The sequence below is a fragment of the Pseudomonas sp. CP4 genome, from assembly GCF_047758505.1.
GTDB classification, from domain to species: Bacteria; Pseudomonadota; Gammaproteobacteria; order Pseudomonadales; family Pseudomonadaceae; genus Aquipseudomonas; species Aquipseudomonas fluorescens_AO.
Map to the genome: position 1 here is coordinate 5,840,790 of NZ_CP180489.1, position 56,519 is coordinate 5,897,308.

Annotated in this window: 52 protein-coding genes and 1 pseudogene (2 of these 53 cut by a window edge); 27 read left to right on the forward strand and 26 right to left on the reverse strand. The window is 59.0% G+C overall.

The genetic code is table 11. The features are described 5' to 3' along the window. The 4 genes in view from ACMYUN_RS26400 to ACMYUN_RS26415 are tightly spaced (at most 31 nt apart) and all read right to left on the reverse strand, a layout consistent with a single transcriptional unit that may run on beyond the window. Positions 1 to 104: the start of a flavin reductase family protein gene (locus tag ACMYUN_RS26400; protein WP_076562509.1), read on the reverse strand. 382 nt of this gene lie to the left of the window's left edge; the window shows 104 of its 486 coding nt (coding positions 1–104); its start codon is at positions 102 to 104; its stop codon lies beyond the left edge, outside the window. Positions 105 to 116: 12 nt separating this feature from the next. Further along, positions 117 to 1,598 carry an aldehyde dehydrogenase gene (locus ACMYUN_RS26405; protein ID WP_039763902.1) on the reverse strand — a complete coding sequence of 494 codons (1,482 nt, stop codon included), beginning with the start codon at positions 1,596 to 1,598 and terminating at the stop codon, positions 117 to 119. Beyond that, a complete protein-coding gene (locus tag ACMYUN_RS26410) occupies positions 1,595 to 2,428 on the reverse strand; it encodes an alpha/beta fold hydrolase (RefSeq protein ID WP_130927338.1) in 834 nt (277 codons plus the stop codon). The genes ACMYUN_RS26405 and ACMYUN_RS26410 overlap by 4 nt, the downstream gene beginning before the upstream one ends. Before the next feature lie 31 nt (positions 2,429 to 2,459). After that, entirely contained in the window at positions 2,460 to 3,050 is a 591-nt protein-coding gene (locus ACMYUN_RS26415; RefSeq protein WP_007968626.1) for an amino acid synthesis family protein, read from the reverse strand. A gap of 451 nt (positions 3,051 to 3,501) precedes the next feature. Between ACMYUN_RS26415 and ACMYUN_RS26420 the strand changes: the two genes are divergently transcribed. Then, a complete protein-coding gene (locus tag ACMYUN_RS26420) occupies positions 3,502 to 4,545 on the forward strand; it encodes a WD40/YVTN/BNR-like repeat-containing protein (protein ID WP_039763908.1) in 1,044 nt (347 codons plus the stop codon). Further along, positions 4,542 to 6,926, forward strand: coding sequence for an efflux RND transporter permease subunit (locus ACMYUN_RS26425; protein ID WP_024013186.1), 2,385 nt, complete (start codon positions 4,542 to 4,544; stop codon positions 6,924 to 6,926). The genes ACMYUN_RS26420 and ACMYUN_RS26425 overlap by 4 nt, the downstream gene beginning before the upstream one ends. A gap of 182 nt (positions 6,927 to 7,108) precedes the next feature. Here ACMYUN_RS26425 and ACMYUN_RS26430 read toward each other — a convergent pair whose 3' ends face one another. Next, complete coding sequence (locus ACMYUN_RS26430) at positions 7,109 to 7,828, reverse strand: FadR/GntR family transcriptional regulator (RefSeq protein ID WP_016775009.1); 720 nt, start codon at positions 7,826 to 7,828, stop codon at positions 7,109 to 7,111. A 197-nt stretch (positions 7,829 to 8,025) separates the two neighbouring features. Then, entirely contained in the window at positions 8,026 to 9,762 is a 1,737-nt protein-coding gene (locus tag ACMYUN_RS26435) for an IlvD/Edd family dehydratase (RefSeq protein WP_415762240.1), read from the reverse strand. A 192-nt stretch (positions 9,763 to 9,954) separates the two neighbouring features. On the opposite strand from ACMYUN_RS26435, the gene ACMYUN_RS26440 reads away from it, so the two are divergent. The 8 genes from ACMYUN_RS26440 to ACMYUN_RS26475 all read left to right on the forward strand — a co-directional run bounded on the left by ACMYUN_RS26440 (position 9,955) and on the right by ACMYUN_RS26475 (position 16,943). Beyond that, the gene (locus ACMYUN_RS26440) at positions 9,955 to 11,277 is read left to right on the forward strand and encodes an MFS transporter (RefSeq protein WP_024013183.1); all 1,323 of its coding nucleotides are present in this window, start codon (positions 9,955 to 9,957) and stop codon (positions 11,275 to 11,277) included. A gap of 156 nt (positions 11,278 to 11,433) precedes the next feature. After that, complete coding sequence (gene araD1, locus ACMYUN_RS26445) at positions 11,434 to 12,426, forward strand: AraD1 family protein (RefSeq protein WP_415762242.1); 993 nt, start codon at positions 11,434 to 11,436, stop codon at positions 12,424 to 12,426. Between the two features lie 9 nt (positions 12,427 to 12,435). Further along, complete coding sequence (locus ACMYUN_RS26450; protein ID WP_415762243.1) at positions 12,436 to 14,016, forward strand: aldehyde dehydrogenase (NADP(+)); 1,581 nt, start codon at positions 12,436 to 12,438, stop codon at positions 14,014 to 14,016. Between the two features lie 225 nt (positions 14,017 to 14,241). Next, positions 14,242 to 14,553 (forward strand): DUF5629 family protein, encoded by a 312-nt coding sequence (locus ACMYUN_RS26455; RefSeq protein ID WP_130911253.1) that lies wholly within the window; start codon positions 14,242 to 14,244, stop codon positions 14,551 to 14,553. After that, entirely contained in the window at positions 14,540 to 15,715 is a 1,176-nt protein-coding gene (locus ACMYUN_RS26460; protein ID WP_415762244.1) for a lactonase family protein, read from the forward strand. The genes ACMYUN_RS26455 and ACMYUN_RS26460 overlap by 14 nt, the downstream gene beginning before the upstream one ends. 156 nt (positions 15,716 to 15,871) lie before the next feature. Then, the gene (locus ACMYUN_RS26465; RefSeq protein WP_016775003.1) at positions 15,872 to 16,051 is read left to right on the forward strand and encodes a hypothetical protein; all 180 of its coding nucleotides are present in this window, start codon (positions 15,872 to 15,874) and stop codon (positions 16,049 to 16,051) included. Between the two features lie 425 nt (positions 16,052 to 16,476). After that, positions 16,477 to 16,689: a hypothetical protein gene (locus tag ACMYUN_RS26470; RefSeq protein ID WP_039763920.1), complete on the forward strand. Its 213-nt coding sequence runs from the start codon at positions 16,477 to 16,479 to the stop codon at positions 16,687 to 16,689. Next, on the forward strand, positions 16,686 to 16,943 hold the full coding sequence (locus tag ACMYUN_RS26475) for a hypothetical protein (RefSeq protein WP_039763921.1): 258 nt from the start codon (positions 16,686 to 16,688) through the stop codon (positions 16,941 to 16,943). Before ACMYUN_RS26470 ends, ACMYUN_RS26475 begins: the two co-directional genes overlap by 4 nt. A gap of 122 nt (positions 16,944 to 17,065) precedes the next feature. Here ACMYUN_RS26475 and ACMYUN_RS26480 read toward each other — a convergent pair whose 3' ends face one another. Genes ACMYUN_RS26480 through ACMYUN_RS26490 form a run of 3 tightly spaced genes read right to left on the reverse strand, consistent with a single transcriptional unit; the run spans position 17,066 to position 22,541 of the window. Further along, positions 17,066 to 17,662 (reverse strand): glutathione S-transferase, encoded by a 597-nt coding sequence (locus tag ACMYUN_RS26480; RefSeq protein ID WP_415762245.1) that lies wholly within the window; start codon positions 17,660 to 17,662, stop codon positions 17,066 to 17,068. After that, positions 17,659 to 21,300 (reverse strand): AAA family ATPase, encoded by a 3,642-nt coding sequence (locus tag ACMYUN_RS26485; protein WP_415762246.1) that lies wholly within the window; start codon positions 21,298 to 21,300, stop codon positions 17,659 to 17,661. Before ACMYUN_RS26485 ends, ACMYUN_RS26480 begins: the two co-directional genes overlap by 4 nt. Beyond that, positions 21,297 to 22,541 carry an exonuclease SbcCD subunit D C-terminal domain-containing protein gene (locus tag ACMYUN_RS26490; protein ID WP_415762247.1) on the reverse strand — a complete coding sequence of 415 codons (1,245 nt, stop codon included), beginning with the start codon at positions 22,539 to 22,541 and terminating at the stop codon, positions 21,297 to 21,299. Before ACMYUN_RS26490 ends, ACMYUN_RS26485 begins: the two co-directional genes overlap by 4 nt. Before the next feature lie 267 nt (positions 22,542 to 22,808). Here ACMYUN_RS26490 and ACMYUN_RS26495 point away from each other — a divergent pair, with 267 nt between their 5' ends. The 8 genes from ACMYUN_RS26495 to ACMYUN_RS26530 all read left to right on the forward strand — a co-directional run bounded on the left by ACMYUN_RS26495 (position 22,809) and on the right by ACMYUN_RS26530 (position 27,034). Then, on the forward strand, positions 22,809 to 23,285 hold the full coding sequence (locus ACMYUN_RS26495) for a hypothetical protein (protein WP_415762248.1): 477 nt from the start codon (positions 22,809 to 22,811) through the stop codon (positions 23,283 to 23,285). 375 nt (positions 23,286 to 23,660) lie between these two features. Further along, positions 23,661 to 24,158 (forward strand): hypothetical protein, encoded by a 498-nt coding sequence (locus ACMYUN_RS26500; protein WP_415762249.1) that lies wholly within the window; start codon positions 23,661 to 23,663, stop codon positions 24,156 to 24,158. Further along, the gene (locus ACMYUN_RS26505; protein WP_240783222.1) at positions 24,155 to 24,391 is read left to right on the forward strand and encodes a hypothetical protein; all 237 of its coding nucleotides are present in this window, start codon (positions 24,155 to 24,157) and stop codon (positions 24,389 to 24,391) included. The genes ACMYUN_RS26500 and ACMYUN_RS26505 overlap by 4 nt, the downstream gene beginning before the upstream one ends. A gap of 23 nt (positions 24,392 to 24,414) precedes the next feature. Beyond that, positions 24,415 to 24,777, forward strand: a complete 363-nt coding sequence (gene cdiI, locus ACMYUN_RS26510; RefSeq protein WP_129999495.1) for a ribonuclease toxin immunity protein CdiI — start codon at positions 24,415 to 24,417, stop codon at positions 24,775 to 24,777. Between the two features lie 64 nt (positions 24,778 to 24,841). After that, positions 24,842 to 25,183 carry a hypothetical protein gene (locus tag ACMYUN_RS26515; protein WP_039763943.1) on the forward strand — a complete coding sequence of 114 codons (342 nt, stop codon included), beginning with the start codon at positions 24,842 to 24,844 and terminating at the stop codon, positions 25,181 to 25,183. Between the two features lie 241 nt (positions 25,184 to 25,424). Then, complete coding sequence (locus ACMYUN_RS26520) at positions 25,425 to 25,733, forward strand: hypothetical protein (RefSeq protein ID WP_415762250.1); 309 nt, start codon at positions 25,425 to 25,427, stop codon at positions 25,731 to 25,733. Positions 25,734 to 26,037: 304 nt separating this feature from the next. Beyond that, positions 26,038 to 26,451, forward strand: a complete 414-nt coding sequence (locus ACMYUN_RS26525; protein WP_415762251.1) for a hypothetical protein — start codon at positions 26,038 to 26,040, stop codon at positions 26,449 to 26,451. Positions 26,452 to 26,557: 106 nt separating this feature from the next. Continuing rightward, positions 26,558 to 27,034: a hypothetical protein gene (locus ACMYUN_RS26530; protein WP_415762252.1), complete on the forward strand. Its 477-nt coding sequence runs from the start codon at positions 26,558 to 26,560 to the stop codon at positions 27,032 to 27,034. Here ACMYUN_RS26530 and ACMYUN_RS26535 read toward each other — a convergent pair. From ACMYUN_RS26535 to ACMYUN_RS26565, 7 genes are all read right to left on the reverse strand, one after another. Next, a complete protein-coding gene (locus ACMYUN_RS26535) occupies positions 26,964 to 28,595 on the reverse strand; it encodes a BatD family protein (RefSeq protein ID WP_415762253.1) in 1,632 nt (543 codons plus the stop codon). The two genes, ACMYUN_RS26530 and ACMYUN_RS26535, sit on opposite strands and share 71 nt — an antisense overlap. Next, positions 28,592 to 30,328, reverse strand: a complete 1,737-nt coding sequence (locus ACMYUN_RS26540; protein ID WP_415762254.1) for a tetratricopeptide repeat protein — start codon at positions 30,326 to 30,328, stop codon at positions 28,592 to 28,594. The genes ACMYUN_RS26535 and ACMYUN_RS26540 overlap by 4 nt, the downstream gene beginning before the upstream one ends. Further along, positions 30,325 to 31,404, reverse strand: coding sequence for a vWA domain-containing protein (locus ACMYUN_RS26545; protein WP_415762255.1), 1,080 nt, complete (start codon positions 31,402 to 31,404; stop codon positions 30,325 to 30,327). Before ACMYUN_RS26545 ends, ACMYUN_RS26540 begins: the two co-directional genes overlap by 4 nt. Further along, entirely contained in the window at positions 31,397 to 31,894 is a 498-nt protein-coding gene (locus ACMYUN_RS26550) for a DUF4381 domain-containing protein (protein ID WP_056789462.1), read from the reverse strand. Before ACMYUN_RS26550 ends, ACMYUN_RS26545 begins: the two co-directional genes overlap by 8 nt. Next, positions 31,891 to 32,835: a DUF58 domain-containing protein gene (locus ACMYUN_RS26555; RefSeq protein ID WP_016774988.1), complete on the reverse strand. Its 945-nt coding sequence runs from the start codon at positions 32,833 to 32,835 to the stop codon at positions 31,891 to 31,893. The genes ACMYUN_RS26550 and ACMYUN_RS26555 overlap by 4 nt, the downstream gene beginning before the upstream one ends. Positions 32,836 to 32,840: 5 nt before the next feature. Continuing rightward, the gene (locus ACMYUN_RS26560; protein WP_007913915.1) at positions 32,841 to 33,800 is read right to left on the reverse strand and encodes an AAA family ATPase; all 960 of its coding nucleotides are present in this window, start codon (positions 33,798 to 33,800) and stop codon (positions 32,841 to 32,843) included. A gap of 347 nt (positions 33,801 to 34,147) precedes the next feature. Next, the gene (locus ACMYUN_RS26565; protein WP_415762256.1) at positions 34,148 to 34,501 is read right to left on the reverse strand and encodes a hypothetical protein; all 354 of its coding nucleotides are present in this window, start codon (positions 34,499 to 34,501) and stop codon (positions 34,148 to 34,150) included. A 292-nt stretch (positions 34,502 to 34,793) separates the two neighbouring features. On the opposite strand from ACMYUN_RS26565, the gene ACMYUN_RS26570 reads away from it, so the two are divergent. Beyond that, the gene (locus ACMYUN_RS26570; protein ID WP_415762257.1) at positions 34,794 to 36,188 is read left to right on the forward strand and encodes a hypothetical protein; all 1,395 of its coding nucleotides are present in this window, start codon (positions 34,794 to 34,796) and stop codon (positions 36,186 to 36,188) included. A 479-nt stretch (positions 36,189 to 36,667) separates the two neighbouring features. After that, the gene (locus ACMYUN_RS26575; RefSeq protein WP_415762259.1) at positions 36,668 to 41,563 is read left to right on the forward strand and encodes an NAD-glutamate dehydrogenase; all 4,896 of its coding nucleotides are present in this window, start codon (positions 36,668 to 36,670) and stop codon (positions 41,561 to 41,563) included. 164 nt (positions 41,564 to 41,727) lie between these two features. Here the strand turns inward: ACMYUN_RS26575 and ACMYUN_RS26580 are convergent. From ACMYUN_RS26580 to ACMYUN_RS26595, 4 genes and pseudogenes are all read right to left on the reverse strand, one after another. Then, positions 41,728 to 42,440 (reverse strand): annotated as a pseudogene (locus ACMYUN_RS26580) (ATPase). Positions 42,441 to 42,656: 216 nt separating this feature from the next. Continuing rightward, positions 42,657 to 43,058: a cupin domain-containing protein gene (locus ACMYUN_RS26585; protein WP_415762260.1), complete on the reverse strand. Its 402-nt coding sequence runs from the start codon at positions 43,056 to 43,058 to the stop codon at positions 42,657 to 42,659. 228 nt (positions 43,059 to 43,286) lie between these two features. Beyond that, positions 43,287 to 43,580: a putative quinol monooxygenase gene (locus tag ACMYUN_RS26590; protein WP_039763960.1), complete on the reverse strand. Its 294-nt coding sequence runs from the start codon at positions 43,578 to 43,580 to the stop codon at positions 43,287 to 43,289. 123 nt (positions 43,581 to 43,703) lie between these two features. Further along, positions 43,704 to 45,137, reverse strand: coding sequence for a PLP-dependent aminotransferase family protein (locus ACMYUN_RS26595; RefSeq protein WP_129999485.1), 1,434 nt, complete (start codon positions 45,135 to 45,137; stop codon positions 43,704 to 43,706). A gap of 443 nt (positions 45,138 to 45,580) precedes the next feature. On the opposite strand from ACMYUN_RS26595, the gene ACMYUN_RS26600 reads away from it, so the two are divergent. Further along, on the forward strand, positions 45,581 to 46,021 hold the full coding sequence (locus ACMYUN_RS26600; RefSeq protein WP_415762262.1) for a carboxymuconolactone decarboxylase family protein: 441 nt from the start codon (positions 45,581 to 45,583) through the stop codon (positions 46,019 to 46,021). 181 nt (positions 46,022 to 46,202) lie between these two features. Here the strand turns inward: ACMYUN_RS26600 and ACMYUN_RS26605 are convergent, their stop codons facing one another. After that, entirely contained in the window at positions 46,203 to 46,505 is a 303-nt protein-coding gene (locus tag ACMYUN_RS26605; protein WP_041480100.1) for a hypothetical protein, read from the reverse strand. A gap of 149 nt (positions 46,506 to 46,654) precedes the next feature. Here ACMYUN_RS26605 and ACMYUN_RS26610 point away from each other — a divergent pair, with 149 nt between their 5' ends. The 3 genes from ACMYUN_RS26610 to ACMYUN_RS26620 are packed head-to-tail and all read left to right on the forward strand — an operon-like array spanning position 46,655 to position 48,896. Next, entirely contained in the window at positions 46,655 to 47,377 is a 723-nt protein-coding gene (locus ACMYUN_RS26610) for a secretin and TonB N-terminal domain-containing protein (RefSeq protein ID WP_323164840.1), read from the forward strand. Next, entirely contained in the window at positions 47,374 to 47,925 is a 552-nt protein-coding gene (locus ACMYUN_RS26615; protein ID WP_122698125.1) for an RNA polymerase sigma factor, read from the forward strand. Before ACMYUN_RS26610 ends, ACMYUN_RS26615 begins: the two co-directional genes overlap by 4 nt. A gap of 32 nt (positions 47,926 to 47,957) precedes the next feature. Beyond that, entirely contained in the window at positions 47,958 to 48,896 is a 939-nt protein-coding gene (locus ACMYUN_RS26620) for a FecR family protein (RefSeq protein WP_415762263.1), read from the forward strand. A 744-nt stretch (positions 48,897 to 49,640) separates the two neighbouring features. Here the strand turns inward: ACMYUN_RS26620 and ACMYUN_RS26625 are convergent. After that, entirely contained in the window at positions 49,641 to 50,249 is a 609-nt protein-coding gene (locus tag ACMYUN_RS26625) for a prepilin-type N-terminal cleavage/methylation domain-containing protein (protein WP_341637307.1), read from the reverse strand. After that, positions 50,246 to 50,692 (reverse strand): type II secretion system minor pseudopilin GspH, encoded by a 447-nt coding sequence (gspH, locus tag ACMYUN_RS26630; RefSeq protein ID WP_415762264.1) that lies wholly within the window; start codon positions 50,690 to 50,692, stop codon positions 50,246 to 50,248. Before gspH ends, ACMYUN_RS26625 begins: the two co-directional genes overlap by 4 nt. A gap of 120 nt (positions 50,693 to 50,812) precedes the next feature. Between gspH and ACMYUN_RS26635 the strand changes: the two genes are divergently transcribed. The 3 genes from ACMYUN_RS26635 to ACMYUN_RS26645 all read left to right on the forward strand — a co-directional run bounded on the left by ACMYUN_RS26635 (position 50,813) and on the right by ACMYUN_RS26645 (position 53,316). Continuing rightward, on the forward strand, positions 50,813 to 51,244 hold the full coding sequence (locus ACMYUN_RS26635) for a type II secretion system protein N (RefSeq protein WP_415762265.1): 432 nt from the start codon (positions 50,813 to 50,815) through the stop codon (positions 51,242 to 51,244). A gap of 244 nt (positions 51,245 to 51,488) precedes the next feature. Beyond that, a complete protein-coding gene (locus ACMYUN_RS26640; protein WP_415762266.1) occupies positions 51,489 to 52,769 on the forward strand; it encodes an ImmA/IrrE family metallo-endopeptidase in 1,281 nt (426 codons plus the stop codon). A 97-nt stretch (positions 52,770 to 52,866) separates the two neighbouring features. Beyond that, on the forward strand, positions 52,867 to 53,316 hold the full coding sequence (locus ACMYUN_RS26645; protein WP_415762267.1) for a hypothetical protein: 450 nt from the start codon (positions 52,867 to 52,869) through the stop codon (positions 53,314 to 53,316). A gap of 157 nt (positions 53,317 to 53,473) precedes the next feature. Here ACMYUN_RS26645 and ACMYUN_RS26650 read toward each other — a convergent pair whose 3' ends face one another. The 3 genes from ACMYUN_RS26650 to ACMYUN_RS26660 all read right to left on the reverse strand — a co-directional run. Beyond that, complete coding sequence (locus tag ACMYUN_RS26650; RefSeq protein WP_256808692.1) at positions 53,474 to 54,790, reverse strand: DUF6602 domain-containing protein; 1,317 nt, start codon at positions 54,788 to 54,790, stop codon at positions 53,474 to 53,476. Positions 54,791 to 55,118: 328 nt separating this feature from the next. Next, on the reverse strand, positions 55,119 to 56,021 hold the full coding sequence (locus ACMYUN_RS26655) for a hypothetical protein (protein WP_415762268.1): 903 nt from the start codon (positions 56,019 to 56,021) through the stop codon (positions 55,119 to 55,121). Next, positions 56,018 to 56,519, reverse strand: partial view of an AAA family ATPase gene (locus ACMYUN_RS26660; RefSeq protein ID WP_256808696.1) — the end only. 902 nt of this gene lie beyond the right edge of the window; the window shows 502 of its 1,404 coding nt (coding positions 903–1,404); its start codon lies beyond the right edge, outside the window — the gene reads right to left on this strand; its stop codon occupies positions 56,018 to 56,020. Before ACMYUN_RS26660 ends, ACMYUN_RS26655 begins: the two co-directional genes overlap by 4 nt.

Genomic DNA, 56,519 nt, shown 5'->3' on the forward strand with positions numbered 1-56,519 from the left:
GCGGTGATGCCGACGATGCCGCCGTCCGGGTCGAGGGTGGTGACCACCGTGACGCCGGACGGGAACGAGCTCATGACGTCTTTGTAAATGCCGGGTTCGATCATTTCGCAGGACTCCTAGCGCATCACAAACGGATCAGGCATTGGCGCCTGGGAGAGGTTGATCCACACCGTTTTCAGTTCGGTGTAGGCCAGCACCGAGTCGATGCCGCTTTCGCGTCCATAGCCACTGTTCTTGAAGCCGCCGATCGGCGCCATCGCCGACACCGCGCGGTAAGTGTTGACCCAGATAATCCCCGAGCGCACATCGCGCGCCAGACGATGGGCGCGACCGAGGTCGCGGGTCCAGATGCCGGCGGCGAGGCCGAACTGTGAGTCATTGGCGATCGCCAGCGCTTCGGCTTCGTCTTTGAAACGAATCACCGAAGCCACCGGGCCGAAGACTTCTTCCTGCATGATCTTCATCGAATTGCGGTCGCATTCGAACAGCGTCGGCTCGTAGAACCAGCCTTCGCCAACATCGCTCGGACGCTTGCCGCCGGTGCGCAAGCGCGCGCCTTCGGCGATCGCATCGGCGACCAGTCCTTCGACCACCGCCAGTTGCTGCGCAGTGGCCATCGGGCCCATTTCACTGTGGTCTTCCTGCGGGTTGCCGATGCGGATGCGCTGGGCGCGCTCGACCAGACGATTGACGAACTCGTCGTAGATTTCGTCCTGCACCAGCAAGCGCGAACCGGATACGCAGCTCTGCCCGGACGCCGCATAGATCCCCGCGATCGCGCCGTTGATCGCGCTGTCGAGATCGGCATCGGCGAAGATGATGTTCGGCGACTTGCCGCCCAGTTCCAGCGACAGCTTGGCGAAGTTCTCGGCGCTGCTGCGCACTACATGCCGCGCCGTGGCCGCGCCGCCGGTGAAGGCGATCTTGCGGATCAGCGGATGGCGGGTGAGGGCGGCGCCGGTGCTCGGGCCGTAACCGGTGACGACGTTGACCACACCCGGCGGAATTCCGGCTTCGAGGGCCAGGCGTGCCAGCTCGAGAATGGTCGCCGAGGCGTGCTCGGACGGCTTGATCACAATCGTGTTGCCGGCGGCGAGGGCCGGGGCCAGTTTGATCGCGGTCAGGTACAGCGGGCTGTTCCACGGAATGATCGCGGCGACCACACCCATGGCTTCGTGCACGGTGTAGGCAAACAGGTCAGGCTTGTCCAGCGGCAGGGTGCCGCCTTCAAGCTTGTCAGCGAGGCCAGCGGTGTAGTGGAAGAACTCCGGCAGATAGCTGACCTGGCCACGGGTCTCGCGGATCAGCTTGCCGTTGTCGCGGCTTTCCAGCTGCGCCAGGTGTTCCTTGTTTTCTGCGATCAGATCACCGAGACGGCGCAGCAGTTTACCGCGCGCGGTGGCGGTGAGGCCGCGCCACGCCGGGCTGTCGAAGGCCGTTTGCGCCGCTTGCACGGCGCGTTCGACGTCCGCTTCATCGGCGTCGGGCAGTTCCGCCCAGGCTTGCGCGGAGGCCGGGTTGAGGCTTTCGAAGGTCTTGCCGGAGAGGGCGTCGACCCAGTCTCCGCCGATGCACATCTGGAAGCGTGCGAGTGTCATGCAACGATCCCCTTTATATGGTTTTGTCGGGAGTGTGCGAATTGGAGAAATTCCAGCAGCATCTGGTTGACCAGACGCGGCGACTCTACCGGCATCATATGCCGTTGCTCGGGCAGCACGGCAACCTTCGCAGCGGGGATGCGTCGGGCCAGTTGCTCGGCCATTTCCGGGGTCGAGCCGGGGTCGAGTTCGCCGGTGGCGATCAGCGTCGGCGCCTGAATACTGCTCAGGTCGTCGGCGCGGTACATGTCCTGGGTGGCAAACAATTCGTAGGTGGTCAGGTAGCCCTGCGGATCGTTGTTGGCCAAGGTCTGGCGCAATGCAGCGATCTGCGCCGGGTTGGCCGCCTGATATTCACGGCTGAACCAGCGGGACAACGCCGCTTCGGCATTGGCGTCCGGGCCATGTTCGGCAGCCTGCGCGGTGCGAGCGATGACGCCGGCACGCTGTTCTTCGCTGCGGTTGAACACGCTGTTCAACACCACCAGGCTTTGCAGGCGCTCCGGGTAATGCAAGGCAAAGGCCCGCGCGACCAGGCCGCCCATGGAGAAACCGATCACCGCTGCCTGCGGCAGATTGAGGTGATCGAGCAGCTCGAGCAACTGATCGGCGTAACCGAGCAGGTCGGTGCCGCTGGCCGGGCGCGGGCTGGCGCCGTGGCCGAGCATGTCGTAGGCGATCACCTGGTACTGGCTGGCGAGGCCGACAATCTGCCCGCCCCACATTTCTTTATTCAGGCCCACGCCGTGGATCAAAACCACGGGCTGGCCTTGGCCGGTCGCCAGGTAACTGGTGCCAGCCGGGGTGAGTTCAGCGGTGAGCCGAATCATGGAGCGCTCCTGCAATGCCTTTTTATTGTGATTACTGGGCTTTTTCGGCAGCCAGTTCTTCCAGATCGATGTAGCGGTTACCGATGCGCGGGTGCAGGCGGCCACCGTCGGCGCAACCCAGCACGACGACGATTTCGTCGGCACGCGGCGCGTCTTCGATCTGCATTTCCAGAGTGATGTAGTGCGAACGCAGGCCTTCGTCGTCCTTGTGCATCATCGGGATCTGAATCGAAGTGCCCGGACCGCCGCGCTTGTTGGTGAAGCTCAGGTAGCTCTTGGCTTTCACCGCTTCGCGGTAGTGGTTGCCGAAGCGCAGGGTGTGGATCACCGCCGACGCGTGCTCGATCTCGCCATCAGCGCCGACTACCGCCGCTTTGCCGTAAGCCTCGATCTTCTCGGCACCGCCGATAATGCCGACCAGACGCTCGACCATCATTGCGCCGAGGTCGGAGCAATTGGCGCGGATCTGCGGCTTGAGGTCTTCGACAAAACCGTTGCCCACCCACGGGTTCTTCATCACCACGGCGAGGCCGACCATGGTCACCGGCTTGTCAGTAGCCTTGCCGCCTTCGATGAAGGTTTCTTCGACATAGCTGACGATCTTGCGAATTTCGAAACTCATGAGCTGCTCCGTTGGGGGATTGAGAGTGTCTGTGCGTCTGATGGTATACCATAATACCGATCCTGCAAGTCCCTCTGATGAGATTTGCCTCATCACCCCGGCGAATGGTCATGTATTCAAATCCCGCACTCACCACCAACCCCCTGTGGGAGCGAGCTTGCTCGCGAAGGCGGTGCGTCATTCAACTCAAATGTTGACTGATCCGGCGCTTTCGCGAGCAAGCTCGCTCCCACAGGGGAATTTCTTCGTTACAGAAGGCCGTTTTCGGTTAACAAAAGATAACGTGGCGCCGATTGTCAGACATTTGCAAAGCCCGATAGGATGAGCCAGCTTCCGAAGGGGCTCTGGATTGCGGGTTTCAGGACTATGCTTCCGAAACGCCACCAGCCGAGCACCCTTGCGGCGCCCTTGAAGGCCCGATGGCCCAACAATAATAAATAGGGGAAGGTCTATGAGTCGTTGCCGCCCGCCGGCGTTACGCAACACCGCGTTGCTGGCCACAGCACTCTCGCTGCTGGGCTTTGCCACGTTATCGGCACCTGTGATTGCCGCCGAGGCCCCGGCTGACGTGGTCTATGCCACCGAATCGGCCAAGGCCGCCAAAAGCCTCATTCTCGATGTCGTCCACGCTGGCGCGCGTCTGGTCGCGGTCGGCGATCGCGGGCACATCGTCTATTCCGATGACCAGGGCAAGACCTGGACCCAGGCCAAGGTGCCGACCCGGCAACTGCTCACCGCCGTGTATTTCGTCGACGACAAAAACGGTTGGGCCGTGGGCCACGACGCGCAGATTCTCGCCAGCGCAGACGGCGGTCTGACCTGGACCAAACAATTCGAAGACCTCGCACGCGAATCGCCGCTGCTCGACGTCTGGTTCAAGGACGCCAGCAGCGGCTTTGCCGTGGGCGCCTACGGCACGCTGCTGGAGACCACCGACGGCGGCAAGCACTGGGAAGACGTCAGTGATCGCCTCGACAACGAAGACCAGTTCCACCTCAACGCCATTGCCTCTGTGAAAGACGCCGGGCTGTTCATCGTCGGTGAGTCCGGCAGCATGTTCCGCTCCGCCGATGACGGCCAGACCTGGGAAAAACTCGAAGGCCCGTACGAAGGTTCACTGTTCGGCGTGATCGGCACGGCGCAAGCGCAGACCCTGCTGGCGTACGGCTTGCGCGGCAATCTTTATCGCTCCACCGATTTCGGCAGCAACTGGGAGCAGGTCGAACTCAAAGCCGCACGCGGAGCGCTGGAGTTCGGCCTGTCCGGCGGCACGCTTCTGGAAGACGGCTCGATCGTCATCGTCGGCAACGGCGGCTCGGTGATCAGCAGCAGCGACAACGGCGAAACCTTCAGCGTGTTCAACCGCCCGGATCGCATTTCGCTGTCGTCGGTCACCGCCGCCGGCAACGGCAACCTGATTCTGACCGGGCAGGGTGGTTTGCACATCACCCAGCCAAACGGTGCCGAGACCAATAACAAGAAGGCGGGGCTATGACTTCCTTGATCACTCCTCAGCAGGAAAAGGCGACGGTTCTCGAGCGCCTGATCTTCAACAACCGCCCGGCCGTGATCCTGATCTGCCTGGTGGTGAGCATTTTCCTGTTCTGGCAGGCCACGCTGATCCGGCCGTCGACCAGTTTTGAAAAAATGATCCCGCTGCAGCATCCCTTCATCGAAAAGATGATGGAACACCGCAACGATCTGGCGAACCTCGGCAACACCGTGCGTATTTCGGTGGAAGCCACCGACGGCGACATTTTCTCCAAGGAGTACATGGAGACCCTGCGCCAGATCAACGACGAAGTGTTCTACATTTCCGGCGTCGATCGTTCCGGCCTCAAATCGCTGTGGAGCCCGAGCGTACGCTGGACCGAAGTGACCGAAGAGGGTTTCGCCGGCGGTGAAGTGATTCCGCAGAGCTACAACGGCTCCCAGGACAGCCTCGATCTGCTGCGCAACAACGTGCTCAAGTCCGGCCAGGTCGGACGTCTGGTGGCCAACGACTTCAAGTCGAGCATCGTCGACATCCCGCTGCTCGAGGCCTATCCGGACCCGCAGGATCAGGGCAAGTTGCTGGCGCTGGACTATCGCCAGTTCTCCCATGAACTCGAAGACAAGATCCGCAACAAGTTCGAAGCGCAGAACCCCAACATCAAGATCCACATCGTCGGTTTCGCCAAGAAGGTCGGTGACCTGATCGACGGTCTGGTGATGGTGGTGCTGTTCTTCGGTGTCGCCTTCGTCATCACCCTGATTCTGCTGCTGTGGTTCACCAACTGCCTGCGCAGCACCATTGCGGTGTTGAGCACGACGCTGGTGGCGGTGGTCTGGCAGCTCGGCTTGATGCACTTCTTCGGCTTCGGGCTCGACCCGTATTCGATGCTGGTGCCGTTCCTGATTTTCGCCATCGGTATTTCCCACGGCGTGCAGAAGATCAACGGTATCGCCCTGCAATCCAGCGAGGCCGATAACGCCCTGACCGCTGCACGACGCACCTTCCGGCAGTTGTTCCTGCCGGGGATGATCGCGATTCTGGCCGATGCGGTGGGCTTCATCACCCTGCTGATCATCGACATCGGCGTGATCCGTGAACTGGCGATCGGCGCGTCCATCGGCGTTGCGGTGATCGTGTTCACCAACCTGATCCTGCTGCCGGTGGCGATTTCCTATGTCGGCATCAGCAAACGCGCGATTGCCAAGAGCAAGAAGGACGCCAACCGCGAGCACCCGTTCTGGCGCCTGCTGTCGAACTTCGCCAGCCCGAAAGTCGCACCGATTTCGGTAGCGCTGGCGCTGATCGCCTTCGGTGGCGGCCTCTGGTACAGCCAGAACCTGAAGATCGGCGACCTCGACCAGGGCGCGCCGGAACTGCGTCCGGACTCGCGCTACAACAAGGACAACAACTTCATCATCAGCAATTACTCGACCAGTTCCGACGTGCTGGTGGTGATGGTCAAGACCAAGGCCGAAGGCTGCTCGCGCTATGAAGCCATGGCGCCGATCGATCAGCTGATGTGGAAGATGCAGAACACCGAGGGCGTGCAGTCGGCGATCTCGCTGGTGACCGTGTCCAAGCAGATGATCAAGGGCATGAACGAGGGCAACCTGAAATGGGAAACCCTGTCGCGCAACCCGGACGTGCTGAACAACTCGATCGCCCGTGCCGATGGCCTGTACAACAACAGTTGCTCGCTGGCGCCGGTGCTGGTGTTCCTCAACGATCACAAGGCTGAGACCCTCGATCGTGCGGTGAACGCGGTGCAGGAATTCGCCAAGGAAAACAACAAGGACGGCCTGGAATTCATCCTCGCTGCTGGTAACGCCGGGATCGAAGCAGCGACCAACGAAGTCATCAAACAGGCTGAGTTGACCATCCTGATTCTGGTGTACATCTGCGTGGCGGTGATGTGCATGATCACCTTCCGCTCCTGGGCTGCAACCCTGTGCATCGTCCTGCCGCTGGTGCTGACCTCGGTACTCGGCAACGCGCTGATGGCGTTCATGGGCATCGGCGTGAAAGTCGCGACGCTGCCGGTGGTGGCGCTGGGCGTGGGGATTGGTGTGGACTACGGTATCTACATCTACAGCCGCCTGGAAAGTTTCCTGCGTGCCGGGCTGCCGTTGCAGGAAGCCTATTACCAGACGCTGAAGTCCACCGGTAAAGCGGTGCTGTTCACCGGCCTGTGCCTGGCGATCGGCGTGTGCACCTGGATCTTCTCGGCGATCAAGTTCCAGGCCGACATGGGCCTGATGCTGACCTTCATGCTGCTGTGGAACATGTTCGGCGCGCTGTGGCTGTTGCCAGCGCTGGCGAAGTTCCTGATCAAGCCGGAGAAACTGGCGGGGCAGAAGGGTAATTCGTTGTTTGCCCACTGATCTGAAGGCCTGAAACGACAAAGCCGCAACCTTGAGGGGTTGCGGCTTTGTTATTTTTGAACCAGGCGCCGATTCCCCTGTGGGAGCGAGCCTGCTCGCGAAGGCAGAGTGTCAGACAGCACAAATGTCACAGGCAGACCGCTTTCGCGAGCAGGCTCGCTCCCACAGGCCAATCTTCAGCTCTAAGTGAGCTCAGCACCCAGCACCACACTCAACGCACTGCGCGCATCATCCAGCTGCACCAGCGTCGCATGCCTGGCACCCAGCGCGTCGCGATTTTCAATTGCCGTCAGAATCGCCTTGTGCCTGGGCAACGCCAGTTCATGCAGATTCGGCCGTTGATTGGAATGCTTCAACGCCTCGGCGATCGCTACCGCCAACATGTTGCACAGGTTCGCCAGCAGGTCGTTGTGCGTGGCATCGGCAATGCGGCTGTGGAAGTCCAGGTCCGGCTGCAACAGCGCTTCCGGGGTCGGCGCGGCTTCCATGCGTTGGTAGGCTTCGTTGATCGCGGCGATGTCGGCATCCGTCGCATGCTGAGCGGCGAGGGCGGCGGCGGCCGGTTCGATGATGCTGCGCACACTGGTCAGCACGTTGAAGAATTCATTCTGCGGGCTGCTTTGCATCAGCCAGTGCAGCACGTCCGGGTCGAGCATGTGCCACTCGCGGCGCGCCTTGACGACCGTGCCCACGCGCGGTTTGGAATACACCAACCCCTTGGCCACCAGCACTCGAGTCGCTTCGCGCAACACCGGCCGACTGACCGCGTACTCCTCGCAGAGCAGGGCTTCGGCGGGCAGTTTGTCGTCGGGCAAAAAGCGTCCGGAGACGATCTGCATGCCCAGTTCCTGGACGATGCGCGAGTGCATGCTTTTACGGTCGGAAGGTTTGCGGTAATCCATGGGGAGTGGCGCGATCCTGAGCGATGGAGATGCCGCGCATCATAGCAGGCACGGCACAATCTTGAGGTAGACAATGATCGTTCCCACGCTCTGCGTGGGAATGCCTCAAGGGACGCTCCGCGTTCCAGCTCTGAAAGGGACGCGGAGCGTCCCGGGCTGCATTCCTACGCGGAGCGTGGGAACGATCAGTGGGGGGGTCAATGGGAGTGACGCGGAACCTCGGCACCACGGCAACCGACCAGGAAGTCAAAGTCGCAACCCTGATCTGCCTGCAGCACGTGGTCGATGTACAACTGACGATAACCGCCCACCAACAACTGCTGCGGCGCTTGCAGATCAGCCATGCGTGCGGCCAGTTCAGCATCCGGAATGTCCAGATGCAAACGGCCGCTGGCGCAATCGAGTTCGATCCAGTCGCCTTCCTGCACCGCCGCCAAAGGCCCGCCCGCTGCCGCTTCCGGCGCGACGTGCAGAACCACCGTGCCATACGCCGTGCCGCTCATCCGTGCGTCAGAAATGCGCACCATGTCGGTCACGCCTTCTGCCAGCAGCTTGGCCGGCAGGCCCATGTTGCCGACTTCGGCCATGCCCGGATAACCCTTCGGCCCGCAGTTCTTCATCACCAGAATCGAATCCTTATCGACGTCCAGCTCCGGATCGTTGATCCGCGCCTTGTACATGTCGAAGTTCTCGAACACCACCGCGCGCCCGCGATGTTGCATCAGTTCAGCAGTGGCGGCGGAGGGCTTGAGTACCGCACCCAGCGGCGCCAGATTGCCGCGCAACACGCAAATGCCGCCGTCGGCGCGAATCGGATTGTCGAGGGTGCGGATCACTTGGTCTTCACCGTAGATCGGCGCGTCCTTGGTGTTCTCGCCGATGGACTTGCCATTGACGGTCAGCGCGTTCGGGTTGGGGATCAGATTGGCTTCACCCAAGCGGCGCAGTACCGCTGGCAAGCCACCGGCGTAGTAGAACTCTTCCATCAGGAAACGCCCGGACGGTTGCAGGTCGACGATGGTCGGCATGCCGCGACCGATGCGCGTCCAGTCGTCCAGGTCCAGCTCGACGCCGATGCGCCCGGCGATGGCTTTCAAGTGGATCACGGCGTTGGTCGAACCGCCGATGGCAGCGTTGACGCGAATGGCGTTCTCGAAGGCTTCCTTGGTGAGGATCTTCGACAGTTTCAAATCTTCGCGAACCATTTCCACCGCACGCATGCCGGACATGTGCGCCAGCACATAACGGCGTGCATCCACAGCCGGAATCGCCGCGTTGTGCGGCAGCGAAGTGCCCAGCGCTTCAGCCATGCACGCCATGGTCGACGCGGTGCCCATGGTGTTGCAGGTGCCCGCCGAACGCGACATGCCGCCCTCGGCTGCGAGGAAGTCATCGATGGTGATGGTGCCGGCCTTGACCTGTTCGCTGAGCTGCCAGACCACGGTGCCGGAACCGATGTCCTTGCCTTTGTGCTTGCCGTTGAGCATCGGCCCGCCGGTGACGACGATGGCCGGCACGTCGCAACTGGCCGCGCCCATCAGCAGTGCTGGAGTGGTTTTGTCGCAACCGGTGAGCAGCACTACGCCATCGATCGGGTTGCCGCGAATCGCTTCTTCAACGTCCATGCTCGCCAGGTTGCGGGTGAGCATGGCCGTCGGGCGCAGGTTCGATTCGCCATTGGAGAACACCGGGAATTCCACCGGAAAACCCCCGGCCTCGATCACCCCGCGTTTGACGTGCTCCGCGATCTGGCGGAAGTGCGCGTTGCACGGAGTCAGTTCCGACCAGGTATTACAGATGCCGATGATCGGCTTGCCGTGGAACTGATGGTCGGCGATGCCCTGATTCTTCATCCAGCTGCGGTACATGAAGCCGTTCTTGTCGGCCGTGCCAAACCATTGGGCGGAGCGCAGGGTGGGTTTCTTATCAGACATGATCGATTCTCTTATTGTAAGACTATTGTTTGCGAGCTGACGCTTAATCTAAGCTCAAAATCCGCGCTTTGGAAGTGTTGTTGGGTAATTAGTATTACTATATAGTCGTTTTTGACGGAGGGATGGCCCTGGCTGTTTCGGCGAGAGGCGTCCCCCGAGGTTCTATAAAAACAACAATCGGAGACCGATCTCATGAGCCAGGAATTGCGGCTTGTCCGGCGCATCACACTGAAACTGATTCCCTTCCTGATCCTGCTGTACCTGATCGCCTATGTGGATCGCTCCGCCGTCGGCTTTGCCAAGCTGCACATGGGCGCCGACATTGGCATCGGCGACGCCGCCTATGGCCTCGGCGCCGGGCTGTTTTTCATCGGCTATTTTCTTCTCGAAATCCCCAGCAACCTGATGCTCGAACGCTTCGGCGCACGGCGCTGGTTCGCGCGGATCATGATCACCTGGGGCGCGATCACCATCGGCATGGCCTTCGTGCAAGGGCCGCACAGCTTCTATGTGATGCGCTTTCTGCTCGGCGCGGCGGAGGCGGGCTTCTTCCCTGGTGTGCTGTACTACATCACCCAGTGGTTCCCGGTGCGCCATCGCGGCAAGATCCTCGGCCTGTTCATCCTCTCGCAACCCATTGCGATGATGATCACCGGTCCCGTGTCCGGCGGTTTGCTGGGCATGGACGGCATCCTTGGTCTGCACGGCTGGCAGTGGCTGTTCATCGTCATCGGCACCCCGGCAATCCTGCTGACATGGCCGGTGCTGCGCTGGCTGCCGGACGGCCCGCAGCAAGTGAAGTGGATGGATCAGGCGGAAAAAGACTGGCTGACCGGCGAGCTGAAAAAGGATCTGCAGGAGTACGGCCAGACCCGCCACGGCAATCCATTGCATGCGCTGAAAGACAAACGCGTGTTGCTGCTGGCGCTGTTCTATCTGCCAGTGACCCTGAGCATTTATGGCCTCGGCCTGTGGCTGCCGACGCTGATCAAACAGTTCGGCGGCAGCGATCTGGTCACCGGTTTCGTTTCTTCCGTGCCGTACATTTTCGGGATCATCGGTCTGCTGATCATTCCGCGCAGCTCCGATCGTTTGAATGATCGCTACGGCCACTTGGCGGTGCTCTATGTGCTCGGTGCGCTGGGCCTGTTCCTCAGTGCCTGGCTGTCGCTGCCGGTGGCGCAACTGGCGGCGCTGTGTCTGGTGGCATTCGCGTTGTTCTCGTGCACAGCGGTGTTCTGGACCTTGCCCGGGCGTTTCTTTGCTGGCGCCAGTGCGGCGGCGGGGATTGCCTTGATCAACTCGGTGGGCAACCTCGGCGGCTACATCGGGCCGTTCGTGATCGGCGCGTTGAAGGAATACACCGGCAATCTGGCTTCGGGGCTGTATTTCCTCTCGGGCGTGATGGTGTTCGGACTGATTCTCACCGGCATCGTTTATCGCGTTCTGGAACGCAAGCATGTGCTGCCCGTCGACCAGTTCGCCGCCAGCGCCCGTGGCGCGACCCGAACCTGACACCTATGGATCAATTACCACCCCTGTGGGAGCTGGCTTGCCAGCGATGACGGCGGCACATCCAACATTGATGTGTCAGACAGGTTGCTATCGCTGGCAAGCCAGCTCCCACAGGGTTTTGCGGTGTTTCGGAATTTTGGATAAAGGAGAGGACATATGCATCTGGTTCAATTCGAATTACCCAACGGTGAGCGCCGTGTCGGCGTGGTCGGCAACGGTCAGGTCCGCGAAGTGCAGGACGCGCGGAGTGTGCGCGATCTGGCTCTGTCCGCGATCGAAGCCGGCAGCTCCCTTGAGCAGCAAGTGCAAAGCCTCGGCTTCGGCGCCAGCCACGACTACGCGCAGTTGCTCAAAGACCTGCGCATCCTGCCGCCACTCGATCACCCGGACCCGGCGCACATGCTGGTCAGCGGTACCGGCCTGACCCATTTGGGTAGTGCCTCGGCGCGGGACAAGATGCACCAGCAGGCCGGCGATGAATCGGCGATGACCGACACCATGCGCATTTTCAAATGGGGCGTAGAGGGTGGCAAACCGGCGGCGGGGCAGGCCGGCGTGCAACCAGAGTGGTTCTACAAGGGCGACGGCAGCATCGTCGTGCGTCCGGGGCAGCCGTTCCCGCTGCCGCCGTTCGCCGAAGATGCCGGCGAAGAGCCGGAGATGGCCGGCCTGTACATCATTGGCAACGACGGCAAGCCGTATCGCCTCGGTTTTGCGGTAGGCAACGAGTTCTCCGACCACGTCATGGAGCGCAAGAATTACCTGTACCTGGCGCACTCGAAATTGCGCAGTTGCAGTTATGGTCCGGAACTTCGCACCGGTGAATTGCCTCAACACCTTGCCGGCACCAGCCGAATCCTGCGTGACGGCGAAGTGCTCTGGCAGAACGAGTTCCTCAGCGGCGAGGCCAACATGTGCCACAGCCTGGCGAACCTCGAATACCACCACTTCAAATACAGTCAGTTCCTGCGTCCGGGCGACGTGCACATTCACTTCTTCGGCACTGCGACCCTGTCGTTTGCCGACGGCATCCGCACCCAGCCGGGCGACACGTTCGAAATCAGCCAGGGCGACTTCGGCGCTCCGCTGGTCAACGGTATCGCACCGGTCAAAGCGGCTTTTGAACCGGACAGCATCGGCACCCTTTAAGGAGATCCCATGACTCAGATTCTCGGTCACAACTACATCGGCGGTCAGCGCAGCGCCGCCGGCACCGTCAAACTGCACTCGGTCGACGCCAGCACTGGCGAGGCCCTGCCGCACGATTTCATTCAGGCAACGGCGGAAGAAGTCGACGCCGCCGCCAAGGCCGCCGCTGCGGCTTACCCAACGTATCGCAGCCTCAGCGCCGAACGTCGCGCGCAGTTCCTCGACGCGGTTGCCGATGAACTCGATGCGCTTGGCGACGATTTCGTCGCCGTGGTCTGCCGCGAAACCGCGCTGCCGGCCGCTCGCATTCAGGGCGAGCGCGGTCGCACCAGCGGGCAGATGCGTCTGTTCGCCAAAGTCCTGCGTCGCGGTGATTTCTATGGCGCACGCATCGATCTGGCCTTGCCGGACCGCCAACCGCTGCCACGTCCGGATCTGCGCCAATACCGCATCGGCCTCGGCCCGGTTGCGGTGTTTGGTGCGAGCAACTTCCCGCTGGCATTCTCCACTGCCGGTGGCGATACCGCAGCAGCACTGGCCGCCGGTTGCCCGGTGGTGTTCAAGGCGCACAGCGGCCACATGGCCACCGCTGAACTGGTCGCCGACGCGATCATTCGTGCAGCGGAAAAAACCGGCATGCCTGCCGGCGTGTTCAACATGATCTACGGTGGCGGCGTCGGCGAATGGCTGGTCAAGCATCCGGCGATTCAGGCCGTTGGTTTCACTGGCTCGCTGAAGGGCGGTCGCGCTTTGTGCGACATGGCCGCTGCACGTCCGCAACCGATCCCGGTGTTTGCCGAGATGTCGAGCATCAACCCGGTCATCGTCCTGCCCCAGGCACTGGCCACGCGCTCGGAAACCGTCGCGCGCGACCTTACCGCTTCGGTGGTGCAGGGTTGCGGTCAGTTCTGCACCAACCCGGGTCTGGTCATCGGTATTCGCTCGCCGCAGTTCAGCGCGTTTGTAGAGCAGGTCGCCGCTGCGATCGGTGATCAACCGGCGCAAACCATGCTCAACGCCGGCACCCTCGGCAGCTATGGCAAAGGCCTGGAAAAGCTTCTCGCGCACAGCGGCATCGAGCATCTGGCCGGTAATCCGCAGCAGGGCAACCAAGCGCAGCCGCAGCTGTTCAAGGCTGATGTCAGCCTGTTGATCAACGGTGACGAAGTGCTGCAGGAAGAAGTGTTCGGCCCGACCACGGTAATCGTCGAAGTGGCCGATCAGGCACAACTGACCGCAGCGCTGCACGGCCTGCACGGTCAATTGACCGCGACGATCATTGGTGAGCCGTCTGACTTCGAGCAATTCGCCGAACTGACGCCACTGCTGGAACAGAAGGTCGGGCGCATCCTGCTCAACGGTTATCCGACCGGTGTCGAAGTGTGCGATTCGATGGTGCATGGCGGGCCGTACCCGGCGACGTCCGATGCGCGCGGCACCTCGGTGGGCACGCTGGCGATCGATCGCTTCCTGCGTCCGGTGTGCTTCCAGAACTACCCGGACAGCTTGCTGCCCGAACCGCTGAAAAACGCCAACCCGCTGCGGATTCAGCGCCTGGTGGATGGCAAGCCATCGCGAGAGGCGATCTAGCCAGCACCGTAATTTCCTGTGTCTTGATCGTTCCCACGCTCTGCGTGGGAATGCAGCCCGGGACGCTCTGCGTCCCACTGGAACGCGGAGCGTCCCTTGAGGCATTCCCACGCGGAGCGTGGGAACGATCAGATCAAAAGATCGCAGCCTTCGGCAGCTCCTACACAAGGGGCAGGGCGCCATGGGCTATCATTGGCCCTTTCCCCCCTAGAAAGACTGTTTGCCATGACTGCCCAAACCCTTCTCAACGCCCTCGAACACTGCGGTATGGTCGAAATCGATGGCCTGCACGCCTTCGAATTCGCCCTCGACGAGGACGATAACCTGCACATCGAATGCATCGATGGCCGTGAAGCCAAGCACTGGGAATTCACCCCGGCGCAGGTCGCGGCGGCGACGTTCGATGAGACGCTGCAGAGCTGGCTGATCGTCGGTTACGCCAGCGACACCAAGACCACGGGCGAGCATCGTCTGGTGTGCCTCGGCGACGTAGTCAGCAGCAGCGACGATGAGGATGACAATAATGAAAATGCGTAACTTCTGGCCTTTGCTGATGGCCGGCAGCGTCGGCGCGATGGGGCTTTCCAGCGCCTCTGCCGACACCTTGCAGTTGCTGGTCGGCTCGTACACCGCCGGTTCCAGCCAAGGCATCTACCGCATGCAGTTCGACAGCGCCACCGGCCAGATCGACGCCAAGCCGCTGCAAGTGGTCAAGACCGAAAACCCTTCGTGGCTGACCCTCTCGAAAGACCAGAAGCGCTTGTTCGTGGTCAACGAAAACGGCCCGGGCCAGACTGACCCGGTCGGTCGTGTCAGCAGCTTCGCCATCGACCCGAAGACCCACGCGCTAAGCCTGATCAATCAGGTGCAGAGCCTGGGCAACGAGCCGACCCACTCCAGCCTCAGCGCTGACGCCAAACACCTGTTCGTCAGCAACTACTCGGTGATGGAAGATCCGGGCGGCACCCTGGCGGTATTGCCGGTCGATGCCGACGGCCAGCTGAAACCGGTGGTGCAGATGAGCGGGCACCCGGCGAGTCGGGTCAACCCTGAGCGCCAAGCCTCGAATCACGTGCACTCGACGGTGTCGTCACCGGACGGTCGTTACGTGTTCTCCAATGATTTGGGCGCGGACAAGGTGTTCATCTATCAATACGACCCGAAGGCCAACCCGCACTTGCCGCTAACCCCGGCGAAAACCGCCTCGGTAGCCTTGCCGGCCGGTAGTGGCCCGCGTCATCTGCTGTTCAGCGCTGACGGCAAGCACGCATGGCTGACCATGGAGATGAGCGCGCAGGTTGCGGTGTTTGACTACAACGACGGCGTACTGACCCAGACGCAACTGGTCGATCTGGCGGCGGGCCAGCCAACCTCGGACAAGGCCGGCGCGGCGCTGCATGCCTCGGCTGATGGGAAGTTTCTCTACGTGAGCAATCGCGGCACGGCCAATCAGCTCGTAGTGTTCGGCATTGATCCAGCGACCGGTCAGCTCAAAGAGCTGCAAAAGCGTTCGGTCGAGGGTGATCACCCGCGCGAGTTTGCTCTCGATCCGAGCGGTAAATTCGTCTTGATCGCCAACCAGAAGAGCAACCAGATTGTCGTCGTTGAGCGCGATGCCAAGACCGGTCTGCTCGGCAAAACCGTGCAAAAACTGCCGATCGACGCGCCAAGCGATCTGAAATTCCTGGTGCGACAATAAGCCACAGGCCCCGGTCTGCGGGGCCTGCATCGTTGTATTAATTGCACTGATATCGGCTAATGCTACAAAAGATTTCAAGCGAGTAACCCTCGAGCGTTACGTTTGTTTCACAGCCCGACCGGGCAAACCAAGCAAACGAACACGAGGGTTACCGCCATGAACTTCAATCTCTTCTCCGTCATCGCCGCTTCCGCCATTTCTGCCACCGTGGTATTGCCAGCCGGTGCCAACGTCGAAATCGCCAGCAAAAAATCCCACACCCAGAGCTACACCCAGAAATACCTGCAACAAAGCGCCAACTTCTACGCCGCGCTGGATCACAAAACCCAAGCCTGAAATTCCCGTCTCCTGAAAAGGGCTGTCGAAGGCTGCGATTTACGTCAAAGATCGCAGCCTTCGACGGCCCTTTTTTGCGCGCGCTCAACACCACCGATTGTTCCCACGCGCTAAGTTTTTGATCGTTCCCACGCTCTGCGTGGGAATGCCTCTAGGGACGCTCCGCGTTCCATGGGACGCGGAACGTCCCCGGCTGCATTCCCACGCAGAGCGTGGGAACGATCGTACGATCAGTAAGAGGCATTACTTTGCGCGTGGGAACGATCAGTGGTGCGCGGCATTCGGTCATAGGTTTCTTCAAGCGAGGGAATAGAGCGGCTAAATAATCAACGAAGCTGATGTTCACCATTGCAAACCCTGAGTGGTTACCCCGGCTTTTTTGATTGATTCTGTGGCCATCGAAACCTTTGCCCACGGAGAACACCATGGCCAGCGCAATCCTCACTTCCGCCAAACGCGGCGCCTACCTGGCCATCGGTCTGTACCTGGCCGTGGTGCTGTTCGTCAGCATCGGCGCACAGATGGAACACAGCTTCGACGCTCCGATCGACGTCGCCCACCCCGGCATCCAGTTCGAACTGCGCTCGCAAAGCGCAATGGTTGACCGGGCCGAACTCGCAGGAGTCGGCGGCGCATGAAAGGCTACAGACTCTGGGTCATCGCCAGCCTTGCGCTGATGACCAACGGCGCTTCACTGTTGGGATTTGGCCAGGGCTCGGTGGGCGGCTTGGCTCGGGCGATAGAGGCCAACCACAACATCGCGCACAACATTGAACGAGCCAACACGCTGGGGCTGATGGCCGGCAATCCGCCGGTCAAGGTGGCGGTCGATTTCCTCGGACCGTTCGAAGTGGATTGCATGGCACTGGGCATGTGTAACGCCCTGGCGTAGACAGTGATCGTTCCCACGCTCTGCGTGGGAATGCAGCCCCGGACGCTCTGCGTCCCTCCAAAGCCGAACGCGGAGCGTCCGTTGAGGCATTCCCACGCGGAGCGTGGGAACGATCAATCGGGTTACTTCTTCATGATTGAAGTGAACAGCTCGGATTCGAGCAAGCGCTGTAACCAGGCTTGTAAGCGCACATAAGGCGTCTGCGCGAACCACTCGCGATCAACATGAGCGAACTGGCGCACGAAGGGCAGCAGGGCGATGTCGGCGAGGCTCGGATGATCGGCCAACAAATAAGCGCGGCCTTCGAGTAGCTCATCCAGTTTCTGCAGAAACAACGCACCTTCAGCTCGATAAGCCTCCATCGGCTGCTCAGGGTAGCGCTCGGCGTACTTGTAGCGATTCAATGCCGATTTGAAAATCTGATCATTACCCTCTATCAGTTTTTCCATCCACAGCGCTGCGAACGAATCCCCGGCCAGCAACCAATCATCCGGATCATTCTTCGCCAACGCCCAGCGCATGATCTGCAGACTCTCATCAATCACCACGCCATCGGCATTCAGCACCGGCACCGTGCCTTTGGGCGAGAGCGCGAGCATTTCCGCCGGCTTGTTCTTGAGGCTGACCTCAACGATCTCCACCGGCACGCCCGCATAGCGCAGGGCCATTCGCGCACGCATCGCGTAAGGGCAGCGGCGGAAGGAATACAGCGTGTTCATTTCACCTCCAGCGTGCTCAAACCATTGCCCTGGCGCCGCACCTGAATCTGCACCGGGATGCGTTCGTGCATTTCCTGCACGTGGGAAATCACCGCCACCTTGCGCCCCTGCGCCTGCAAGCCATCGAGCGCGTCCATGGCCAGTTGCAGCGATTCCGGATCGAGGCTGCCAAAGCCTTCGTCGATAAACAGCGATTCGATTTTCAGCGTGCTCGACGCCATTGACGCCAGACCCAGCGCCAATGCCAGCGATACGAGGAACGTCTCGCCGCCGGAAAGCGAATGCACTGAGCGCAGTTCGTCGCCCATTTCCGTGTCCATCACCAACAGGCCGAGCATGCTGCCGCCGCGTTTGAGGCGATAGCGTTTGACCAGTTGGCGCAGCTGCGCGTTGGCGTGATGCACGAGCAAGTCGAGGTTGTAGGCCTGAGCGATCTTGCGGAAGGTGTCGCCGGTCGCCGAGCCGATCAAGGCACTGAGCCGCGCCCAGCGCTGGTACTCGGCGTAGGCCTCGGCGATCTGCTGGGCCAGCGCCTGATTGGCGTTCTGCCGGCGCTGGTCTTCAACCTGTTCGGCGCGCAATTCGGCGCAGTGCTGCTCGCTGACGGAGAACTCGTTTTGCAGCTCGGCGAGGGCGCTGTCGAGCTGTTCGGCGTCAAGAGTGCCGTCCTGCCGGGCCTGATGATCGAGCAGTCGCTGATCGCGCTCCTGCAACAAGACCTGGGCCTGTTCGATGGCTTTTTCGTTGTGCTGAAGGGTCTGGCGTAGCTCAGCGACTTGGGCGTCGTCAACGCTCAACAAGTCTTCCAGGCCGCCGTCATCCAGTTCCGGATGGCTGGCGCGCCACTCGGCGATCTTGTTGGCGAGCGCCTGGTCTTCAGCTTCCATCGCCTGCAAGCGTTCCTGCTGCGATTTGAGTTCTGCAGCGATTTGCACAAGCTGTGTGCGCACGCTTTGCAGCTCCTCAGCGGTGCTGGTTTCGGCACTGCGCGCCTGTTCCACCGTGTGTTCCAGTTGCTGCTGCCAATGCTCGGCGCTGCTGTGCTCGCCCAGTAACTGCGCGAGTTTTTCCTGACAGTTTTGCTGTTGCTCGGTCAACGCCGTGAATTGCTGCTCGGCGCTGTGCAGTTGCTGAGTGCGCAGCTGCTGGCGATCCTGCTCTTTCTCCAGCGTTTGTTGCCGTTGCTGCTGTTCGCTCAGTTCTTCCTTTTGCTGCTCGAGCTGGGCCAAACGCTCGGCGATCTGCCGGTCCAACTGCATGAACGTTGCCGCCGGCTCAAGGCGCAAGGCCTCGAGCGTGTCGGCGGGCAACAGCGGGTCGAACGCGGCGAGTTCTTCTTCAAGGCGCTGACGGTCGCTGTTGAGTTCATGCTGCTGATGGCTCAGCTGTTGCGTCGCTTGCTGATGCGCCACTTCGGCCTGACGCAATTGTTGCGACAGGCGCGCGGCGTCCTGTTGCAAGGTGAGCAGGGCGCTTTGCCGTTGTTCGTCCTGAGTGATGCTCTGGTTCAACTGCTCGGTCTGGCGGCTGAGCCAAGCGTCGCGTTTGTCGGCGTCCTGATTGAACAGTTGCGCGGCCAGCGGATGCGCGTCGAGGCTCGGCGCCAGGGCCTGTTGCTGCGCCGCCAGTTGTTCCTGTTGCTGGAGGAGCTCTTTCTGTTGTGCGATCACGCCACCGACTTCGCCGCGCAGTTCGATCAGTTTTTCCTTGAGCTGATCGACCACTTGCTGGGCGCTGGCCTGCTCGCTTTCATCGTGCCGGCCAAGGCTTTGCAGCAACGCTTCGGGCTGATGATAGGGATGCTCGTTGCTGCCGCAGACCGGGCACGGCTGATCGTCCTGCAACTGCGCGCGCAACTCTTCGACACTGGCACTGCGCGCCAGCCGCTGCCGTTCGAGCAGTTCGCGAGTGACGCTGAGGGTCTGCTCGGCGACGGTCAGTTCGGCCTTGGTTTTCACCCCGTCCTGGGTCAGGCGTTCGCGTTGCTGCTGCGCGTCGAGCTGGCGTTGTTGCAACTCGGCGCTGCGCTTGTCGAGATCCTGCTGAGACGCCCACAAGCGCGACAGGTCTTCGATTGCGCGCAGCTGTTTGCGGTTGTCCTGCAGCAAGGTGCCGAGCAGGCCGATCTGTTCGGCCACCGCATCGGGCTCGGCGCCGGCCTCTTTGAACAGCACTTCCAGCTGCTGTTTGTGCGAGGCCAGTTGCTCAGCACTGCGCGCGGCGTTCTGTTCGAGGGAGGCCAGTTCGCTCTGGCCCTTGTTCAAGCGGTTGCCGATCAGCATCAGCTGTTGCAGACGATCGCGATAGGCGCTCCAGGCATCGCTCAATGGCGCCAGATGCGCACTCTGCTCAAGCTCGCTGGCGATGCGTTGCAAACGCTCGGCGACCTCAGCCTGTTTTTCCTGCAAGGCCTGAATTGCGCTTTGGCCGTCCTTGAATGCTTGCTCGGCTGCTTGCCGGGCTTCGGCGCTGCTGGCGGTGTCCTTGATCAGGCGGGCGAGGGTGCTTTGCTCTTCGAATGCCTGACGCAGCAACGGCGCGTTTTCGCTCTGGCGATGTTGTGCTTCGCTCAGAGCGACTTTGGCTGCGTCGAGGTTCTGTTCCAGTTGCGTCTGGCGTTCACCCAGCGCCGCGTGTTGTTGGGTGTGTGCACCAATCTGCGCCGCCAGTGGCGTGAGCAGCGCATCGAGCTCGGCCTTGCGCGCGAACTGATGGCGTTGCGGGCCAAGCTGTTCCAGACGCGTCAGTTTCACTCGCTCGCCGGCCAGTGCCTGCCATTGCTGTTGCGCGTTTTGCAGTTGTTCGCTGGCGGCTTTTTGCGCGTCCTGCAACAGACGCAAATCCTTCAGCCAACTGTGTTGTTGCTCAAGCTGTTTGAGCTGCGCCTGTTGCGCCTTCATCTGTTGCTGCGCGGTGTTGAAGCGCTCGTCGAGTTCGGCGCGGGCTTCCGGTGCCAGCGGCGTCACGCCGGTGGCCTGATCCTGCAACAGTTTGTGCGCTTCGCGGGCCTCTTTGGTCTTGTCGAAGGCGCGGCGGCCGAGGCGGGTGTACAGCGCGGTGTCGGTGAGTTTTTCCAGCAGTTCACTGCGGTCGTTATCGTCAGCCTTGAGGAACGCGCTGAACTCACTCTGCGCCAGCAGCACAGCGCGAGTGAACTGTTCAAAGTTCAGGCCCAGCGCGGCTTCCAGCTGGGTTTTGTATTCGCCTTTCTGGCTGGCGAGCAGTTGATCCTGATCGATATCGCGCAGGCTCTGCCGACTGGCCTGGAGTTTGCCGCCAGCCTTCTCGCGAGCACGATTGGCTTCCCAGCGCGCGCGATAGCGGCGGCCATCGACGCCGACAAAATCCACTTCGGCATAGCCTTCACCGGTGCCGCGTCGCAGCAAGGTGCGCGGGTCGCCAGTGGCGATCTCTCCGTCAGCGTCGGGGACTTTGGCATCGCGACCGGTGTTGTTCAGGCGCGGCACGGCGCCGAACAGCGCCAGACACAAGGCATCGAGCAGGGTACTTTTGCCGGCGCCCGTCGGGCCGGTGATTGCGAACAGGCCGGCGCTGGCCAGCGGTTCAGCGGTGAAATCAATCTCAAACGGCCCGGCCAGCGAGGCCAGGTTCTTCAAACGAATGGCGAGAATCTTCATGGCTGCTCGCCCTCCAGTTGCACGTCCTGCAGCAGTTCGGCAAAGTCCTTGAGCGTCTGGTCGTCGACCTCGCTGCCGTAATTGTCGAGCCAGGCGCGGCTGAACAATTCCTGCGGGGTGAGCTGGTCGAGTTCGATCAACGTGCTGCCGTCATCGCTGCCATCGGCGCCACGATTGCCGGCGTATTCAGCGGCGATGCGCACCAGTCGCACGGCTTTGCCTTGCAGTGCGGTTTCCACTTGATGGCGCAGATCCGGTTGCGGCTCATCCAGGCGCACGCGCACTTCCAGCCATGGCTGGCGCTGGGTTTCGGCCAGCAGATCGATGCTCGGCAAGTCGGCCAGTTGCAGCAGGATCTCGGCCAGCGGCGCGGGGCCAATGCGTTGCAGATTGACCGAGCGCGGGATCAATTTCGGCTCGACGCTGACCAGAGTTTCACCGTCCAGGACCACATCGAGAATCTGATGCTGATAACCGATTTCGGAGAACGACAGCGGAATCGGCGAGCCGCTGTAGCGGATGCGCTCCTCGCCGTTGACCTTCTGCGGCTTGTGCAAATGGCCGAGGGCGACGTAACTGATGCTTTCGCCGAACAGGCTGGCGGGCAGCGCTTCGGCATTGCCGATGATCAGGCTGCGCTCGGAATCCTCCGACACCGAACCCCCGGCCATGTGCGCGTGGCTGATAGCGATCAACGCCTGACCGGGCTGGCGCTTGGCATTCGCCGCCGCGATCAGCCATTCATGCACCTGACCGATGCCGCGCAGATAGTTGTCACCCAGATGCGCGCCAGTGACTTCCGCCGGGCGCAAGAACGGCAGCGCCAGACACCACGCGGCGATTTCACCGGTTTTATCCGGCAACGGCAGCAACAGCCGTTCGGCGTCCAGTTGCCCGTCATCCAGCCACAACACCCGACCCAGCGCATGGGTGCGCAAACGCCGCATCAACGGCGCGGGCAATTCGATCCGTGAGCCGGAATCATGGTTGCCGGCAATCATGACGATGGTCAGCAGCGGCTGCTGTTCGTGAGCGCTGACGATGAAGTCGTAAAGGCGTTCCTGAGCTTTGACCGGCGGATTGACCGTATCGAAGATGTCCCCGGCGATCAGCAGCACATCCGGCTGCGCCAAGTGCAACTGGCGCAGCAGCCATTCGAGAAAACACGCGTGCTCGAAATCGCGCTCCTGGCCGTGCAGGTTTTGCCCAAGGTGCCAGTCGGAGGTGTGGAACAGACGCAAGGTGGACTCCGCTACAGAAAAGAGGTGATGGCCGCAGATGAAATGAGGGCGGCGAAAGAGGGGAGAGTTTACAGATTATTGCGCCGGTGGGGCTTGTCCCAGCGGAACGCCGCAGGGCATTTCGACGATTCGCTCGTTGACGCCCATACAGCGGCTACCTAATATCGAGCCATCGTATTGATGTCATCTCAGTCGCAAGCGTTACGTCCAGTCTTCAGCGTTATTCGATAAGGCTGACGGCGGAAGATCGGGTGCGGAGCCAATGCAATGCAAGTGATCAACTGTATACCCTTGGTTATCGACACAGAACCCTTCGACACATGGAAGCAGCAGTGGTCGAATCAGGAAGGCCTGGATATTCATTCGTATATCAATGACCAATGCCACCCGGAACAGATATTGATGTTTTCCACGTTGCTGTTCCCGACGTTCATCGTGTCTGAGGGAGGCGTTTTCCTCGAGCGAAATTTTTCACACGAAGCGTTCGCGCGCTGCGTGAACCTTGCCGCTGGCGACATGGCGGAGGTTGAGCGGCTTATGAATTATGTGAAGATTTATGATGTTTTTGGCCAATACGGAAATGGTGTATCGCCCAGAATATTTTTTCAGCTGTGCGAGATGATCGGGTTTGCCTGGCGAATGGTGTTGAAGGAGAAATTCCGGGACACATTATTCACTGTCGAGGTGTCGAACTCGGATGAGGATTACGGCCCGGTGGTTACGTTCTATCAGGTGAAACAATGATTGATCCCATTCCCAACGCTCGCTGATAAAAAGATTTTTGTCTTGATGTGCTCGCCTCAAGACCGTGGGCGAGCAATTACGTTTCTTGAGTTGAGCCACCAATACAATGCCTAAATTTTCCTGCGTGTGCGGTCAGATAATCAATTTGTCTCATGGTACGTCCGAGTCCGAGTTTTCAATGGTTGCCGAGCGAAAGATAGATGAGCTGGGTGCTGCCTTGGCAGATCGTTGGTTGTCTGAGGAAGAGTTCTATCAGCAGATAGGTGCGAGTGCTACTGCTGTTTATCGCTGCAATAAATGCGAACGACTACATATTGATCAAGGTGGCGGAAACTTTTCTTCCTATATCAAGGAAGTATGATAGAGCGCGCCCACATGCTTTCGGGGAAAGAGTGGGAGCTGGATTGTTCACCAGCAAGAGGCTTCAAATGGACTTTTCAATTTGCGGAATACGGATTGGTCGGCCCCCTGAATGGAAAACTGTTCAGAGCTCAAGTGCATGACATTCTGGGAGCCGGTTTCGAAGTGTTCTGGAAAACAGCTGACTCCTTGAATACTACGGATGCTTATTCTCAGCTCGACCTTCATGTCTACTATGACGAACGAGATATGGTTAAAGGGGTAGAGTTTTTCGAAAGAAGCACGGTGTCCTGGAACGGCCACAAGCTGGTAGGCGAAAGATCCACGGACGTGTTGGCTTTGTTTCGTCGCCGCGGTATTGATCCCGTCATTGACGATGACGGATTTGAAGTCGGTGAGTTGGGTATGGGGTTTTACGTTGACGATGACGACGACTTGATCACCACTTTATATATCAATCTGCGCCGCGAAATTCATTTAACGGCGTCGTGCTCTAACAGGAGCCAGAGATGATCATCTGCCCAAGATGTCAGCAGGATTACATTGTCTGTGCCCATGTCAAGGCCACTGGGAAAGAGTTATTCATGTGCCCAGAGTGCGACGCTACCTGGTTTTCAGTTGAGGCGATCGGCGTTGCGCATTTTCTGGATTTTGGGACTTATATGGAAAGCATAGGCTTGTCGATGCTGTGGGACGAGTTGGACATTGTTTCCGATTCAGAAGACTCAAGAAATGACAGTGTCTGATCCGGCAATGAAGTGAGGTTGTTATGAAGGAGTTGTTCGGTCAGCCATACCGCCAGTCAGACCCTTATTGGATTGTCAAAGGGTATTTTGACAGGATTTATGATGATGGCCGTTTCATCGAGGCAGCCGGCTATATTGTTAGGCGTTGGGGGTTCAGTGTTGATGGAGCATACTGTAACTTCCCTGATGTAAATAGCTCATTTGAAGAGGGTCATTTCGAAGGAGTGGAGTTTTCTTATGGGTATCCCTCTAGCGATGCAGACACAATTGTTGTCAGTGAAGAGGTTTGCATGGAATACCTTCGGCTAGCTTGTGATAAATACCTACAGCGCCATCCTGAAAGTAACGCTGAAGTAGATGTTCTCTTAAGTGGGAGCTATATCTGATAAGTAGAAGTGTTCCATTTGTCTAGCGCAGCTAAAAGTTATCCGATCAAGAGAAAGTTGAAAGATGAATGATTTCGAGTCAGTAAAGAAACTGATCATCCAGTTGGTTAAAGATAAAGCCGGTGATTTTGATGGTGACAGTTGGGAAGCTGATTACAAGCTGAACTGGGAAGACGAGTTAGCGGAAAGGCTAGCAAACGCTTTCTACAATATGTCCAGAGCGGCATCCGCCAAGGAAAATGCAGACGATGTCATGTTGAAAGTTGCGCTGATGAATTCACGTGTGGACTTCATGGATCTCGCCAATTTTTTCAGGGATATTTTCGACGATTTGGATGCACTGCTGCGCAAGCCAGTCTGGCCGGATATTCCAGAAGGATTTGATTATCAGGGCTACCACCAGTGAGTTATCCATAGGTGCAGAATGCGACGACATCGGGTCTTTGATAAGGGGCGCGGGCGTCAGGCTAAAAGTGGACAGATTCGTTTTAGGAAATAAATCTGTCCTATTTTTTGCTTCCAGATAACAGAGGTTACGTAGTGGGCAATGCCACAAGAGATAGGCTCGATATCAAAGTTGTTTATGATACGGTTCTTAATCGTGTTGTAACAGGCTGTCCAGCGAATGTACTCAAGAATCCAAAATTATGAGTAGGGATGATGTCTTTGTTGAAAAAAGTCTCACAGCGCTCTTGGAGGAGCTTGAATCTCAGCCCGAAATGGCGATCTTCTTTGCGTCAGATATATTGGCTTATGAAGATACATTATCCAATATTCGAGAATGGTTGGAAGATGATAGCGAATATGGTTTGGCATACGAATTGATGGTGTCCTTACTTGAGCGTTTTGATTTCAAGATTTCAGGAAAGTCAGCCGTCAGGTTGCTGGAAGTAGGGCTGTATTTCGGTTACAAGACCGATCTTGAAAGTGACCGTGATCTCGATTGGAGAACTTGATTGAAATTTTAGGCGACTTCTTAATCTCATTTCCTTTCACGCAGACGAGGTCTGAGGCGTTTGGAGGAATAATGGGGCAGACCACGTTTAAATAAACGTGGTCTATCTCGAGGGGTCAAAGGTCTTTAACTTATGAAGGTTAGTGGGTAAATAAGGATGGATCACGTTTGGGACGTACTCCGAAAACGTGGTCTGTCCCCTTTTTGTCCAGAAGGTTGTTTGGTGCCAAGTATGATGTAGCGATTAAGCAGATGTTGGAATATGCTTCGACTTTAAATCCGGACGACTTTAGGAAGAGATGACAATGATTTTCAATTTATTAGCCCGCGGTGATCTGGGATTGCTTCATGCTGGTATGTCACGAGATGAAACGAGGAAGGCTCTCGGTGGTGGGTTTGAGGAGTTTTTCAAATCCGAGGATTCTTCAGTACCGACTGACGCTTATGATGATTTAGGCATGCATTTATACTTCGATGAGAGCTTCATGGTGAGTGGTGTTGAGTTTTTAAAGTGGAGCCAACTCGTTTGGAACAGCCAGAAACTGGTCGGTGAAGACACGCTGCTGGTTCAAAGGTTTTTAATCGCGCAAGGAGAAAAATTGGCTTTCAATAATTCGGGCTTCAATATCATTGATATGGGCTTAAGATTTTACGTGCCCGATCTTGAAGAAGATGATGCCATGGTTGAAGCTGTTTACGTCGAACTCTTCCGTGCATGAAAAACCGCTAGGGGGACGGTTGTATATTTGCCGAGCGTTTTGGATAAATAGGACTATGCATGGTTCTTAGGAAGCTCCATTTCCGCTCCGCTCTGGAGTTTGTACAGTGATTACCGAAGACATAAAGATTGTCCAAGAGATTTTCCAGTTGGTCGAAGCCGGCATCGTCCATGGCTACGATGCGTTCTGCTATGGCGTCGAATGGGGCGGGAACTATATGGAAGCAGAGCTTGCCTTTGAAAAAGATGGTTTTGAACATTGGGATGCCGAAACCGATTTCAATAGTTCAAAAATCTACATGCTCGTAGAGAAGCTTCACGGAAATGCAGCTGTAAGGGGCGAACCATGGAATTCCTTCGTGCTCTCGTATCGCGATGTGAACAAGTGCGAACGAAATTTGGTTATTGAATCCGATGTTTCTCAGCCTTTTCACCTGAGATCAAAGATCGCAGCCTTCGGCAGCTACTACACACAATCCGTAGGAGCTGCCGAAGGCTGCGATCTTGTACTTTTCACTTGGGATAAAGCGGCGGCAATCCAGTCTCACTTACCGGATCCTGCACGCGCTCGGCGGCGGGAATAGTGCGGATCGCCCGCCACAAATCCTCACCCTGCCAGTGCTGCCCGGTCTCGCTGTACAGCGCACCATTCAACCCATCCAGCGCATCCGATAACGGTACAAACCGCGCGGCCATGTCCGCCAGTGTCTCCGGCTGTTGCCGCGCCCAGGCGTCCAGTGCCTGGCGGGTGGCGTGGGGGTCGTTGGCCTGGCTGGCGCGTTTGATGTCGTCGAGCAGGGTGCGCGGGCTCGGGCCGGTTTGGGCGGCGCGGTGGATTGCCGGTTGCCAGCGGGCGCGCCACCAGAGGCCGAAGCCGAGCAGGGTGGTGCAGGCGAGGATCAGGGTGCTGAGTTTCCACCACCACAGGGTGTCGTTGTCGGGCGTGCTCGGTTGCAGGGTGCCGGCCGGGGTGTCGATTTGCAGGCTGGGGTTGTTCGCCACTTGCAGGGTGCGCGCGGGCAGGCTGCTGTGTTCGAGGTGGTCTTCGAAGGTGTTCCACCAGACCACGTCGACGGTTGGCAGGTCGATCGCGCCGCTGCGGCTTGGCACCAGTGCTTCGCGTTCTTCGCGGCTGCCGATGATCCCGCGGTCGCTGCTCTGGTTGCTCAGCACCGGTTGGTCGGGGTAGCGGCGCAGGCCGTTGACGTCGGTGGCGGGAAGGGCTGGCAGTTGCGAGCTGGCGAGGCCTTCGACTTTTAGCGTCAGGCTGCGGGTCAGGGAATCGCCGACCTGGGTGTGGTCCGGTTCCGGGCTCCAGCTTTCGCTGAGGCTGAGGTTGCGCGCCGGCAACCATGGCGCATCGACCGGGTAGGTCAGCGGTTTCGGTTTGACCGTCAGCGGAATCGACGCCGAGCTGACGCGCATCAATTTGCCGGGCTTGGGCCCCGAGGCGTCTGCCGATGGCGCGGTATCGACCAGCGTGGCGCTGAAGGTCTGCGGGGCGATCGTCAGCAGGCCGCTGTGTTGCGGATAGATCGCGTAGCGCATCTCGATCACGCCGTGGCGCAGACCGTTGATGTCTTTCTCGTAGGTGCGCGTGTCGCCGAGCTGCTCGATGCGCGCATCGGCGATTTGCAGCGGGCTCAGGCTGCTGTCGTCGTACAGCGAGACTGAATGATAGATGCGCAGGGTCAGGATGGCCTGGGCCTGCACGTAAACGCTGGTCTGGTCGAGGCTGGCTTCGATGAACACCGGATCGAGGCTGTTGTTGTCTTCGCGGTTGTCGCTGGCGATCACCTGCACGGTGATCGGCTGGCTCTGTGCTTCGCCCAGTTGCAGCGGCGGAATCACGACGCTGCCGTTCTCTTTCGGCAGCAGGGTGATGATCCAGCGTGTGGTCGCGCGGTTGTCGCCGTTGAGGGTGTTGAGCTGGTTGACCTGGCGCGTGCCGCGCACTTCGAACAGCGCTTCCAGTGCCGACAGATCGGGCTTGCCGAACTGGGTGACGTCGTCAGTTTCGAGGGTGAGCTCGACCGTCTCGCCGGAGTTCAGGCGACTGCGATCCACGCTGGCGGTCAGCTCGGCCGCCTGGGCGGTGGCCGTGCAGATCAGCAGGGGCAGCAAGAGAGCGGTGAAGCGGGTCATCGAATGTTTTCCTGATCCTGATGTTGTTGCTGTTCGTACCAGAATTTGCGCCTGAGCAGCTCACCCGGGTCGTCCGGGATCTTGCCCAGCCATTGCTCGAGTGCCTGACGCTGCTCGCCTTCGAGGTTGTTCTCGCTCGGGCGCAGGGTCGGCACCGTGTCGGTTTCCTCTTCCTCGTTGCTGCCGGGGATTTCATTGGGGCCGGGCAGCGGCGGGGCGGTCGGCGGCGGTTCGCTGGCCGACTCGGCCGGTTGCGCCTCGCTCTGGGTTTCACTGCTCACCGCCGGAGGTGGCGCGGTGGTGGGCGAAGGCTCATCGCCGGGCAGACTTTGTTCGTTTGGCTGGTTGTCCGGTTCGGGCGGCGGCGGGGCGTTTTTCTGCTTCAGCAGGTTTTCCACCAGCGCCTTGTTGGTCTGCGCCGGACGCAGATCCGGTTGCAGCTCGAGCGCCTGTTCGTAGGCATCAATCGCCGCTTCCAGCTCGCCACTTTTCGCCAGAGCGTTGCCACGATTGTAGTGGGCGCGGGCATCGCTGCCCTCGGCAAAACGCTGAGCGGCGCCACTGTAGTCGCCGGCCTCGTACAACGCCACCCCTTGCCACTGATGATCTTCAAAATGCTGCGCGGCTTCGGCCGGGCGCTTCTGCTTGAGCAGATGCAGACCTTGCTGGTCGGGGCGCAACCACAAGTCTTCGAAGTCGAAAGCGTAGCTCGGTTGCGGCAGGCACCACAGCAGCGGCAGGCAGAACAGCCAGCCACGGCGCCCGGCACACGCCGCCAGCAACAGCAGCGGCAACAGCAGCCAGTAACCCTGATCGGCCCACGTATCGAGGCGCACGGTCTGGCCGTCGTCGCGCAGGCTGCGCGGGCCGTTGAGCAGGCCAAGGGCGCCGAGATCAGCTTCGTCGAGTCGCGCCGGGTGATACTCACCGCCCACGCTGTTGAGGAAAGTCGCCAGGCCCGGACTGTCGAGTTGCGGCACGCGGATCGCGCCTTGCTCGTCCTTGAGGAAACTGCCGTCCTCCTGGGCAATCGGCGCACCTTCGGCGGTGCCGATGCCGAGCATCAGCAGTTGCGTCGACTCGCCATTCAGCGCGCGGCGGATACCGCGCCGTTCTTCTTCATTGAGCGACGAACCGATCAGCAGAATCCGTCCTTGTCCCAGCGCACCTTGCTTGAGCAAGGCCAGTGCTTTGTCCACCGCCAGATCGGCGCGGTGACCGCTCTGCGGCATCAGCGACGGCTTGAGCGCGTCGAGCAGATTACGACTGGTGGCCAGATCATCCGACAGCGGCACCAGGGTGTGCGCGCTGCCGGCATAAACGACGATGGCGGTCTGCGCATCGCTGCGTGCCTGCAACAGGTCGAACAGCTTGCGCCGCGCTTGTTCGAGGCGTGTTGGCGGTGAGTCGGTGGCGAGCATCTCCGGGGTCAGTTCGAGCACGACTACCAGCGGGTCGGCGGGTTTCTGGCTGGTCTGTTCGACGCGCTCCCAGCTCGGCCCAAGCAAGGCCAGAATGGTCAGCAACCATGCCACGCCAAGGGCGATCCACGGCAGTTTGCTCTGGCGACCGCTGCCGCCACTGAGCAGCGCAGCGTGGAATGCCGGCGGCAGAATCATCTGCCAGCGACCGGCGCGTTTCTGTCGGTGCCAGAGTTGCCAGAGCAGCCAGCCGAGCAGCGGCAACAGCAACAGCCACCAAGGGCGGAACCAGTGCGGCCAGAGCGCAATCATCGGCGCCTCCGCAGACGCAAACGCTGCAAGCGCTGACGCCAGTCCGGCAGCGGACTTTGTAAATACAGTTGTTTGCTGAACAGGCGTTGCAGCGGATTGTCCGGCCACAGTTCGCGGACGACCAGCAACAGGCTCAACCATAGCGCCAACGCCAGCGGCCAGTGATACAAGGCTTGCGCCGGGCGTGCCTGAGTCGGTTGCTGGGTCACCGGTTCGAGCTGATCGAGAGTGTCCTTGATCGCTTGCAGCTCTTTGCCGTCGTGGGCGCGGAAGTACTGGCCGCCGGTGATTTCGGCGATGGCCTTGAGTGCCGGCTCATCCAGATCGAGGCTCGGATTGACCCCGAGCAGGCCGGTCGAGCCGCTGTCCTCGGGATTGGCGCCGATGCCGATCGGATAGATTCTGACGCCTTCACTGGCGGCCAGTTTTGCGGCGGTCAGCGGATTGATTTCGCCGCCGTTGTTGGCGCCGTCGGTGACCAGGATCAGAACGCGACTTTGCGCCGGGCGCAGACGCAAGCGTTTCAGAGCCAGACCGATGGCATCGCCGATCGCGGTGTTCTTGCCGGCGATGCCGATCCGCGCCTCGTCGAGCCACACACGTACGGTGCGCCGGTCGAAGGTCAGCGGTGCTTGCAGGTAGGCCTGGCTGCCAAACAGGATCAGACCGACGCGGTCGCCGTCGCGGCTTTCAAGGAAATCACCGAGCAAGTGCTGCACCAGCGACAGGCGACTGACTTCTTCGTCCTGCCACTGCATGTCGGGAAAATCCATCGAACCGGACACGTCCACCGCCACCAGCAGATCGCGACCGCTGGCGGCAATCGGCAGCGGTTCGCCGAGCCATTGCGGGCGGGCGGCGGCGATCAGCAGGATCAGCCACAACAGGATAAACGGCGCCTGCTGTCGCCAGGCCGGCAAGTTGGCGCGGGCGCGGCGGCGGGCGAGGCCTTCGAGGTCGGCGAGGAAACTGACTTTCAACGCCGGCTCGCCGCTGTCGGCCACCGGCAGGACAAGACGCATCAACCACGGCAGCGGCAATAGCACGAAGATCCACGGCCAGGCGAACTCAAACATGTTTGCGAATCCACGTGTCGACCGCTTGGGTCAGGCCGGCGATGGCTTTGTCGTCGAGTTTGCATTCCGGTTTGTACGCGCCTTCGACCAGCACCATCCAACGCGTCAGGCCGGCAGCCGGGCAGCGGTTATCGAGGAAGGCCAGCCATTTGCGGCCGTTGAGGGTGTGGCTCTGGCTGTACGGATAGTGGTTGCGGCACAGGCGTTTGAGCAGGCCGTTGAGTTGTTGCAGCCAAGCGCCGGCCGGTGCGCCGTCGTAAGGCTTGGGCATTTGCGCCAGTTCGGCGAGCGCGGCGATGCGTACCGGGTCCAGCGGCTGCTCGGCGCGCACCACCGGGCGTTTCTTGATCGGAATGAAGCGGCGCAGCTTCCACACGGCAAAACCCAGCAGCGGCAACAGCAGAAGCAGCAGCCACCAGCCCGGTGCTGGCGGCCAGAAGGCGATCGGCGGCGGCGAGATCAGCGGTTGTAGTTGGTCGAGGCCGTTCATCGACCTTTCCCCGGACGCTGCGGGTTGAGGAACTCGCGCATCTGCTCGACCATTTCGCTCTGCGTGCTCAACGGCATCAGCAACACCCGCAGCTTTTGTGCGAGCAATTCCCAGCGAGCGATGCGCGCTTCGGCCTGGGCGCGGTAGGTCTGGCGCAGGTCGAAATTCAGCGTGTCGATTTCCAGTTGCGCGCCGCGCTCGGCGAAGCGCAGCAGACCGGCGGCGGGCAGGGCGTGATCGAGCGGATCGGACAGCGGCAACATCAGCAGATCGCAATGCCGCGCCAGCAAACTCAACTGCTGCTCGGCGCTGTCGGACAACGCGCGTTCATCGCAAATGACGATGGCCAGACTGCCCGGTCGCAGCACTTCCCGGGCGCGGCGCAGGGCCACGCCGAAGGCATCGCGATCCGGCTCGCGCTCGCTGTGCAGCGATTGATTGACCTTGACCAGACGGTTGAGCAATTGCAGCAGGCTCTGCTTGCTCCGGCGAGGCTTGATTTCGTAGTGCTCGTTATCGCCAAACACCAGCCCGCCGACGCGGTCGTTGTGCCCCAGCGCGGCCCAGCCGATCAACGCCGCGACTTGCGCCGCCAGCACCGATTTGAACATCAGCCCCGAGCCGAAAAACAACCGCGTGCTTTGCTCGACCATGATGAAAATCGGCCGCTCGCGTTCTTCATGGAACAGCTTGGTGTGCGGCTCTTGCGTGCGCGCGGTGACGCGCCAGTCGATGGTGCGCACGTCGTCTCCGGCCTGATACACCCGCACCTGATCGAAGTCGACGCCACGGCCACGGAATTTCGAGTGATGCAGACCGATCAGCGGGCTGCGCTGGCTCGGCGTGGAAAACAACTGTACCTCGCGCACGCGGTGACGCATTTCGATCAGCTCGGCGAGGCTGATGCGGATACCGGGTTCGGAGGGCAGGGCGGCGTTCATGGGGGTCAAGCGACGGCGACGACGTCGAGAATCCGCTGCACCACGCGGTCCTGATCGATGCCAGCGGCTTCGGCTTCGAACGACAGAATGATGCGGTGGCGCAACACGTCGAACAGCACGGCCTGAATGTCTTCCGGGCTGACGAAATCGCGACCGGCCAGCCAGGCGTGGGCGCGGGCGCAGCGATCGAGGGCGATCGAGCCGCGCGGACTGGCGCCGTAGGCGATCCACTCGGCCATTTCCGGGTCGAACTTGGCCGGGTTGCGCGTGGCCATGACCAGTTGCACCAGGTATTCCTCCACGGCGTCGGCCATGTACAAACCAAGGATTTCCTTGCGCGCGGCGAAGATCGCCTGCTGGCTGACCCGGCGCTCGGGCTTGGTCTCGCCGTTCAGCGCCTCGCCACGGGCCTGCTGGAGGATGCGCCGTTCGACAGCGGCGTCGGGGAAGCCGATCTTGACGTGCATAAGGAAACGGTCGAGCTGGGCTTCCGGCAGCGGATAGGTGCCTTCCTGTTCGATCGGGTTCTGCGTGGCCATCACCAGAAACAGCGGCGACAGTTCATAGGTGCTGCGGCCGACACTGACCTGACGCTCGGCCATCGCTTCGAGCAAGGCCGATTGCACCTTGGCCGGCGCGCGGTTGATTTCGTCCGCCAGCACCAGATTGTGAAAGATCGGCCCCTGCTGGAAGACGAAACTGCCGGTTTCCGGACGGTAGATTTCGGTGCCGGTGATGTCGGCCGGCAGCAGGTCGGGGGTGAACTGGATTCGATGGAACTGGGCTTCGATGCCCTCGGCGAGTTCTTTGATCGCTTTGGTCTTGGCCAGACCGGGAGCGCCCTCGACCAGCATATGGCCGTCGGCAAGCAGGGCGATGAGCAAGCGCTCGATGAGTTTTTCCTGGCCGAGAATCTGCGTTGAAAGAAAGGTTCGCAGCGCCAGCAGCGCTTCACGATGTTCCATCGGTGACTGTTCCTGGAAAGGGGGTGGCCGGGGCGTTCGGATAACGCCGGGGCTGGGGGCGTTACTTTAATCCATCGTGGGGGGCGGCGACTAACGGCATTTTGTGCAAAAGAGCAAAAGATCGCGGGTTTCGGCAGCTTCCCGGTTGGAATGCGATCCCCTGTAGGAGCTGCCGAAGGCTGCGATCTTTTGATCTTTCGCAAAGCAGGAAATTGTAGCGGCGCCAGTGCCGGCCCTATCGCTGGCAAGCCAGCTCCCACAGGTTTCGGCGCAGTGCATGCGATTGGTGCAGCGCATCGGTCCCTGTGGGAGCTGGCTTGCCAGCGATAGGGCCCTTCCAGGCCCCATCAAACCTCGCTGATAAAGGTCCCGGTCCCATCTAGAATGTTCTTCAAAGTCTCAACAACCTCATCCATATCCACCATATCCGGATTAAAACTGATCTCCAGCACATCATCGCCATTCAACGCATCGGCATCCGCCGCAGCAATCTCGATCTTCAGCAGATTTGAGCTCAGCGTGACCTTCACCCCGTCGAGCGTCGATGGCTCGCCATCGAGAGTGATCTCCAGCTCATCCTCGTCCGGATAACGGCTCATCAGGAACATCTCGCCCTTGTCGCTGTGGCAGCACAGCATGGCCATGTTGTCTTCTTCGTCGTCGCACGGGTTGACGATCAGTAGGGCGGTGGTCATTTGCATGGGGAATTCCTGGGCAGTGGCGGCGGTGAATCTGTTCGAAGGCGCGATTTTGCCAGTCTCAACCGGTTTGCGCTGCCTGCATCGGTAAAAAAGTGGCAAAGCAGGACATTTCCGTCGCCCACTTCCGAGTAGCGAGAAGGGGAAATCCGACGCCCCTGTAGGGCGATTACAGATGACGATTTTTCTACACGAAGTTGCGATGTTTCGCTTGAGATAGCCACCATTTTGCCGTTAGTTTTGCCCTCCCAGCAAAGGACTGCGCCCACCCCAATGAAAAAAAGGACCTCTTTCGATGAGCCCATATTTCGAACGCGCCGAAGAAATCCGTCACCTGGCCGAGGAACAGATCGAGGAGATCTACAAGCGCTATCTCGACGGCGAAAAAACTGCCGCGCTGATGGCGGAATTTCAGATCCCTGCAACGGTGCGCAGTCTGCTCAAGGTTCTGCCCCCGGTTATCAGTGCCGACCTCAGCTGTCCTTACTGCAATCTGCCGATGTGGATACGCCGACACGCCAGAGGGACTTCGCTTTCGTTGCGCAGTACATTCAAATGTGTACGCTGTGAGCACCAGCAAAGCCTTCCCGGCACCCATGGCCGCCAGACGACGTGCAGCTGCACAGAGTGTTTCAAGTTACGCCAGCAGCAGCTTGCCGCCCGGGCCGCGCGTGATCGCCTGGAATTGGAAGCTCGATATGGCGCGCGATGCCCCGCAGTGCCTTACGCCAATCTGGGGTTCGTGCAGAAGCTGACGTTGCTCGCCTTGCTGGATGATGGTTACGGCGCGACCGTTGAATGGATTGCGCCGTTGAATGCGCCATCCAGAGAAGAGCTGCTCGCCCTGACGTTCGAGGCCCGTGAAGAGTTGCTCAAAGGCCTGCACGAAGCCGGGGTGCTGGCGGTTTCCACCGATTCCGACATCAACGCCTTCGATCGCAGTGAGGGCTGCAATATCCGCGAGTACAGCGCGGTGCGCTGGCTGCCCAGCGTCACGCTCGACGGCGTGACGCGCAGTACCCGCGAGAATTTGTACCGGGTGCTGTATCAGGAGTTGTCGGGCAGCGTCAAAGCCGCCTGGAAGAGCGAAATCTATTCGCTGGTCTTCAGTCTCGCCCGCGAAGCGTCCATTCAATACATTCGTGTGCTGGCCGCGGAAGTGGATTTTGCCTTCACGGCCGAAGCCCGTGCCGAGGAGGTGGTCGGGCAGTTGCTGCAGGACTTCTCGGTGAGTCAGTTGTATTACTTCGCCCGCCTCGCGGTGAGGAACGCCGCGCACTTCTACGCCACCGGCAATTCCAAGGGACGCAGCCATGCCTCCAACACCATCCCGCGCAACATGCTCGGCACGGCGCAGGACGCGCTGGCGCGCAATTGGCGAAAGAACGCCCATCGCGACGCGCGGGTGCCGCAAACGGCCTTGCAACGCTTGCTTTACGACGTGGTGCTCAAGGACAGCGGCGCCGGATTTTCCAAATCGCCGGGCATGTACTGGCGTGACGAACTGGTCCCGCAATTCTTTTCCGCCGTGGCCTTCGACAGCGACTTGCTTAGCCACCTCCGGCTGTTCTGCCGCGAATGCGATTCGACCAACATCGACGCCAGCATGGACAAGCAGATCCTGCAGACGATGTGCTACGACTGCGCCACGGTGAGCAAATTCAGAGCCTTTGAGGAACTGCCCGACTGATCCGCGTCAACCGCTGGCGCTGAACCGGATGCCACGCTCAGGGTCGATAACAGGGCCTTGGGCGTTTTCGTTTCCGGATATGTAACGTCCTCGGCGACCGACCTGGCACGAAAGTCCCGTGAAACCGGGGTTTTGAACCTGCATTTCGGCCCACGCCTGCTAGTGTTGATGCAGGCGAAACCCTGCATTTACGTGCCAATGACCGAATATGTCGCAGCACCGCAAGCAGACACATTGTCGCACCCATTAAGCTGCGCAACGGATGAGCACCCGTAAAGGCATTGTCGGCAGCGCTGGCAGTCGCTTTTGCAGATGCTCATTCATGGAAGGTGAATGTGACCTGAGTGTCCCGTCCAGCTTCACCCACCTGTCTCCCTGTTTCCTCTGCCCGAGAATCAGGAACAGGGCGACACGAGGCCCGAAAGGGCTGTTGCACGCGACGCTTTCCATCAATAACAAGCTTAAGCGGAGTACCACAGATGGCGTTCTTCACCGCAGCCAGCAAAGCCGACTTCCAGCACCAACTGCAAGCGGCACTGGCGCAGCACATCAGTGAACAGGCACTGCCACAAGTGGCGCTGTTCGCTGAACAATTCTTCGGCATCATTTCCCTGGACGAGCTGACTCAACGTCGCCTCTCCGACCTCGCTGGCTGTACTCTCTCTGCGTGGCGCCTGCTTGAGCGCTTCGATCACGCGCAACCGCAAGTGCGTGTCTACAACCCCGATTACGAACGCCACGGCTGGCAGTCGACCCACACCGCGGTCGAAGTGCTGCACCACGACCTGCCATTTCTGGTCGACTCGGTGCGCACCGAGCTGAACCGTCGCGGCTACAGCATTCACACCCTGCAGACCACCGTGCTCAGCGTGCGTCGTGGCAGCAAGGGCGAATTGCTGGAAATCCTGCCAAAAGGCAGCACCGGCGAAGGCGTGCTGCACGAATCGCTGATGTATCTGGAAATCGACCGTTGCGCCAACGCGGCCGAGCTGAATGTGCTGAGCAAAGAGCTTGAGCAGGTGCTCGGTGAAGTGCGCGTCGCCGTCGCTGACTTCGAGCCGATGAAAGCCAAGGTGCAGGACATCCTCACCCAGCTGGACAACAGCGCTTATCCGGTCGATGCCGACGAAAAGAACGAAATCAAAAGCTTCCTGGAATGGCTGGTGGGCAACCACTTCACCTTCCTTGGCTACGAAGAGTTCGTGGTTACCGATCAGGCCGATGGTGGCCACATCGAGTACGACCAGAGCTCCTTCCTCGGCCTGACCAAACTGCTGCGCACCGGCCTGACCTACGAAGACCTGCGCATTGAAGATTACGCCGTTGCCTACCTGCGCGAACCGACCCTGCTGTCGTTCGCCAAGGCCGCGCATCCGAGCCGTGTGCACCGTCCGGCCTACCCGGACTACGTGTCGATCCGTGAAATCGACGCCGACGGCAAAGTCATCAAGGAACACCGTTTTATGGGCCTGTACACCTCGTCGGTGTATGGCGAGAGCGTGCGGGTCATCCCGTTCATCCGCCGCAAGGTCGAAGAAATCGAGCGCCGCTCCGGCTTCCAGTCCAAGGCTCACCTGGGCAAGGAACTGGCGCAGGTCCTCGAAGTGCTGCCGCGTGACGACCTGTTCCAGACCCCGGTCGACGAACTTTTCACCACCGTGATGTCGATCGTGCAGATCCAGGAACGCAACAAGATCCGCGTGTTCCTGCGCAAAGACCCGTACGGTCGCTTCTGCTACTGCCTGGCCTACGTGCCGCGCGACATCTATTCCACCGAAGTCCGCCAGAAGATCCAGCAAGTGCTGATGGAGCGCCTTAAGGCTTCCGACTGCGAGTTCTGGACCTTCTTCTCGGAATCCGTGCTGGCCCGCGTGCAGCTGATTCTGCGCGTCGATCCGAAGAACCGTCTCGACATCGACCCGCTGCTGCTGGAAAAAGAAGTGGTCCAGGCCTGCCGCAGCTGGCAGGACGACTACGCTGCACTGACCGTCGAAAGCTTCGGCGAAGCCCACGGCACCAACGTGCTGGCCGACTTTCCGAAAGGCTTCCCGGCCGGTTACCGCGAGCGTTTTGCCGCGCATTCGGCCGTGGTCGACATGCAGCACCTGCTGAGCCTCAACGAAAAAAATCCGCTGGTGATGAGCTTCTATCAGCCGCTCGGTCAGGTTTCCGGCCAGCGCGAGCTGCATTGCAAGCTGTATCACGCCGACACGCCGCTGGCGCTGTCCGACGTCCTGCCGATTCTGGAAAACCTCGGCCTGCGCGTGCTGGGTGAATTCCCGTATCGCCTGCGCCACACCAACGGCCGCGAGTTCTGGATTCACGATTTCGCTTTCACCGCCGCTGAAGGTCTGGACCTCGACATCCAGCAACTCAACGACACCCTGCAGGACGCGTTCGTGCACATCGTGCGCGGCGATGCCGAGAACGATGCGTTCAACCGTCTGGTGCTGACCGCCGGTCTGCCATGGCGCGACGTGGCACTGCTGCGTGCCTACGCCCGTTACCTGAAGCAGATTCGTCTGGGCTTCGACCTGGGTTACATCGCCAGCACTCTGAACAACCACACCGACATTGCTCGCGAGCTGACCCGGTTGTTCAAGACCCGTTTCTACCTGGCACGCAAGCTCGGCAGCGATGATCTGGAAGACAAGCAACTGCGTCTGGAACAAGCGATTCTGACCGCACTGGACGATGTTCAGGTGCTCAACGAAGACCGCATCCTGCGTCGTTACCTCGACCTGATCAAAGCCACCCTGCGTACCAACTTCTATCAGACTGACGCCAACGGCCAGAACAAGTCGTACTTCAGCTTCAAGTTCAACCCGCATGCGATCCCTGAGCTGCCGAAGCCAGTGCCGAAGTTTGAAATCTTCGTCTACTCGCCACGCGTCGAAGGCGTGCACCTGCGCTTCGGCAACGTTGCCCGTGGTGGTCTGCGCTGGTCCGATCGTGAAGAAGACTTCCGCACCGAAGTTCTCGGCCTGGTGAAAGCCCAGCAAGTGAAGAACTCGGTCATCGTGCCAGTGGGCGCGAAGGGCGGCTTCCTGCCGCGTCGCCTGCCACTGGGCGGCAGCCGTGACGAGATCGCGGCCGAGGGCATCGCCTGCTACCGCATCTTCATTTCCGGTCTGTTGGACATCACCGACAACCTGAAGGACGGCGCCCTGGTGCCGCCGGTCAACGTCGTGCGTCATGACGACGATGACCCGTACCTGGTGGTCGCGGCGGACAAGGGCACTGCAACCTTCTCCGACATCGCCAACGGCATCGCCATCGACTACGGCTTCTGGCTGGGTGACGCGTTTGCGTCCGGTGGTTCGGCCGGTTACGACCACAAGAAAATGGGCATCACCGCCAAAGGCGCGTGGGTCGGCGTACAGCGCCACTTCCGCGAGCGCGGCATCAATGTTCAGGAAGACAGCATCACCGTGGTGGGCGTCGGCGACATGGCCGGCGACGTGTTCGGTAACGGCCTGTTGATGTCCGACAAGCTGCAACTCGTCGCTGCGTTCAACCACATGCACATCTTCATCGACCCGAACCCGAACCCGGCGACCAGTTTCGTCGAGCGTCAGCGTCTGTTCGACCTGCCGCGTTCGGCCTGGACCGACTACGACACCAGCATCATGTCCGAAGGTGGCGGTATCTTCTCGCGCAGCGCGAAGAGCATCGCGATCTCGCCGCAGATGAAAGAACGCTTCGACATCAAGGCCGACAAGCTGACCCCGACCGAACTGCTCAATGCCTTGCTCAAGGCGCCGGTGGATCTGTTGTGGAACGGCGGTATCGGCACCTACGTCAAGGCCAGCACCGAAAGCCACGCCGATGTCGGCGACAAGGCCAACGATGCGCTGCGCGTCAACGGCAACGAGCTGCGCTGCAAAGTCGTGGGCGAGGGCGGTAACCTCGGCATGACCCAACTGGGTCGTGTGGAATTCGGCTTGAATGGTGGCGGTTCCAACACCGACTTCATCGACAACGCCGGTGGTGTGGACTGCTCCGACCACGAAGTGAACATCAAGATCCTGCTGAACGAAGTGGTTCAGGCCGGTGACATGACCGACAAGCAACGCAACCAGTTGCTGGCGAGCATGACCGACGAAGTCGGCAATCTGGTGCTGGGCAACAACTACAAGCAGACTCAGGCCCTGTCCCTGGCGGCGCGCCGTGCCTACGCGCGCATCGCTGAGTACAAGCGTCTGATGAGCGATCTGGAAGGTCGTGGCAAGCTGGACCGTGCCATCGAGTTCCTGCCGACCGAAGAGCAACTGACCGAGCGCGTCGCTGAGGGCCACGGCCTGACCCGTCCTGAGCTGTCGGTGCTGATCTCCTACAGCAAGATCGACCTCAAAGAGCAACTGCTAGGCTCGCTGGTGCCGGACGACGACTACCTGACCCGCGACATGGAAACGGCGTTCCCGCCGACCCTGGTCAGCAAGTTCTCCGAAGCCATGCGTCGCCACCGTCTGAAGCGCGAAATCGTCAGCACCCAGATCGCCAACGATCTGGTCAACCACATGGGCATCACCTTCGTGCAGCGACTCAAAGAGTCGACTGGCATGAGCCCGGCGAACGTGGCGGGCGCTTACGTGATCGTGCGCGACATTTTCCACCTCCCGCACTGGTTCCGTCAGATCGAAGCGCTGGACTATCAGGTTTCCGCTGACGTACAGCTGGAGCTGATGGACGAGCTGATGCGTCTGGGCCGTCGCGCCACGCGCTGGTTCCTGCGTGCTCGCCGCAATGAGCAGAACGCTGCCCGTGACGTCGCGCATTTCGGTCCGCACCTGAAAGAACTGGGTCTGAAACTCGACGAACTGCTCAGCGGCGAAATCCGCGAGAACTGGCAGTCGCGCTATCAAGCGTACGTCGAAGCCGGTGTGCCGGAGTTGCTGGCGCGTATGGTTGCGGGTACTTCGCACCTGTACACGCTGCTGCCGATCATCGAAGCCGCCGACGTCACCGGGCAGGACCCGGCCGAAGTGGCCAAGGCCTACTTCGCCGTGGGCTCTGCGCTGGACATCACCTGGTACCTGCAACAGATCAGCGCCTTGCCGGTGGAAAACAACTGGCAGGCCCTGGCCCGTGAAGCGTTCCGTGATGACGTCGACTGGCAGCAACGGGCGATCACCATTTCCGTGCTGCAACAGGGCGACGGCTCCCAGGATGTGGAAGCACGCCTGGCACTGTGGATGGCCCAGCACGAAAGCATGATCGAACGCTGGCGCGCCATGCTGGTGGAAATCCGTGCTGCGAGCGGTACGGACTACGCCATGTACGCGGTGGCCAACCGTGAACTGCTGGATCTGGCATTGAGCGGGCAAGCAATCGTGCCTGCGGTTGCTGCGAATGCCGAGCTTGAACTGGCGTAAGTAGTGGCTGAATGAAAAGGCCCCTGTATCGCGAGATGCCGGGGCTTTTTTATGCCTGTGTTTTTTGTGGTGCCTGGTCTGGCGCCTTCGCGAGCAGGCTCGCTCCCACAGTTGATCGCATTCCAAAATGTGGGAGCGAGCCTGCTCGCGAAGAGGCACTTACATCAATACAACTTTTGATGTTGTTTACTCTCGAGCATCGACACTTTCTCCCCCGGCCGCACAACCAGATTACTGAGCGACCGATCAAACTCCCGTAACGCCTCAACCTGCAATTTTTCCTGCTGATTGATATCCGCCACGATCTCTTCCGAGCGCTTGAAGTCCGCCCATACTGGCGTCAGTTCACGCGCTTGCGAGCCCTTCGCGGTGCCGATGTAGTTCAACTGCCCATCGTAAAAATCGGCACTGACATCTGCGCGGATATCCGAGCTGCGCGAGGTGATCAATTGGCTGTGGGTATCGACGATCGCCACCACATCAGGCCTCGCCGCGCGCAGGCTTTGCATGTCTGGGTACACCGTCACCGAACCGAACTGACGTTGCAGCGAAGCGTTGACCCACTCAACCGCGCGATCCGGGCTGGAGCTGGCGACGTAGGCGTCGTGAATCGGCTGCACCAGCAGGCTCTGACCGAAGCCGGTGCCGGCCTTGGCCTGATATTCGCGAAGGTATTGGCGATTGGCCTGGGTACCCGGGCTATAAATCACCCCCAGCGAGACGCCGGGACCGCTCTTGACCAAAGTGGCAGTGCTGCGACCGGTCGGGTGCGGCAGCAGCGTGTCGAGGGATGACACGGCTTGCGGGCAGTGGGAACAGAACAGGCAGAGAGCAGCAAAGCCGAGATGGCCAGCAGGGCGGGAAGCGCAGGTTTCATGGTGTTTCTCCCGTGAAACAAGGTCTGTCGATGAGGGTGGAAGGGCCGATGGTTGGGCAGATATTCAGGGTAAACCTGGCGGCCTGACCATTGGCTGAATAACCTGTTAGGCGTTAGTTTTATTGGCTTTAAGCCTTCCCAGGTAATGCCTCAGCGCAATAAAAAAGGCGCAAATGCTCTATTTGCGCCTTTCGTTTATGGCTGGTCACGCAGCCATCAGTTTTCCAGCGGGATCAGCACCTGCTCATCCGGGGCCAGCACCATGAACACCAGCAATTTGGCCGGCTTGGTCGAACTGGCGTTTTTCGACACCAGATGCTCCGAGCCAGCCGGCTCGTACCAGAACTGGCCCTTCTTGTAAGTAATCGCTTTTTCGCCCTTGACCTGGGAAATCACTTCGCCATCGAGCACGTAAGCCATCGCCGTACCTTCGTGTTTGTGGGCGATCGAGGATTGCCCGGGCTTGTAGTCGACTTCGATCATCATGGCTTTCTTGCCGGGGGCGTTTTTCAGCACTTGTTCCTGCAGCACGGTGACTTTCTCGGATGGGTCGTGAGCCATTGCCGAGGCGGAGAGGGTGAAGGCGAGGGCTGCGGCGACGAGGTGCAGGGCTTTCATGGCGGGTTACCTGTGATGGTTGGGGTGTGCTCACAGTAGGCCGCAATGTGGCCGGTTCAAACGGCCAATATTCGCGAAGATCAGGTGACCAATTGGCCTCGGAAGGATTTCGGCGTGGCGCAAATCGCCTTCGCGAGCAGGCTCGCTCCCACAGGTTCTGCGGTTGCTCACCCATCTTGTGAACAACAAATAACCTGTGGGAGCGAGCTTGCTCGCGAAGAGGCCAGCTCAGACGATGGGAAAGCTGTTGAAATCCACGCTATTGGCCAACCGACTGTCGATCAGGTCGATAAACCCCTGCGCCTCGGGCCGGTTGAAATGCGCCTGCATCGCCGCTTCCGACTGCCAGCGCGCGCTGACCGTCCAGCGGTGGCTGTCTTCGGGGCAGCGGTCGACCAGGTAGGAATCGCAGCCCGGAGTTTCGCGCAGGGTGTCGACGATCTTCTGCAATTGCTTGCCGAGCTCTTCCGAGCGGCCCGCTGCAGCCTTGACCTCAACCGTATTGATCACTTCGCTGGACATTGCTCACACTCCTGAATCAGGCCGGACGAATCCTGCTCACTGAGGGATAACGCCTGTGCAGAATAGGCCTGCCGCCATGAATCACCAATAACCAATCGGCGGTAAAAGCCTTATACCAACGGCTCATGACAGCTGTTCGAGGATGTCACGCAGGCGATCCAGAGCAATGTCGATGTCCAGGGTCTCGATGGCGCCGAAGCCGAAATACAGGCCTTCTTTCGCCGGCTGCTGGTAGTAGAAACCACTGATCGCATACAGGCCGACCTCGACCTTTTTTGCCAGCTCGATGACCAGCGGCAAATCGATCGGCACCTTGCAGAACACTGCCATGTGAAACCCGGCACTGGCTGGAACGGCTTGCAGCCAAGGTGCAAGGTCGGTGGCCATGCGCTCGAGAATGCGTTCGCGGCGTTGCGCGTAGATCGTGTGGCAGCGGCGGATGTGCTTGAGCAGGCAACCCTCGGCGATGAACTTGGCCAGCGCCCATTGCGGCAGGGTCGAGGCGTGCAGATCGGTCAGCTGTTTGGCGCGAATCACCGCCTCGATAATCGACGGCGGCAGGATCGCGTAGCCCAGACGCAGCTCTGGCAGCAGGGTTTTCGAGAAGGTGCCGACGTAGGCGACGATGCCGCGCTGGTCGAGGTTGTACAGCGAATCGGTGGGCCGGCCCTCGTAGCGGAATTCACTGTCGTAATCGTCTTCGATGATGATCGCGCCGAGCTCATGGGCCCGGGCGAGCAGGGCCTCGCGGCGCGCCTGACTCATCGCCATACCCAGCGGAAACTGGTGCGAGGGCGTCACATAAATCAGCCGCGTGCCATCGGGAATCTGTTCGACCTGAATACCCTCGGCATCCACCGGCACCCCGACTACTTCGGCACCGTGCGTGCCGAACAACAAGCGCGCGGGCGGGTAGCCGGGATCTTCCATCGCCACCAGACTGCCGGGGCGGGTCAGCACGCGGGCAATCAGGTCCAGCGCCTGCTGTGCGCCGTTGCATACGACGATGTCTTCGTCCTGACAATTGATACCGCGAGAAAACGCGATGTGCCGAGCGATAGCATTGCGCAGCGCCGGTAGGCCTTCAGCAACGCTGTAGAAGCCTTTGGACTGCGCCATCTGCCGCATCGCGTGGGCGACGCAGCGGCGCCAATCGTCTTGCGGAAACTGGCCCTTGCTGGTGGCGCCACCGATAAAGTCGTAGCGCAGCGAACCTTCAAGCGTCGGGTGACGGAGGAACACCGGCAGATTGCGCCAGCTCTCGATCACCTCGGCACTGGCCAGCTCGGTGTGGCTCTGCTTGCGCTGCACCTGCGCAGGGCGGGCGTTGACGTAGGTGCCTTTGCCGATCACCCCGGTGAGGAAATTTTCGTAAGTCAGCTGCGCATAGGTGTCGGAAATGGTCTTGCGCGAAATGCCCAATTGCTCGGCCAGCAAGCGGCTCGGCGGCAACTGCGTACCTGCGGCCAACCGCCCGGATTCAATCGCCGCGCGCAACTGCTGATACAACTGACCGGCAAGATCCTTGCGGCCGTTGATCACGACATGAAGTTCCATACCGACGAGGCTCCCGGGTGTTGAGTGAAGTGTCGGTCAGATTAGCGTTGTTGGGCTTTTGGCAGTAGTTGCGTGGACTAAAAACCGCAAATTGGCGTAAATCCCTGTGGGAGCGAGCCTGCTCGCGAAAGCGGTGGGTCATTGAACAGATTCGTTGTCTGACACTCCGCTATCGCTGGCAAGCCAGCTCCCACAGTTTTTGCGGCGTGCACGAATCTTGTGAACGACGTTAAACCTTGTGGGAGCTGGCTTGCCAGCGATAGCGGTGGTGCAGTGGATGAATATTTGTCTGGGAAACCGCTTTCGCGAGCAAGCTCGCTCCCACAGGTATTGCGTTTGGCCGAGGTTCAGTGGTGTAGCCGAAATTCGTGGAATTGGGGCTGTAACACAGCCTGCACAGCCCTTACCGTGAACTCATCATTCCGCCTGCCGAGAGCCGCGCCATGCCCCTGCGTCTGGATTACTACAACGCGTCGCCCAAGGCGATGAAAGCGATGCTTGCCATGGAGGCGCTGACCGCCAACCTGAGCATCGAAGCGCCGCTGCTGCAACTGATCAGGATCCGCGCTTCGCAACTCAACGGCTGCGCATTCTGCACCGATATGCACTCGGTGGACGCGCGGCGAGCGGGGGAGAGTGATCGGCGCTTGTATGCGATCGCGGTGTGGCGCGACAGCAGCTTCTTCAACCCCCGCGAACGCGCGGCGCTGGCCTGGGCCGAGGCGGTGACGCTGTTGGCCGAAAGCCACGTGCCCGATGACGTCTACCAGCAGGCGCGCGAGCAATTCGATGAAGGTGAACTGGTGGATTTGACGGTTGCGGTCAGCACGATCAACAGCTGGAATCGCTTGGCCGTCAGCTTCCGCCAGACCCCAAGTGACTGAAAAGCACCCATCCCTGTGGCGAGGGGATTTATCCCCGTTCGGCTGCGCAGCAGACGTCAAAACGGTGAAATCGGTTTATCTGACAGATCAGAGTCAGGCGACTTCGGGGCCGCTGCGCAACCCAACGGGGATAAATCCCCTCACCACAGGCGCTAAATCCCCTCAGCACCCACAGTGCGATTCAATTCGCCGGCCGCTGCGGTTTCACCGAGGTGCCAAACGTATTGCCCATCCGCGTACTCGTCGCCGCCGGGGTCGCCAGCCCGACCTGATTCGGCGCGCGCTTGTGCACCGGCACATTCAACGCTTCCATGTTTTTCTGCGCCGCCGCCGCGCCGTCGGGATTGTTGCCCATCTGTTGGCTCAGGCAATCGTAATTCGGCGCCTTGTAACCGCCGACCGTGACCTCGACACAGCCCAGCGGCTCCTCCGCCTGCGCCGCGCCCACCGTCATCAGCAAGACCCACATCCACCGCGTTTTCATGTCCGCCTCCTGGCCCGCCCGATTGGGCCGCTCTGGGTTTGAGTCTAGTGCAAGCGCGGGGCAAAACCCGTGATGGTTTTTTTGCACCGCCCGTCATACCAGAGTCATAAATGCCCCGCAGGATAGCGATTTTCAGGGGTGCGCCAGTCGTGCAGCGAGGCAGTTCGCGGATCAGTCTTCAGCGCTCGGCGACGCTTGTGCGCCGCGCGGGTCTGGGGTGGCTGCTCGGTCTGCTGGCCAACGCGGCCAACGCAGATCCGGCAGCGGCGGACATGCGCATGACCTTGCACATCCCGGCGCAGGAGCTGGCCCGGGCGCTGGATCAATACAGCCGCGCCACTGGCGTCGCGGTGCTGGTCGACAGCCAGTTGAGCCGGGGTCGGCGTTCCCTCGCCGTGGATGGCGAATTCACCGCCGCCGATGCCTTGCGCCATCTGCTCGGCGGCACCGGGTTGATGGCGCGCTACGCCCGGGCCGACGCGTTCACCCTGCAAGCGGCGCAGGTGGAAGACCTGCCAGTGCCGACGGACAAACCCACGCCGGCCGCTGTCGCGGTCAACCGCAGTTACGCGACGGCGGTGCAAGCGGCGATCGAGCGCAAGCTGTGCCGTTCGCCGCTGACCCGGCCGGGCAGTTATCGCGCGGTGTTGCAGGTGTGGGTCGGGCGCGACGGCGTGGTGCAGCACAACCGGTTGGTCACTTCGACCGGCGATGTACGGCGCGATAACGCGCTGGTGGAAAGTTTTCGCAACCTCACAATCGATCGGCCGACGCCCAGCGCCTTGCGCCAGCCGGTCACGTTGCTGTTGTTACCGGAGTCGTCAGGGAAACGCATGGAATGCACGAGATGGGAAGGAGTTTCCGGGGGATGAAAGACGCCGGACAAAGCGTGATGGGCCAGTTGTTCCTCAGCTCCTACGAGGATTTTCGCGTGCGCCTGCGCCGCCGTCTCGGTTCCGAGGACCTGGCCAACGACGTGCTGCACGAAACCTGGCTGCGGGTCGATCGCATGGAGACCCCGCCAAACCTGCTCAAGCCCAACGCCTATCTGTATCGCATGGCACTCAACATAGCCGCCGACCGCCGTCAGGCCGATGCGCGGCTGCTCACCGGCACCGAAGTCGAGGAACTGCTGCAACTGGGCGACGAAGCCCTCGACCCGGCGCGGGTGGTCGGCGGGCAAAAGGAGATGCAGGCCCTGCTCAGCGCCTTGTACGAATTGCCCGCACGGCGTCGGCGGATCTTCATCGCCGCGCGGCTGGAAGAGGCGCCGCACCTGGAAATCTCTCAGCGTTTCGGCATCTCCACGCGCATGGTCGAGAAGGAAATCAAAGCCGCGCTGGGCTTCTGCGCAGCGAAACTGGAAAGAAAAGTGTTTCAGCGGTTCGGTCGCGGGGCCGGAAAACCGTCTAGCGAGTAGTGACCCGATTAATCCGTTGAGAATTTGCGCGTTTGAACATCTTTCGACTGAAACCCGCCGAGCCTTCGGCCACCGAGTTGCTGCACAGCGAAGCCCACGACTGGCTGATCCTGCTGACCTCGGGCCGTGCCACCGTCGCCGACGCCCGCGCCCTGCGCGAATGGTGCGCGCGAAGCGGCGAACATGCCCGGGCCTTCGAAGAAGCCAAGCGGCTATGGCATCGCCTGCAACCGGCCGCCGAAGCGCTGCAGGGCCGACGCAGCTTCGGTCGACGGGCATTTCTCGGCGGCGCGATTGCCGCGTCCGCCGCGTTCCTGCTGGTGCGCGGCACCATTCCCGGCGGCTTCGAAGGACTGGGCGCCGACTACATCACCGAAGTCGGCCAGCAGCGCCGCGTCGAACCGGCGCAAGGTGTGAGCCTCGAACTCAACACCCAGACCCGCATCAACCAGCGCAGCGTCGAAAACGGCGTGCAGGGTTTTGAACTGGTCAGCGGCGAAGTCGAAGTACAAACCGCACGCCTGCCACTGGCGATGCAGGCCGGGGCAGGGTGGTTGCGCGCCAGTCAGGCGCGCTTCAACCTGCGCAACACCGACCAGCAAGTCTGCGTGACCTGCCTCGACGGCGCGGTCGACGTCGCCATCGACGGCCGCAACCTGCGCCTGGAAGCGGGCCAGCAAGTCACCTACGACGCACGGCAAATCGGCAACGTACAAACCGTCGACACCGCCGCCGTGATGAACTGGCGCCAACAAGTGCTGGTGTTCAACGGCGCCACCCTCAGCCAGATGATCGACGAAATCAACCGCTACCGCCCCGGCATGCTCCTGCTGCTCAACCGCGAACTCGGCCAACGCCGCGTCCAGGCCCGCTTCAACCTCGACCAACTCGCCGGCGTCGCCTTGCTGATCCGCGATGCCTACGGCGTCAAATGCACCGAACTGCCCGGTGGCGTCGTAGTGCTCAGCTAACCAAAGCCCAGCGCAATCCAAATGTAGGAGCTGCCGAAGGCTGCGATCTTTTGATCTTGCTCTTGCTTTCTGTGGGAGCGAGCTTGCTCGCGAAAGCGGTTACCCAACTGACCAATATCTTCCGGTCGCACTCGAACCCTGTGGGAGCTGGCTTGCCAGCGATGACGGCCTAACAGCCACCCAACCTGCAACTGACCGCCCCCAACCCAATTGTGGGAGCGAGCCTGCTCGCGAAAGCGGTCTACCATCTGACCAATATCTTCCGGTCGCACTCGAACCCTGTGGGAGCTGGCTTGCCAGCGATGACGGCCTAACAGCCAACCAACCTGCAGCTGACCGCCCCCAACCCAATTGTGGGAGCGAGCTTGCTCGCGAAAGCGGTCTACCATCTGACCAATATCTTCCGGTCGCACTCGATCCCTGTGGGAGCTGGCTTGCCAGCGATGACGGCCTAACAGCCACCCAACCTGCAACTGACCGCCCCCAACCCAGCTGTGGGAGCGAGCCTGCTCGCGAAAGCGGTCTACCATCTGACCAATATCTTCCGGTCGCACTCGATCCCTGTGGGAGCTGGCTTGCCAGCGATGACGGCCTAACAGCCACCCAACCTGCAACTGACCGCCCCCAACCCAATTGTGGGAGCGAGCTTGCTCGCGAAAGCGGTCTACCAGTAACAACAATATTGACTGACCCACCGCAATCGCGAGCAGGCTCACTCCTACAAAAGCCCTGCGGTGATCCCGGCTATTGCAACAACCCAATCACCTGCCGATACCGCTCAACCCCCTGCGCCGTCTGCCGACTCAAACGAATCTCCAATCCCAACGGATCCTCCCGCCGATTGCCACTCAACTGCCGCCAGCCCTTGTCCACCTCCCAAACCCGCACCTGCACATCACTCACCTCATTCAACACAGCAACCCCATTCCCAGGCGCCGGCAACGGATAGCGACTGCGCGCCTCAGCCACCGCCCGATACAACGTATCCCCCTTGACCCACCACCGAACCCGCTGCAACGCCCCCGGCTGATCCGCCGCGCTACGAATAATGTCCAGCCGAAACCCCTTGCTATCACTACTGCGCACCGTCACCGCCGGCGGCGCAGTCGGCGCCTCATCCTCAGCCCCGACCTTGCGCGGCTCGCTCAACTCGACCCCCGCGCGCATGTCCACATCGCGCTGCAACTGATTCAACACCCGCAACAACCCATCGCTCTGCTCACTGCTCGCCTGCAAATGACTGTCCGCCCGCGTCACACTGTCCAGCCCGCGCCAGGCAATCAGACTCACCACCGCCATCAGCAGAATCGCGACCATCACCTCGATCAGAGTGAACCCTTGCTGAGTCTTCATTGAATACTGATCCGCCCACTGCCATCGCGCAGCACACTCAGCCGATTGGCCCCATCCGACAAAATCAGCCGCAACGGCGGATTGATCCACTCGGCATTCAGCACCACCGTCTGCCGCGGCTCCACACGCACCTCGACCTTCGGGCTCTGCCACGCACGCGGGCGCAACTGCGCATCCTCCTTGAACGACTCAAACCCCTCGCCATCATCCCCACGCCGCCCAAAGCGAAACCCCTTGGCATCCGCCACCCACACAATCGGCCGCCCATCCGCGCGAGCCTCCGCCTGCGCCACCTGCAACAACTGCGCAACCCGCTCGGCATCCTTGCGCAACAACTGCAACGGATCGGGCCTGATACTCAAACTGATCGCCGCACTGGCAATGCCAATAATCACCAGCACCACCATCAACTCGATCAACGTAAAACCCTGCTGCCTGCTCATCACCCACGCGCTCCTTGGCGTCCCACCCCATCGTGCCCGGCGAACATGTAAGGCATGTGAAATAAAACGGAGAGAATTGCCGCGTAGGCTGGCAACAGGGACAACAAGGAGCGACAACCCATGAAACTCACCGCACGGATTACCCCGGCGCAAACCGTCCAGGCCTTGGCCCTGCTCGCCGCCCTGGTGGGCGTCGCGACATGGTCGTCGCTGCTGCTGACCACGGCGGAATCCCACACACCCGCAGCCGCCCCGCAAGTGCTTGCGGCGAGGAGTGATAGCCCGGCGTTGCAGTGGTTCTCCAATGAGACTGCGCCGGTGGATATCAAGGTGAGCGGGGTGATCGCGGGCGGGAGCGGGACGGTGGCGATATTGAGTTTGAATGATGGCGCGCCGAGGAGTTTTTTGGTGGGGGAGAAGGTTGGGGTTGGGGTGAAGTTGGTGGGGGTTGAGGGGGATGGGGTGGTGATTGAGCGGGGTGGGGAGAGGGTGAGGTTGGGGGTGGAGAGGTTGGGGGAGGGGGTTGAGTTGCCTAGGTTGGTGGGGCCTTGATTTGTTGGGGGAAACCATTCATTTGTGGCGGTTGGCTGGCTGTCAGCTAGCGCGTTTTTGCAAAAAGACGAGCCCGAATGGGCCGCATTATTTGTATCCATGAGCGGATTGCCAACAATGTCACCTACCGGCAAAAAGCATCTCCTATGGGACGCTTGCCGATGCGTCGTCACAAGTAACTGATAAATTTATTCCTCATTTTCGGTTATTCTCAGCGTCCAACCACCAGCGTCGCTGCGTAAATATGGACCGTGAAAATTTAAGCACTTACGCCAAGGGCGACAAGTTTGAAGAGCAGGTTTTCCAGTTCCTGACTCGTGAAATCCATGAAGGGCGCTTCTTTTGTAGATCGGAGCATTGTCAGATTTATAGAAAAAGAAGCTATTACTCACGCGATCGAGAAGATTCCATCATCTTCGATATCGCGATTGAGGTGTTTTTGCCTGGTCTCGAAAAACCTTCGATGATCGTAATCATAGAGTGCAAAAACTACAGCGGTACTGTTCCTGTGTGCGATATCGAAGAATTCTCCGCCAAGGTCAGTCAGGTTACCGGCTTCAACGTGAAAGGGATTTTCGCCTCCATGAGTGCGTTTCAATCTGGTACGTTCAACATTGCGCGCAACAAAGGCTTCGGGCTTCTGCGATATTTTGATCAATCCGAGTTTCGATGGGAGCTTCCTCGTGCGCTGCTAACAGGAACGCGAAGCACAAAGTCGCGTAAGCGAGCGGAAATTGAATATGCGCTGACAAATCAAGACTTTCGACCCACTATCTACAGCGCCTATGCCGTTACTCCTTCTGGCTACACAGATGGATGGGATGGCATCTGGAAAGGGCTCGATGTTGAAGCTGCGTTCAGTGATGAGGAGCTGAGGTTAATTCATACGACCCTACCTACCTCCAAACTACGTGTTCCCTTTGTCTCAAAAGATAGTCTTGAAGATTTGGCAGAACAGGTACTAAAGTCAATTTCCTATAATCAAGGCTTTGTAGATTTGAATAAGGTTATTTCTCATGAGAGGGATAGTAATGGTTTGATTGTGCGTTTTTTTGAGGAGAATCACTCAGCTCTGGGCAGTATTACCTTCAATCCACTGGAAATAAAGATCTTCACTCTCGACGAGCAATCGCACTTGGCTAGATTCACCCTTGCCCATGAGTTGGGCCACTATTTTCTTAAACATGGACGATACATGTCTCGCGAAAGCATTCACGCTCAGGATATCGATCAAAGCCAGTTTATTACTGTGCCGAAAGGAGAGGTAGAGCGACTTGAATGGCAGGCAAATATGTTTGCCTCATGTTTGCTTATGCCTCAAACTGAATTCAACATGGTACTGAGTGTTTTGGTTAAGCGTTATGGGATCCGTAACCGAGGTCACGGAACTATATATCTTGACGAGCAAAGTGACAATTTAACTAATTTTCGGATGATCGCAGCAGCGCTTAGTAGGTATTTTAAAGTGTCCTTGACAGCAGTTAGATTGCGAATGAAAGCACTGGGTCATCTAGTGGAGGCTTGAATGTATTTATGCATAATTAACAATTTGAGCAAGAGGGGTGGATACATTTCGTAATAATAAGTCCGCAGTCCCCTTTTTTAAAAGAAGAAAAATGCAAATGAAAAAATATAAAGGCCTCATAGTTTTATCTATAGCTGTAATTATAGCTCAAGTTGTATTTGGGTCTTTGCTATTTTTCTCTATCTCCACCTGGGAGCATAGAGGGATTTTTGGCGATATGTTTGGCGCCATCAATACCCTGTTTTCAGGGCTTGCATTCGCCGGAGTGATATATGCAATCTTTCTTCAGAGCGAAGAGCTAGCGCTCCAGCGAACGGAGCTTCAGCTCACAAGGGATGAGCTTGCTAAGTCGACAGCAGCACAGAGCGAACAGGCACAAGCCTTATTGGAGTCGGCGAAAATAAACGCACTATCCTCCCAGCTAAGCATGTTTACAAGTCTCGTAATAAATAATAGGACTCTGCCGAATCAGGAGCATAGAACCATGGGGGACGGCATGCTAAACACTTACAAAAAACTGGAAGAAATCCTCAATAAAAATACTTAACTATCGTTCAATGGCAAAACATCGCAGGATCAACCGAGCGTTATGGGTCGATTGCAGTCCTTCGCTTGGGGCAGCTATCGGCCAAAAGCGAACGCTCATGAACGGCCGCTTTCGACCCATAGAGGCCATTCGACTGCACTTGCCTCGGGTTATTTTTTTACCGGCCAGACTCATCTAGCATTAAAAATCTTACGTAGTACGGTTCGAGTCCTTGTTCATCACACCAAGACTGTAGTCGTTCACCGTCAAGGTCTGCGTAACCAGTGCCATCATCGAAAGAGGCTATCAAAGCTCGACTTGATACAACTTGTAGAAGATCATCATTTATGCTGAAGACGTTAGTTTTAACAAGCTCTGTGATAGCCTGACCAAGCTCAATGCAGTGGTTTTTTTTAATATACTCGCCAAGAGATTTATTAAGCTGTAGGCAGCCACCTAAAAAACTTGCGCTCTCCGCTAAGTATACGGCTGCAGAGCTGAGCTTTGCCGGCTGCCACAATGTTACAGCAGGCCGTTGTAAATATTTCTCAGAGAAGGATGCGGAGCGCAAGTGAAGTGAAACTTTGCCATCCAGAATGACGCCTTTGGCCAATAGCAGTTCCTTGAGATTCTCATGATCCATGTCAAGCCCGAATGGCATACGTACATTGAAGAACATCGAGATTTTGGTCCAAAGAAATTCTAAAAGAATTCTCGCGACATTATGCCTAGCGGATGCTAGTACTACCCACTCATCCTCCGCACCGCATGCAAGATAAGGACGACCTGTGCATTTAACTAAAGTAAAGCTGCCAGCAGTAATCAATGAAGGCAGGATGTCTGGAGATGCGTTGCTATCCGGCCCCGCGTTGGACTCAACAATGTCCAACATCGCTTCTCGAAGACCCCGTTCAGTGCTGTAACCATCGAACCCAAGAAGCACCGTAATTGGGGCGTATAACTGCCGCGCAAGTATCCCGAATATCAGCTGTTCTGCGGGGGACAAAGCGCTTATGCCTGCACTCGAACGAGGGCCGGCGCGCCCAGTAATTTTCTCAAATGACTCTCGAGCTAAATCGAACTCAAAATGTTCTCCCGCCTCATACCGAGCGGAGAAATTCTGCACGAAAAGGCGCTGAACTGCAGCTAGGTGGCTAATTCCATCAACGAGGTCGGCCTTGTTCAGTGTTTTCTTTACCTCCAGCACGCACAAAACTTGCTCAATAGGGTATATGTACTGATCAGTTAATCCATAACGCTGCCCTTCTCCTCTAACTAACATGCCGTCTATTTGGTTAGGGATGCCGCTGATAAAGCCAGATACAACCCTCAAGTCCAGATTGGGTGGTAGAACGAAACTGTTTTCGATACCTGCATTGGCAATTGCTTCGTATGCACTGCCTAGTGTAGGCATGTGTGGCATGTCGATGGAGTCGACTTTCTCTCGCTCTGCGGCGATGAAAGCTGTCAACATTTCGGAGGCGTTTTTGATCATTTCAGGAACTGTCTGAGAGATTTTAAGTAGTATGCCCCAAAATGGGACGCGCGCTATGGTCGTAACTATAAAACACCGGTCGTTATGCCAATTCTTTAACTAGGTAGAACACAACTGGCAACGAAGTGCTCGCCAGTTATCGCTAAGTTGCCCGGCGATCGCTGTGGTCAGACTGCCACTTGTCGTGACAGCTCTGGCTCAGAAGCAGTCGTGAATGACAGCTTTCGACCCAGAGCGATCATTGATTCCTGCCCGCTTTAGTGGCGCACTCTGCAGACACTTTAATGCTTATATATATAGGTTCGTTAGAAACAGCGAAGAGTGCCCTCTAAGTGCGAATCCAATTCAATACCTGGTTCAGTGGAGTAGCACTACCCTCGGGAAGGGTGGTGACATGTTCTGAATCAAGCTTTAGTTTTTCTATTTTGAAGCCAAACACAATTGATTCAATAGTGGCAGCGTCATAGCCTTCAGTTTCAGCGAGCTTGCCGATACATGCGCGAATTGCCTGTTCTCCTAGGTGACCATGGCATATCCATTGAAGCTTGTCAGGTTCAAATTGCCTAGCCTGTGCTAACAACGAATTAGTAGTTTCGAATAAATTGCACTGGTGACCACGTAGCGCTATTTTGCTATCTAAGCAAGAACTAGCGGTAAAGGTCGAATTATTTAGCGCGATATTTTCGCTCGACAACATCTCATTTGCTCGAGCTACAATTGACAAATTTTTACAGGCGAGCGAGTAAGCTGCTGAGAACTGCAAAATAGCGATATAGTGCGACTCAATCTTTCTAAGATATTCTGCACTTACATTGGTAGGATGAGTGTGGATGATAAAATTTATAAAAGATCCTGGTGTGAACCAGTAGTTTTCAATCGAATGGCCTCGGGTTACAAAGGTGTTTTCGGGAAATAGTGCGGTATCATATTCAAGACTTGTGATATTTAAACCGTCCCATTCGCGATCAATTAAGCATCGGAAATTGTCAGGAGGGCGCCTACTTGCAATATTTTTTATTTTTTCGCGAGCTCCAACAGGTCCCAGGGCTTTATCATCAATCAACGAGGCGTCGTCGATCCAGCAATTAGCAAAAACGTTGTCTAAGTGGTTTTTCTTTAAGATGAAATGGGATAATACTTTTTTATCGGTTGCGCCCTCCACTAAAAGCGTTTTATTAGAGCGCAGCCTCACTGCGAGTAAGTAAGCAGAAACGCTGGAATAGCTGCTCATGACAGATCTTCCAGATAAGACTCATCATCTTCCGAGGAAGCATTAGATTTGTTAACCGTCGGAGCGAAAATCTGGACAGCATCGGGATGGTCGGCACCAACTTCCGGTGAATGAGTGCAGGCTATGATTTGACGATTAGCGGCTTGCTGCTCAAGGTTGGCGAGGATAATCCGTTGCCAGTCAATATGCAGCGACAATTCGGGTTCGTCGATCAGAAAAATGCCAGTCGATGCTGTACTCATCCGGCTCGCAGTGAAAAGCATTGTCAAAATCTGCCTTTCCCCGGAAGATAATGTTGTTAAAGGATAAATACTATTATTATCTGTCCGTACAAATGCATACTCGCGCCACCTATTGTGATTTCTCGCAAAATGAGGCGATATCTCAAGTTGCTTTCCATCGAGAAACTTATTCACTGCGCTCTCAAAGCTACGAAGTTTTTTAAAAACTCTTTGATTCTCATCCTTCAAACGCTCAAGCATGTCAGCATAAAGCTTT

Coding starts and splice junctions, on each gene's coding strand:
- ACMYUN_RS26405 (WP_039763902.1), bottom strand. CDS start 1,598: ATGACACTCGCACGCTTCCAGATGTGCATCGGCGGAGACTGGGTCGAC.
- ACMYUN_RS26410 (WP_130927338.1), bottom strand. CDS start 2,428: ATGATTCGGCTCACCGCTGAACTCACCCCGGCTGGCACCAGTTACCTG.
- ACMYUN_RS26415 (WP_007968626.1), bottom strand. CDS start 3,050: ATGAGTTTCGAAATTCGCAAGATCGTCAGCTATGTCGAAGAAACCTTC.
- ACMYUN_RS26420 (WP_039763908.1), top strand. CDS start 3,502: ATGAGTCGTTGCCGCCCGCCGGCGTTACGCAACACCGCGTTGCTGGCC.
- ACMYUN_RS26425 (WP_024013186.1), top strand. CDS start 4,542: ATGACTTCCTTGATCACTCCTCAGCAGGAAAAGGCGACGGTTCTCGAG.
- ACMYUN_RS26430 (WP_016775009.1), bottom strand. CDS start 7,828: ATGGATTACCGCAAACCTTCCGACCGTAAAAGCATGCACTCGCGCATC.
- ACMYUN_RS26435 (WP_415762240.1), bottom strand. CDS start 9,762: ATGTCTGATAAGAAACCCACCCTGCGCTCCGCCCAATGGTTTGGCACG.
- ACMYUN_RS26440 (WP_024013183.1), top strand. CDS start 9,955: ATGAGCCAGGAATTGCGGCTTGTCCGGCGCATCACACTGAAACTGATT.
- araD1 (WP_415762242.1), top strand. CDS start 11,434: ATGCATCTGGTTCAATTCGAATTACCCAACGGTGAGCGCCGTGTCGGC.
- ACMYUN_RS26450 (WP_415762243.1), top strand. CDS start 12,436: ATGACTCAGATTCTCGGTCACAACTACATCGGCGGTCAGCGCAGCGCC.
- ACMYUN_RS26455 (WP_130911253.1), top strand. CDS start 14,242: ATGACTGCCCAAACCCTTCTCAACGCCCTCGAACACTGCGGTATGGTC.
- ACMYUN_RS26460 (WP_415762244.1), top strand. CDS start 14,540: ATGAAAATGCGTAACTTCTGGCCTTTGCTGATGGCCGGCAGCGTCGGC.
- ACMYUN_RS26465 (WP_016775003.1), top strand. CDS start 15,872: ATGAACTTCAATCTCTTCTCCGTCATCGCCGCTTCCGCCATTTCTGCC.
- ACMYUN_RS26470 (WP_039763920.1), top strand. CDS start 16,477: ATGGCCAGCGCAATCCTCACTTCCGCCAAACGCGGCGCCTACCTGGCC.
- ACMYUN_RS26475 (WP_039763921.1), top strand. CDS start 16,686: ATGAAAGGCTACAGACTCTGGGTCATCGCCAGCCTTGCGCTGATGACC.
- ACMYUN_RS26480 (WP_415762245.1), bottom strand. CDS start 17,662: ATGAACACGCTGTATTCCTTCCGCCGCTGCCCTTACGCGATGCGTGCG.
- ACMYUN_RS26485 (WP_415762246.1), bottom strand. CDS start 21,300: ATGAAGATTCTCGCCATTCGTTTGAAGAACCTGGCCTCGCTGGCCGGG.
- ACMYUN_RS26495 (WP_415762248.1), top strand. CDS start 22,809: ATGCAAGTGATCAACTGTATACCCTTGGTTATCGACACAGAACCCTTC.
- ACMYUN_RS26500 (WP_415762249.1), top strand. CDS start 23,661: ATGCTTTCGGGGAAAGAGTGGGAGCTGGATTGTTCACCAGCAAGAGGC.
- ACMYUN_RS26505 (WP_240783222.1), top strand. CDS start 24,155: ATGATCATCTGCCCAAGATGTCAGCAGGATTACATTGTCTGTGCCCAT.
- cdiI (WP_129999495.1), top strand. CDS start 24,415: ATGAAGGAGTTGTTCGGTCAGCCATACCGCCAGTCAGACCCTTATTGG.
- ACMYUN_RS26515 (WP_039763943.1), top strand. CDS start 24,842: ATGAATGATTTCGAGTCAGTAAAGAAACTGATCATCCAGTTGGTTAAA.
- ACMYUN_RS26520 (WP_415762250.1), top strand. CDS start 25,425: ATGAGTAGGGATGATGTCTTTGTTGAAAAAAGTCTCACAGCGCTCTTG.
- ACMYUN_RS26525 (WP_415762251.1), top strand. CDS start 26,038: ATGATTTTCAATTTATTAGCCCGCGGTGATCTGGGATTGCTTCATGCT.
- ACMYUN_RS26535 (WP_415762253.1), bottom strand. CDS start 28,595: ATGACCCGCTTCACCGCTCTCTTGCTGCCCCTGCTGATCTGCACGGCC.
- ACMYUN_RS26540 (WP_415762254.1), bottom strand. CDS start 30,328: ATGATTGCGCTCTGGCCGCACTGGTTCCGCCCTTGGTGGCTGTTGCTG.
- ACMYUN_RS26545 (WP_415762255.1), bottom strand. CDS start 31,404: ATGTTTGAGTTCGCCTGGCCGTGGATCTTCGTGCTATTGCCGCTGCCG.
- ACMYUN_RS26550 (WP_056789462.1), bottom strand. CDS start 31,894: ATGAACGGCCTCGACCAACTACAACCGCTGATCTCGCCGCCGCCGATC.
- ACMYUN_RS26555 (WP_016774988.1), bottom strand. CDS start 32,835: ATGAACGCCGCCCTGCCCTCCGAACCCGGTATCCGCATCAGCCTCGCC.
- ACMYUN_RS26560 (WP_007913915.1), bottom strand. CDS start 33,800: ATGGAACATCGTGAAGCGCTGCTGGCGCTGCGAACCTTTCTTTCAACG.
- ACMYUN_RS26565 (WP_415762256.1), bottom strand. CDS start 34,501: ATGCAAATGACCACCGCCCTACTGATCGTCAACCCGTGCGACGACGAA.
- ACMYUN_RS26570 (WP_415762257.1), top strand. CDS start 34,794: ATGAGCCCATATTTCGAACGCGCCGAAGAAATCCGTCACCTGGCCGAG.
- ACMYUN_RS26575 (WP_415762259.1), top strand. CDS start 36,668: ATGGCGTTCTTCACCGCAGCCAGCAAAGCCGACTTCCAGCACCAACTG.
- ACMYUN_RS26585 (WP_415762260.1), bottom strand. CDS start 43,058: ATGAAAGCCCTGCACCTCGTCGCCGCAGCCCTCGCCTTCACCCTCTCC.
- ACMYUN_RS26590 (WP_039763960.1), bottom strand. CDS start 43,580: ATGTCCAGCGAAGTGATCAATACGGTTGAGGTCAAGGCTGCAGCGGGC.
- ACMYUN_RS26595 (WP_129999485.1), bottom strand. CDS start 45,137: ATGGAACTTCATGTCGTGATCAACGGCCGCAAGGATCTTGCCGGTCAG.
- ACMYUN_RS26600 (WP_415762262.1), top strand. CDS start 45,581: ATGCCCCTGCGTCTGGATTACTACAACGCGTCGCCCAAGGCGATGAAA.
- ACMYUN_RS26605 (WP_041480100.1), bottom strand. CDS start 46,505: ATGAAAACGCGGTGGATGTGGGTCTTGCTGATGACGGTGGGCGCGGCG.
- ACMYUN_RS26615 (WP_122698125.1), top strand. CDS start 47,374: ATGAAAGACGCCGGACAAAGCGTGATGGGCCAGTTGTTCCTCAGCTCC.
- ACMYUN_RS26625 (WP_341637307.1), bottom strand. CDS start 50,249: ATGAAGACTCAGCAAGGGTTCACTCTGATCGAGGTGATGGTCGCGATT.
- gspH (WP_415762264.1), bottom strand. CDS start 50,692: ATGAGCAGGCAGCAGGGTTTTACGTTGATCGAGTTGATGGTGGTGCTG.
- ACMYUN_RS26635 (WP_415762265.1), top strand. CDS start 50,813: ATGAAACTCACCGCACGGATTACCCCGGCGCAAACCGTCCAGGCCTTG.
- ACMYUN_RS26640 (WP_415762266.1), top strand. CDS start 51,489: ATGGACCGTGAAAATTTAAGCACTTACGCCAAGGGCGACAAGTTTGAA.
- ACMYUN_RS26645 (WP_415762267.1), top strand. CDS start 52,867: ATGAAAAAATATAAAGGCCTCATAGTTTTATCTATAGCTGTAATTATA.
- ACMYUN_RS26650 (WP_256808692.1), bottom strand. CDS start 54,790: ATGATCAAAAACGCCTCCGAAATGTTGACAGCTTTCATCGCCGCAGAG.
- ACMYUN_RS26655 (WP_415762268.1), bottom strand. CDS start 56,021: ATGAGCAGCTATTCCAGCGTTTCTGCTTACTTACTCGCAGTGAGGCTG.